Origin of the sequence: Trichococcus ilyis (assembly GCF_900109135.1) — a bacterium.
In the GTDB taxonomy this organism is placed as follows: Bacteria; Bacillota; Bacilli; order Lactobacillales; family Aerococcaceae; genus Trichococcus; species Trichococcus ilyis.
Genome location: NZ_FNYT01000002.1, coordinates 57,672 through 115,342, shown reverse-complemented (window position 1 = coordinate 115,342; position 57,671 = coordinate 57,672). Strand labels below are relative to the sequence as shown.

Below are 57,671 nucleotides of genomic sequence, written 5' to 3'. Positions count from 1 at the left end.
GGTGATGTCCCCGCCGTTCAGCGTGATTTCGGTCGCTTCGATTCCTTCATAACTTTGATTGATATTAATGGTTCCTTCGTCGATTGTCAAGGTGTTGTCGGCATGGATGCCGTCGTCACCGGAAGCGAGCGTGAAATCGCCCCCTGTGATTTGGATCGTGTCGTTCGTGTGGAGGGCGTCATCCGATGTATCCAACACGAAAGTGCCGCCGGAAACCGCCAAGGAGCCTGTTGCTTTCAATCCTTTGGCGCTGGCGGTATCCTCGGCAGTAGTATCTGCGGCCGCCTCAGCACCAGGAGTGCCCCATGCTCCCCAAGTTTCGCTCTGGGTGCTGCTGTTTGCGCTGCCGCCGCCGGTCGTGATCGTAAAGTCGCCTCCCAGGATCTGAAGGTCGGTAGATGCCTGGATCCCGTCTGCAACGGAAGTAATCGTGAAGGTGCCGGATTGGATCGTCAAGGTTCCTTTGCCTTCCTCTTCTTCGTTTGTCGATTGCAGTCCGTCGCCGCCCGCGTCGATTGTGAACGTGCCGGAGCTGATGAAGAGCGAATCGCGTCCTTTGATGGCATCGCCGACTGAAGTGATCTCGTAGATTCCTTCCGCAATGGTCACATCATCCTTCCCTTTGATGGCATGGGCATAATTGGCATCGATGACCAAAGTTCCGGTTCCGTTCAGGATCAGATCGGATTTGCTGAAAAGAGTAGCGTCTGGTTCATCTTCACTGTCTTCGAAGGTATAGGTCTCTCCATCGCTCAAAGTATTGGTCGTTCCTTCGGCCAAGGTAATGGTCGCGGAGTTGGCGCTTTTCACGTAGATAGCTGCACCAGTGGGATTCGTGATAGTGGCTCCGTCCAACACGATCTGGACATCGGCTTCATCGACGGTTTCGACGCGCACTTGGCCTCCGCTCAAGGTTCCGCTCAGTATATATGTTCCGGGCTGTGTAATGGTCAGGGTGGTACCGTCAGCTGCCGCGCCGGAGCCGTCGACTGTGATCGTTTGATCGGAGAAACTGATGGCCGTGCTGTTGCTTTCCGAATAGTTGGAGTCGGATGCAGCAGCGGCTGAGATGTCGCTGGAGGCTGTAGTGGTGCTTGCTTCAGTCGAGCAGGCGGTCAACAAGGAAAGGGCGCCTGTCAGTGCGAGCATTTGTGTCAGAGGTCGGTTCTTTAAATTCATTATAGTACTTTTCATGGTTTTGTTCTCCTGTCTGGTTTTGTTTTTTTACTTATGGTCTTATCCGGCTTGGTTGCCGTTGTAGCTGACCAAAGTGGCGTTTTGAACGCCCTCGATGGCGCTCAGTTCGTTCATGAAGCTAGTCTCGTTGTTTTTGACTTTCACTTCATAGATCAGTTCCGGTTGGCCGTCCGTGATGCTTTTTGATTTCACAATGACTTTTCCGAAACGGTTTTTGATGATTTCGGTTGCCTGCAGTTCGGCATTTTCGTTTTCCAACTGGAGCATCAAAATGTAAGGGGCCGAGGAATCGACTTTGCCGGTCAGGATCAGCAGGATGGCGGTGATGAAAAGGGAGCCCAGGAAGGCCAATGCATATAGGCCTGCCCCCAGGATGATGCCGACGCTGATCGACCAGAAAAGGAAGACCAGATCAAGCGGTTCTTTGATGGCGGTGCGGAAGCGGACAATGGAAAGGGCACCGACCATCCCGAGGGATAGGACTACGTTGGAAGTGACGGCCAGGATGACGAAAGTGGTCAGTACGGTCAGCAGCACCAGTGAGGTATTGAAGGGTTTCGAGTACATGACGCCGGCATAGGTTTTTTTGTAGATGAAGAAGATGAACAGCCCGATGAACAAGGCCGAAAGCAAGGATGTTGCAGCAGCGACGATGGAAAAATCGGCCGTCTGCTCCAAAAAGCTGTTTTTTAAGATGTCTGTGAATGTTGTCATTTCAATATTCCTCCTGGATGTTTCTTATATTTGATTCAGATGTCTTCCGATGACGTATTTGGAATGCGACGTGCTCGTTGTTTCTTCCGTCTGCACCAGGTTCTGGATCCACAAGGGCAGGTAATTGTCGAATTTGACTTCCAACACGCAGTCGATCCCGGGTTCCCGAATGCCTATCCGGCCATCGTGAAAGAAGGAGGACACTTGGGTGCTGGCGTGCATATCAAAATCCAGGGTGATGCGGGTGTTTCCGGGTGCATAGGCGAAAGCTTCGCGTTCGTAGGTGATGATGACTTTCGGTTCCATGCATTGGCTTTTGCACTTGGCGTAAAATTCCTGAAGCAAAGGGTGGCTAGCATCAGCCAAGCAGGCATAATTTTTTTGGATGAGCTGCTCGGCGGTTTCTTTCGTGATGCGGGCGCTCTGTTTGTAACCGACGGCGCCGTCCTTGACTTTCTTCTCCAGACGGATAAAGGAACAGTCATTGTTGTAATAACGGATCCGGAATTTTTCGCGGTAGCTGCGGCCGTCCTCTTTGTCCCAATAAGCCTCATCATAAATCGTGTCAAAATAGAGACTCCGGATGCTGTAACTGTTGCCTACCGAGTTCTCATCATGCTTCAGGAATTTTCTCAGCCGGCTCGTCAGGATGACTTGGTTCTTTTGGGAAATTTCATGTTTGTATTCATTGCGGTAGCAGATTTGGCTCATAACGCTCGACCTCGTTTCTTGTTTCTCTTGATGTCCTTATTCTATGCCGATCCGGGAACCAATTCTCCGTAAAGCGGGCAGAGAGTTGTTGCAAAAATGGCGCAAAACGGGCGGAAAGGTGCGTAAAGAAGCGCAAAAGTCGATTGCCTGCCGAATGCGAACGCAAAAAGACCGCTTCGCAGGCCTTGGGGCGGTCTGCGAAGCGGTCCGGCTATTGGTGGTTCATTGGATGGGTTGTTGCGGCAGGATGATCGTGAAAGTCGTCCCTTTTGCGGAGGACATGACTTCGATGCGTCCCCCGTAGGACTGCACGATCGACTGGACGATCGAGAGCCCGATGCCGTGCACACCTTTGTTGCCTTTGTAAAAGCGGTCGAAAATGTGCGGCAAATCGGCCTTTGAAATCGGTTCGCCGTCATTGTGGATGGTGATCATGATCCGGTTGTCGATCTGCCGGCAGCCCAGATGGATGATGTTTTCCGCGTAGCGGAGGGCATTGGAGATGAGGTTCTGGAAAGCCCGTTCAAAATCCTTTTCATCGTAATGGAAGAGAACGGGATCTTTCTGGAAGTCGAATTGCACGCGCAGATTGTTCCGATCGCTGACGCTCGCATAGCGTTCGGCGGTGTAGGCCAGTGTCTCGCGCAAGTCGTTCGTGACCATCATCCGATCCGATGAGCGGGTCTCCAAGCGCGACAGATAGAGGATATCCTCCACAAGTGTACCCAGTTTATCGGTTTCTTTTTTGATCGCGATGGCGCCTTTTTTGTCATCGATGATGCCGACTTCGATGCCTTCCGCATTCGTTTTGATGATCTGCAGCGGCGTTCTCAATTCATGGGAAGCGTTCTGGAAAAACGTCCGCTGATCCGCGTCATACAGCTTGAGCTTTTTGGTGGTTTCGTTCATGGTCGTCTTCAGTTCGTGGAGCTCGAGGTCGACAAATTCCTCATCGATCGTCTGGTAATTTCCTTCGCCGATTTCGTTGGCGAAATGAGCCAGTGTCTGTAGCGGCTTCGTGATCTTGGAAACGATCAGATAGGTGATGGTGGCGATCGTCACCAATCCGATCAGCATGATGATCAGAAGGATTTGATTCAAGGTCTGTTCGAAGATATACAGATCGGACATGTTCAGGAAGAATACCGCGTAGGTCCCTTCTTCCTCGATATTGGGCGCGATGGCATAGTAGTAAAGGTTGTCTTCCAATTCCAGTTTGCCATCGGCTGTCCGGGCCAACTTGATGTCGGAGCTCTTCAGCCCGGAAACGAAATTCGTCAAGGCATCCTCGTCGCTGAAGCCGGAAAACTGGACCTGCGGGAAGAGAATTTCGAAATCATCGGAAATGATCGTTTTCTGGACGCTGGACGCAAAAGCCGTATGCGGTTCCGGATTTTTGTCGTGCGGTTCGTCCGTAATGGCCGCATCCGAGGCTGTCGGCTCCTGCTCCGCTTTTTTGTCCCCATCAAATGGCCGTTCGATGTAATTCTGCCGCGCCTCAACGAGCAGCGAATCCGCGGTTGTTTCAATGTATTGGGTAAAGAAAAAATTGAACACCAGATAAATGAAGGCGAAGACGGCCGCCAAAAGCAGGGTGATGGTCGTCAGGAGCCGGATCTTCAAACTTTTTTTTGAGTTCTTCATCCTGCCGCCGACTCCTTCACGGTGAAGCCGAAGCCCCAGACCGTTTCAATCTCGACAGTGGAGTCGGCAATTTTCTTGCGCAGACGTCTGACCGTATCGTCGCAAGCGCGCGTTTCGATATCCTTGCCGTAGCCCCAGATCGAATCCAAAAGCTCATCCCTTGAAACGGCCCGGTTTTTGTTTTCGATCAGATAAACGAACACATTGTATTCGTTCGGCGTCAGGTTGAGGGGCACACCCTGTTGCTTGACGGACATGGCAGCAAGATCGATTTCGATATCGCCGATCCGGAGCGTCGCTTCTTCCTGGCGGGAAGGCAACCGTTCCTGATCCATCTTGATGCGGCGCAATATAGCCTTCACGCGCATATTCAGGGCGATGGCGCTGAACGGTTTCGTGAAATAATCATCGCTGCCCAGGTTGATGCCCGTCGCATAATCCATGTCGCTGTCTTTTGCGGTCAGGATGATGATCGGCACCGAACTGATGTCGCGGATTTTTTTCGTGATTTCGAAGCCGCTCGATCCGGGCATCATCACATCGAGGATGACCAAGTCCGGTTGCTTGTTCAGGAATGCCTCGTAAAGCAGGTCGCCGTTCGGGAAGTCGGAGACCGCATAACCTTCGCTCTCGAGAAAGGTCTTTACGGTCAAACGGATGCCCTCTTCATCCTCTGCGATATATATTTCTTCATTCATTATTATTTCCACCCCATTCTTGTATTCAGTATAACCGATTTCCATTGGAAAGATTACGAAAAACTGCGGCAATCCTGCAGAAATTGCGCTCCTTTCCGAAAACAGCTGCACAATTCCCTTGCAAACTGGTAGAATAGCGTATAGTCCTTATTGGATCAGACTGTGAATAATGATTTTTGGAGGAAATAACCATGACCCTTACACATAGAAACGCAACCTTGGATGACGTGGAAGAAATCGTCGCTATCTACAATCAGACCATTCCCAGCCGGATGGTAACGGCCGACCTGGAGCCGGTGACCGTCAAGCAGAAAATGGGTTGGTTTTTGGATCATTCGCCCAGCTACAGACCGATCTGGGTTTTCGAAGAGGACGGAAAAATCTGCGCTTGGCTGAGCTTCCAGGCTTTCCACGAGCGCGCCGCCTACGACAAGACGGCGGAGTTGAGCATCTATATCCATGAAGACTACCGCGGTAAAAAGCTGGGCACCCAAATCATGGAAACCGCTCTAGCCGCCTGCGAAGAACTGGACATCACCAATCTGGTCTGCCTTATTTTCGGCCACAATGAACCAAGCATCGGGCTGATGAAGAAATTCGGTTTCGAGCAATGGGGCTATTTGCCGAGAGTCGCCGAACTTGACGGCATCGAACGCGACCTTGTCTATATGGGCAAAAGAGTGCGCGACTGATCGTATATCGGCAGGCAGCTATCTAACTGACGGGGTGTGTCACTTATGATTGGTCTGTTGATATATTGTTGACATTGCATAATTTTTATTGCAGTATCCATCCTTATAGTATAATTAGTAAGCAAGTTTTTTGAAATTATTTTACAAAGGATGGATGACGCATGTGGTTTTTGTTTGCGATAGTATCCGTGTTGGCCTGGGGCACAGCGGATTTATTTTATAAAAAAGGGAGCGATCCGAAAGACAAGTACAGTTATCTGAAGATCGTCATCATGGTGGGTGCGGTCATGGGGATCCATGCGGTCTATGTCATGCTGACTTCAGGCGTGGCCTATGAGCCGATCAACATGATCACCTATTTGCCGGTATCGGCTTTGTACATTCTTTCGATGGCGGTCGGTTACGCAGGTCTGCGTTTCCTGGAGCTGTCCATTTCTTCGCCGGTGCAGAACTCGTCCGGAGCGATATCGGGTTTGATGACTTTCATTTTCCTGGGGCAGTCCATGACCGGCATCCAGTTTTTTGCGGTCGGCTTGATCACGATCGGCGTGATCCTGCTGTCTGTTTTCGAGCAACGGTTCGCCGAAGCGGAGCGGAAAGAAAACAAGGAAATGATCGACCGCAAATACAAATACGGTGCCATCGCCTTGCTGTTCCCGCTGGGGTATGCCTTCATCGATTCACTGGGAACTTTCGCGGATGCCTGGGTCTTCGACAGAGGGATGGATGAAATGCAGGCGAACATCTCCTATGAATTGACATGGCTGATTGTGGCTGTGCTGGCTTGGATCTACCTGGTCCTGATAAAGAAGGAAACATTTGCCTTACGCGATCAGAAGGACCGCGGTCTGGCGGCCATCTTCGAAACGTTGGGACAGTTCTTTTACGTTTTTGCGATCAGCGCAAACGCAGTCATCGTCGCCCCGATGATTTCGTCCTACAGCATGGTGTCCGTCATTTTGTCGCGCATCTTCCTGAAGGAGAAGTTGACTGCGAAGCAATACGCGGTCATCGCGATGATCATGGTAGGGATTTTTATCTTAGGGTTCGAATAGAAATATTTCGGAAAAACAACTCCTCTCAATTTCGGTTGAGGGGAGTTGTTTTTTTGTTGGTCAATCTCAAGAAAAGTTTAGGTGAGACGAAAAAAATATTGCGTTTATCCGAACGAGGTGTAAAATAAGAGGCATAATAGCAAGAAGAAAGAAGGAATACACCATGGAAAAGCAACAGGCTGCTCCGGAATTGAAAACGATGGAAGATGTTATCCCAAACAAGTTCCTAAGCCAAGTGCATCATGTCAGTCTCGAGGAAATCAACAGCTCTGTAACAATTCCTAAAAATGCAAATTTCCTGAATAAATTAATGGCTTTCATGGGACCGGGTTCGCTGGTCGCTGTCGGATATGTCGATCCCGGAAACTGGGCCACCTCGATAGCGGCAGGCTCGCGCTACGGGTACGCACTGTTGGCTGTTGTGCTCGTATCCAGCCTGCTGGCGATGATGTTCCAGGAGATATCCGCCAGATTGGGGATAGCCACGAATATGGACCTCGCTCAAGCGACGCGCGCTACTGTTTCAAAACCTGTCGGCTTTTTCCTCTGGATCCTGACGGAACTGGCCATCATGGCGACGGACATAGCCGAAGTCATCGGATCCGCGTTGGCCTTGAATCTTTTGTTCCGCATCCCTTTGGTTGTGGGGGTCGTGATCACCACCGCGGATGTGTTTCTGTTGCTTTTGTTGCAAAAAAAGGGGTTCCGTTGGATCGAATCCATCGTCGGCGTCCTGATGTTCTCTATTTTCGGAATTTTCTTCTATGAGATGATGATGGCGTCCCCAAACTGGGGTCCACTGCTGAAAGGGTACTTGCCGACTCCGGAAATACTATCGAATCATGGCATGCTTTTTTTGTCCTTGGGCATTTTGGGAGCGACGGTCATGCCGCATAATCTCTATCTGCATTCTTCAATTATCCAAAGCAGGGATTACGAACGGACGGAAGAAGGGAAGAAGGAAGCCGTCAAATTCGCAAAAATTGATTCTGTTCTGTCTTTGAGCGGAGCCTTCGTCATCAACTCGCTCATCTTGATCGTGGGGGCGGCTGCTTTTCATGGACTGAATGAAAACGTTGGGGCGCTCGAAGATGCGTACAAATTGCTCAGCCCGACACTGGGTGCGGCTGCCGCAAGCAGTCTTTTCGCTGTGGCTTTGCTTTGTTCGGGACAAAATTCAACCATTACCGGTACGTTGAGCGGTCAGATCGTTATGGAAGGCTTCATTCACTTGCGGATGAAACCATGGCTCCGGCGCATGATCACCCGTTTGTTGGCAATCATTCCGGTCTTCATCGTCACTTTGTTGGCGGGCGAATCGGGAACGGAAAATTTACTGATCTGGAGCCAGGTCATCCTGAGCCTGCAGCTGCCTTTTGCGCTTATCCCGTTGCTGAAGATCACGAGCGATAAAAATAAAATGGGGAACTTTGTCAATTCGAAGCTACAAAAGGTGTTGGCTTGGACAGCCACCTGTGTCATCATCGTTCTGAACATCTTTCTGGTCGTCAATATCATTTCACAACTATAGAACCGGCAAAAACGGGGGGAGCAGGCATCTGCTTTCCCTGTATTTTTTGGGTATTGCATATTGAATACGACGAAGGGGGGGAGCGCCATTCGTTTGTTTTGTGCAAAGCGCCATTCTGAGGGATAATGTTCATGAGAGAAGCTGTTGAAAGAAGGGCCAAAAATGGATAAGCCTCGATATGATGAAAAACCGAAGAAATTGCTTGGGTTAAGCTTGGCGGGTGGCGGTCTGAAATCTTTTTCGCAGCTGGCGGTCCTCCATGACCTGGAGGAACACCAAGTTGCGATCGATGCCGTCGCAGGAACGTCGATGGGAGCGGTCATCGCCGCCCTGGTTGCCTGCGGGCTTAAGGCGCAGCAGATAGAAGACGCGCTTTTGGAAGCCGAGAAGAATTTCGAAGAGAGCGGGATCTTCAGCAGGCCGGCCTACAAACTTATCCAACAGGTGCGGGAACACAACAACGGATTCGTAGCGCTGCAGAGCCTGCAGCAGATGGCCTGCAGTTTGTATGAAAAATTCGGGTGCAGAATGTTGTCCGATTGTCGCATGCCCCTTGCCATCCCCAGCGTCGACATCCGCACAAGCGAATTGATCGTGTTCACCAACAGGCCGGATTATTTTTCGAGCCCCTCCGGTGATTGGGTCGTCTATCCGCACGACATCGAATTGGGGAGCGCCGTGGCGGCGTCCTGCGCTTTTCCGTTGGTTTTTTCGACCGCATGCATAGACGGGAGGCAACTGGTGGACGGGGGTGTGATGATGAACCTCCCGATACCGCTGTTTGACCGCGAACGCTTTAGCGTGCTGATGTCCGTTTCGATGATTTACGATGCGGTCGACCGGCAACTCGCTTCGCCGTTCAACGTCGCCATCCAGAGCCTGGATATCCTGATCCGGCAATTGGATCGCCAACTGACGAAACAGGCCGACATTCAGGTGAATTTCCCGATCGAGCCGCATTTTGTTTTCAAAGTGGGCGCCGGTCAGGAAGTCATCAACCTTGCGAAGGGGATGCTTCGGGAAAATCCGATCGACTACAGTCTGCTGGAGAGCCTACGATTGCGGGGGTGAAGGAGACGGCCAAGGGATCCGATCCGTCCGTTCGCCGGAGGAGAGCTCCGGTGACGTTCGCCAGCTTCGGTGACGCGTCCGCCCGACGGAGCACACCGGTAACTTTCAGCCGCCCCTCCGACGAAGCCTCGCTTATCGGAGAACGCAGAAGAAACAAATCCTGAACTCCGGCGAAGCCCCCGCTCACCGGAGCTTCTGCATTTCCCGGCAGCTTTGAACGCCGACCGCTAAGACAAGTCAACAAAAAACGCCCCATCGGCTGCCGATGGGGCGTTTTCTCATCATCAGATTAGTCTTCCGGCCAAACTTCTTTGGCGATCTCCACTACGTGGCGGACTTTCGCCCACTGTTCTGCTTCCGTCAGCAGGTTGCCTTCTTCGGTCGAGGCAAAGCCGCATTGCGTGCTCAGCGCCAATTGATCCAAAGGAACATATTTGCTGGCTTCTTTGATGCGTGCTTTGATTTCTTCTTTGTCTTCCAGTTCCGCAGTCTTCGAAGTGACTAGGCCCAGTACGATGCGGCCGTGACCTTTAAAGTAGGCAAGCGGTTCGAAACCGCCGGAACGATCGGTATCGTATTCCAGAAAGTAGCCGTCGAAATGGGTTTGCCCGAACAATTCCTCCGCAATCGGATCATAAGGGCCTTCCAAGGAGTGGTGGGATTTGTAGTTGCCGCGGCAGACATGCGTCGTCAGGACAAGGTCGGCCGGTTTGGCATCGATAATGGCTTGCACATTTTCGGCAGCGATGCGCTTATCCGCTCGGTATGCCTCCGTATCGCTCGCGAAGTTGCAGAGAAAGCCCCAGTGCACATCATCCAATTGCAGATAGCGGCAACCGAGATCGTAGAAAGCTTGGACCGTGTCGATGTAGGCTTGCTGCACATCCGCTTGGTACGCTTCGACGGAAGGATAAATTTCCTCGTTGCGGTAGCCCGGATAAAAGACCTCGTTCGGGCTCGGAATCGTGAACTTGACCACGCCTTGGTCACCAACGATTTCGTTCAATGATTCGAAAGCGGCCAGGAAAGGGTGCTCCGGATTGAAGGAGATTTTGCCGACGTTGCGGAAAGCGTACTTGCGGACTTCCACATCGCCAAAATCATAGCCGTGTTCCGGCACATAACCCTCGAAGCCGTTCAGGTTTTCGATGAAATCGATATGCCACCAAGAGCGGCGGAATTCGCCATCCGTGAAGCCTTGCAAGCCGTTATCCTTTTGGTCCTGGACCAGTTTCGTGATTTCTTCCGTTTCCACTTTGTCCAAGACAGCCGCGTCGATTTCTCCGGCCGCAAATTTCAGGCGGGCGTCCTTCAACGGTTCGGTGCGCAAAAAGCTTCCTACGTGGTCGGCTCTGAATGGTAAGGTTGTCGTTTTTTGTGCTGTTGTCATGTTGTGTTCCTTCTTCCGTTTATTATTTTTGTCAAACCATTGATTGCACAGTAAAAAAATACGCCCCTGCACATTGCTGTGCAAGGACGTATGATTGCTCATCGTGATACCACCTTGGTTCGGAGTCTGCTTGCGCCCGGCTCCCTCAGTCAGTACGCGAGACGATTGGTCTTGTTATACTGCGGCATTGTAACGTATGCGCACGTAGCTTGCTGAGGCCAGAAGGCGTTCGCAAACTAATCACTCTAAGACCATTTTCTGGATGACTTTCCTGTCCTCTTCTCAGCTGCCGAGGTTCTCTGTGCATTTCCGCTATCCGTACTCTTCTTTTCACTGTGATGTCGTTTGAAATTATGTATATAATAACAGTACGATTAGTAAGTGTCAAACGATTCCTCATGATAAATTAATCATTTTGTGCGGATTTCAGCGGCATAGGCTTCATAGAAGTCTTTTTTTGTCTGGATGAAGCGCCTGAAATCATTCAGCAACTGGAACAGGATGGCGCGGTTTTCGAATTCTGCGCGGGTAACGGGAAGCTCGCTTTCGCGAAAGGACTGCTGCAAGGAGTCGATGTCCTCCAGCAGATAAATGCCGGTGTTCTGTTCGTGCAGCTGGGCAGCGGTCAGGAAGAAAAGCCCGGCCAATATTTTGTTCTCCCTGGTCGGCAACGCGCACAGCCCGAGGTTTGTGGCCATGTACTTCAGGATCGTGACCTGTTCGCTGCGCATGTCGAAGTAGCGGATATTGTAGGTCGATTGGTCCAGCAGCTGATTGTCGAACTCCGCGTAGACAACTTTCCTGTATTTTTCCAACAAGTCATCGAGTTCAGCCAAAAGGCGGACTTGATTCTGATCCTGTCCTTCCCGGAGCGCGATGCTGAAACTCTGCAGCACTTCTTTCATCTTTGCCTCCGCCTGTTCACGCAGCGCAATGATCTGGCTCGCTTTCGAAGGCATGTACAGGTTGAAAAAGATGGCCACTCCCGCGCCGATCATCATCAAGGCGAGTTCATTCAGGAGCCAGGGAAAGCTGGTCGTCTTTTCCAACAACAGATGCGTCACAAGCACCGAACAAGGCGCGATGCCCGATTGAAGGTTGAAACGATAGGCCAACGGAACGTAGAAAAGCAAGTAGACACCGAATACGACGATATGGAATCCGAACAAACGGAAAAGGATTGTTGCAATCGTCAATGCCAGCACGGTGGAAGCTACCCGCTGCAACGCCGTCAATACGGAAGATTTTTTTGTGTCCAGCACGCTGAGGATCGCGATGATCCCGGCCGAAACGGAATAATTCAAGCCGAAAAATTGCGCAATCAGAATCGCAATGACGGTTGCAAAAGCGATTTTGATGGTGCGGTGGCTCAAGCTCATGGGCATCACTCCTTTTTTTCTAGCATAGTGCATTTCCGTCCGTTTGACCAGTGTTTTCGGAAGAAGCACAGGGACTCCAAAGGGGGTCCCGCAGCGCTGATTTCTAATGAAAAAACACTATATCTCGTTCCGCTGCCATGGTATGATACTGGATGTTGTTCCGCGGACTAGCGGATCGGAAATTGCATAAAATACGGAAATAATCAGATAAGACCAAAGGAAGGGATATGATTGAGCGTGCTGGTAATGGCAGGAATGATAGGCGCAGGCAAGTCGACGTACACGGAAATGATTTCAAGAAGGTTGGGGACGGAGGCCTTTTTCGAAAGTGTCGATTACAATCCGATTCTGGATAAGTTTTACGACAATCCGCAAAAATGGGCTTTCAGCCTTCAGATCTACTTTTTGAATACGCGTTTCCGCAGCATTAAGGCAGCGTTGACGGACGACAACAATGTCTTGGACCGTTCGATTTATGAGGACGCGCTGTTCACAAGGGTCAACCACCTGCAAGGCAACATCTCCAAAGAAGAGATGGACATCTACAACGATCTGTTGGCCAACATGATGGAAGAATTGGCCGGGATGCCCAGAAAAGCGCCGGATCTGCTGATCTATCTGGACGGATCCTTCGAGAAAATCCTGGAGCACATCAAGAAACGCGGCCGCGAATTCGAACAGATCGAGGACGATCCGGAACTCTTGGCCTACTACGAATTGCTGTACGACAATTACGAGCAGTGGTACCAGGAGTACGACCAGAGCGCCAAAATAAAGATCGACATCGATGCGTTCGACATCGTCAATAATCTCGGGGACGAAGAGAAGGTCATGGCCATCATCGAAGAAGCGTTGCTGGAAGCGCGCGGGGAAGGCTTCGTTCATGCCGGATCCGTTGAAGAATTTATGGGCAACTAAAGACCGTTTTGAGCACTTTCCGGTTCAGGAGAGTGCTTTTTTTCGAAGAAATGAATCTTGAACCTAATAATCAGTTTTTCGCCTGCAATCAGGACAAGTGCTGAAAAAGGGGTCCCATTTGAGGGCAAATCGTTTTGGATAACAGGCGGGTCCGGTATAATGAGGACATGCAAAAAGAGTCCGACAACGGCAAGGAGGGCCTGACATGCCGGGACTGAAGGATGCTTCTTATCAACGAGCGGAGGTTTGATGGAATGGGAAAAATACTGATTATCGGTGGGACCGGCAACATATCCTTGCCGGCGACAAAAAAATTGGCGGCCGATCCCCACAATGAGGTTTACGTACTGAACAGAGGGAACCGGAACGCGGATCTCCCGATCAATGTGCAGACGGTGGTCGGAAACATCACGGATACGGCCTTCATGAAAGCCTGGATCGCGGACAAAGCGTTCGATTCCGTGCTGAACTTCATCGTGTGGGACGAGCAAAATGCCCAGGACAACATTGAAATATTTGCCGGCCACACAAAGCAATTCATCTATGTGAGCACGGTGGTCGTACTGGATCACGAAGCGACCTGCAACGTCAAAGAAACATCGCAGATGGGAAATAAATATTCAGATTACGGCAAAAACAAAGCTGCAGCGGAAAAAGCCTTCCTCGCAGCGAAGGCAGCTTCAGGCTTCCCGATCACGATCGTCCGGCCGACCCAGACCTACTCAAAAGACCGGATCCCCTTGAGCGTGAAGGGTTCAGGCTGCTGGAGCGTGATCGCCAGGATGCTGCAGGGCAAGCCGGTCATCATCCATGGCGATGGCCAATCGGTGTGGGCCAGTACGCATTCGGAGGACTTTGCGGAAGGCATCCAGCCGATTGTGGCCAATCCGGAAACGGTCGGCGAGACCTATCACATCGTGAATCCCGAGCCGCATACGTGGGACATGGTCTATCAGGAGTTGGCGTCGTTGTTGGGGGTCGCATATAAGCCGGTCTACATTTCGACGGAGCTGCTGAGTGCCTCCAAGCAATATGACCTGATGCAGTCCATCCAGGGCGACAAACGCTGGTCCAACATCTTCGACATCTCGAAATTGAAGCAGGTCAATCCGGACTTCGCATGCAAAATTCCGCTGCGGAAAGGGCTGCAGCTCTTTTTGGAATACATGGACGCGCACCCGGAACTGAAAGTCGAAGAACCCGCATTCGACCAGTGGTGCGACGATACGATCGCGCTGTACGAGTCGCTGAAAGCCAGCTTCCAAAAGGATATCCGTTAATAAAAAGAACGCAGCTTCGCCGGAGCTGCGTTCTTTTTTTTCCGCACACCTTCCCGCAGCGTCCGCTTCTGTACTATAATAGGATAGATGCAGGAACGAACGGATGTGGAGGAAAGAAGCGGATGATGGCAAGTGATGCAAAGGGGCATTTGGTGACGGTGGAGCAATGGCGGGCGATCAACGAACGGGATCAGTCCTTTGACGGGCTGTTTTTTTATGGGGATCGCCATGCCCATGTCTATTGCAGGCCATCGTGTCCTTCACTTGTTCCGAAATTCAATCACGTCACGGTTTTTTTCTCCTCCGAAGAGGCGGAAATGCTCGGATACGGTCCTTGCCGCAGATGCCGTCCCAACGGTAAGGAAGTATCCGATCTGGAGTGGGCCGGGCAGACGGAACGTTTCATCCGCACCCACTATCCGGAAACCTTGGACGTCAACCGGATTGCGGAAGCTTGCCATGGACCGTCATCGGAACTGCAGCAGGTCTTCATCCGCATCTACGGCGTTTCATTGATGGATTACGTGGATAGGGTACGGATGGACCGGGCCCGCTATCTGCTGGGGCACACGCGCTTGCTGCTGAAGGAAGTGGCTGACCGGATCGGTTTTGCCGATCCGATCGCATTTTCCCGTTTCTTCAAAGATAAAGAAGGGGTGGATCCCGTCCGGTACAGGGGGCAATTGCGTGCTTCCAGGCGTATTTCCGGCCCGACCCGTGCACAGCCGAACCAACAGTCTGAACCTGAATCCGAATAGACAACCCGACACCTGCAAAGGTATTTTTTTTCGGACAATAAGAGTTGACACGAAACGATTACAAATGTAAACTTAGGTCAGAAAACAAACGGAAGGGTGAAAAAAATGGCGGAACAAGCCCAAAAGAAAATCACCGATGCCGAGTGGGAAGTGATGCGCGTCGTCTGGACCAACGGAAAAGCGACGAGCAGAGAGATCGTTGCTGTACTTCAGGAAAAGATGGATTGGAAGCAAGCCACCGTCAAAACGCTCATCGGCAGACTTGTGGATAAGGGCATGTTGGCAACGGAACCGATCGGCAACAAATTCATATACAGCGCGACCGTATCCGAACAGGAGAGCGTCGGCGGCGCTACCGAAGACCTTTTGGCGCATGTCTGCACGAAAAAAGTCGGCCGCACGATAGCGGAGCTGATCGAAAGGGCGACACTGAGCCATGCCGATGTTGCGCTTTTGGAAAAGGTGATTGCCCAGAAAAAAATGACGGCAGTCGCCGAAGTGAAGTGCATGTGCACGCCAGGTCAATGTAACTGCAAACAGACTGGTTGCATACATGAGGAGGAATCACCAGATGAAAAATAAGACATACGATATAGAAGGAATGAGCTGTGCCTCCTGCTCCCAAGCTGTGGAGAAGGCTGCCGCCAAAGTAGCGGGCGTTGAGGAAGCCACCGTCAACTTGGCGACCGAGAAATTGACAGTCGCCGTCGAAGAAGGCACCTTTTCCGAAGAAGCACTGAAGGATGCGGTCGATGCAGCCGGCTATGTTTTGGCGGCGAATCAGAAAGAAAAAACTTTTCTCATCGAAGGCATGAGCTGCGCCTCGTGCTCCCAAACCGTGGAGAAAGTGACCAGAGCCGTTGCCGGCGTGTCGGGTGCCTCCGTGAATCTGGCCACCGAAAAAATGGTCGTTTCCTACGATCCGACCGTGCTGCATGCTGGGGAAATTGAAAAAGTAGTGTCCGAAGCGGGCTACAAGGCGATCGAAGAGCACGCAACGGTTGAAGAAAGCGACCGAAACCAGGAGAAGAAGGAACAGCACATCAAAAATATGTGGCGTCGTTTTTGGCTCTCGGCTGTATTCACGGTTCCGCTTCTGTACCTTGCGATGGGCCACATGTTGGGCTTGCCGCTGCCGATCAGCCTCCACCCGGATATGCATCCGGTCATGTTCGCGCTCACGCAACTTCTGCTGACGATTCCGGTCATGGTGCTGGGGACGAAATTTTTTACAGTCGGTTTCAAGTCCTTGTTCAAAGGACACCCGAATATGGACTCGTTGGTGGCTTTGGGGACTAGTGCGGCTTTTCTGTACAGCCTATATGGCACCGTTGCGGCAATCGGAGGGAACAATGAGCTGGTCATGAACCTTTATTACGAGTCAGCGGCTGTCATTTTGACGCTGATCACGCTCGGAAAATACTTCGAGGCCGTTTCCAAAGGCAAGACATCGGAAGCCATCAAAAAACTGATGGGCTTGGCTCCTAAGACTGCCCGGGTCATCCGCGACGGCAATGAGGAGGAGATCAAGTTGGAATCCGTCATGGTTGGGGATATCCTAGTCGTCCGGCCAGGAGAAAAAATGCCCGTCGACGGGAACGTGACGGAAGGCTTAACTTCCGTGGATGAGTCAATGCTGACAGGGGAAAGCATCCCGGTAGAGAAAAAAACAGGCGATGCCATCATCGGCGGCAGCATCAACAAAAACGGAACCATTCAGTACCGGGCCGAAAAAGTCGGCAAGGACACTGCGTTGGCGCAAATCATCAAGTTGGTCGAAGATGCCCAAGGTTCAAAAGCGCCCATCGCCAAGCTTGCGGATACGATATCGGGCTACTTTGTCCCGATCGTCATCGTGCTCGCTATCTTAGCGGGGCTTGCCTGGTATTTCCTGGGACAGGAATCCTGGATTTTCGCGCTGACGATCACGATTTCGGTTTTGGTCATCGCCTGTCCGTGTGCTTTGGGCCTGGCGACACCGACTGCCATCATGGTGGGTACCGGCAAGGGTGCCGAGAACGGTGTTTTGATCAAAAGCGGTACGGCTCTGGAAGTTACGCATAAAATTCAGACGATTGTTTTCGATAAGACGGGAACGATCACAGAAGGCAAACCGAAAGTGACGGATATTCTGGTCAGCGAAGGGTTCGATCAGGAGGAGCTGCTGCTGTTGGCTGCATCAGCCGAAAAAGGGTCGGAGCATCCACTGGGAGAGGCCATCGTTCGCGACGCCGAGGAGAAAAAGCTGGCTTTAGTGAAACCGTCTGCCTTCAGGGCATTGCCGGGGTTCGGAATTGCGGTCACAATCGATGGGAAAGAGCTGCTGTTGGGAAATGAAAAGCTGATGCTGAATCATGCGATCGGCCTCGATTCCTTTGCCGCAACCTCCCATGCGTTGGCTGAACAGGGCAAAACACCGATGTATATCGCGATGGATGAAAAGCTGGTGGGCATCATTGCCGTTGCAGACACGGTGAAGGCAAGCAGCGCCGCCGCAATCAAGAAACTCCATGACATGGGCATCGAAATCGCGATGATCACCGGCGACAATAAACGGACGGCGCAAGCCATCGCTAATCAGGTGGGCATCGACCGCGTCCTGAGTGAGGTGCTACCGGAAGACAAAGCGGAAGAAGTCAAGAAGCTGCAAAAGGACGGCCGCAAAGTCGCCATGGTCGGAGACGGCGTCAATGACGCACCGGCATTGGCTCAAGCCGACATCGGCATCGCCATCGGATCCGGGACTGACGTCGCCATCGAATCGGCGGATGTCGTGCTGATGAAGAGCGATCTGATGGCGGTTGCCACCGCCGTGGAACTCAGTAAAGCAACCATCAAGAACATCAAGGAAAATCTGTTCTGGGCATTCGCTTATAATGTTCTGGGCATTCCGGTTGCGATGGGAATCCTGCATGTCTTCGGCGGTCCTTTGCTGAATCCGATGATCGCCGGAGCAGCGATGAGTTTCAGCTCGGTATCGGTTGTATTGAATGCGTTGCGCCTGAAAGGGTTCAAACCTTCCGCATCGAAGCGGTAAGGGAATATTATAGGGAAAAGAGGAAACGATGATGGAAAAAGAATTGATGATTGATGGAATGAAATGCAATGGTTGCGTTGCGACCGTGCAGGAGAAATTTTCTGCAATCGCAGGTGTGGAAGAGGTGATTGTCGATCTGGAAGGAAAGAAAGCGACAGTCAAAATGAACCAGGACATCGCAGAAGCGACCTTTAATGAAGCCTTGGCCGACACGAAATTCAAAGTAACCGGCAGCAAATGAGTAAAGATAATGTATGGCTCCCTCAGTGCTGACCGCTGAGGGAGTTTTTCTAATAAATTTGTACATTTTTTCTGATTGGCTATTGTCGTAGGCACAATTTAGGAGTAGAATAGAACATGCAGTCCGGTCGAGAAGACCAGCATGCGGGCGTAGTTTAGTGGTAAAATGCGACCTTCCCAAGGTCATGTCGCGGGTTCGATTCCCGTCGCCCGCTTCCTACTATTCAATGAATCTTAACCTTACCGATGAACTCGGTAAGGTTTTTTTAATTTTGTTTACATCAAGCAAATGTTTTGTAATGATTTTTAGCTATTCTTGGAAAGATACCGCCCGTCCGCTTGGGAAATTACACTCGTTGAAACTATTGTTACAATTTGAACAGTATATAAATCAACGTTTTCGGGCGGATTTGAAACAAAGTTTGTGAAAAATAGCGTCTGATCCGTCAATTGTTACAAGTTGATTTTCTATATTACGACAGCGTAATATTTGACTTATGTTTGTAAGATAAACAGTTTTTTGCGACAGTGGCGTTAAGATGGAATAACAAACAGAGGGTTTTTAACTTTCTGGATTTGATTCGTGATAGGATTGTCTCTGTTGAAAGAACTCCGATCGGGACCTGGATAAATCGGTATTTATCAAATAAAAGGCCACGAAGAGTATAAATTGCAATACGAAAACATTGCGAAGAGAAGAAAGGGACAAAACACACATGAAAAACTTCAAATCTAGATTATTCGTAACGAGCGCAACTATAGCAGCCATCGGTTTTATGGCAACAGCAAATCCTACACAAGCAATCGCAACAGAATATACTTCATCCACTTGGACAGCACGTACAGCAGATCAAATCAAAGCGGATATCCAAAACTTGGAGAGCGGCAGCAAATACACTTTCCAATGGGGCGATACTTTATCAGCAATCGCATTGGCGACTGACGTTTCCGTGAATGCATTAGTGGAAGTCAACAGCATCGGAAATGCGGACATGATCATTGCCGGCAATTCAATCGTATTGTCAGCGGACCACAACATCGTGACTGTTGAACAAGACGCAGAAGTGAAGAGCTACGATGTCAGCTCCGAAGAAGTTGTTGAAGTCGAAACGCCGCTTGAAGTTGTTGAAGAAGTTCAAGCAGCTGCACCAGTTGCAGAACCAGTTGCAGAACCAGTTGCAGAACCAGTAGCGGCACCAGCCGAAGAAACATATGTGGAGCCGGCTCCGGTGGCACAAGCGTCAGCAACGACTTACCAAGCGAGCTACTTCCTGTATCAAGTAGTCCAAGCCGAAGCAGGCCCAAGCTACCAAGAAAAAATGAACGTTGCTTCCGTTATCATGAACCGCGTGGATTCAGGAATCTGGGGCGGAACAACGATCGATGCTGTATTGTACGCATCAGGTCAATTCTCAGTAGTTTCTAACGGATCAGCAGCAGCACAAGTACCATCAGCTGAAACGATCCAAGCAGTAAACGAAGTGTTGAACGGAAACCGCACAACATCCGCACAAAGCTTCCGCGCTTCAGGCGATGGCGTAACGAACGTATTCTTCTAAACCATATAGATTTTGCAGAAAAGCTGACTCCGCAATGGGTCAGCTTTTTTTGCACAAAAATAAGACAAGAGCAAATCCGATTTTTACCGGGATTTGCTCTTGTCTGTTGGGAATCGTTTTTCGATTAGATGTTGACGTTGACAGGACTTAATTTGGATACCAGATTGCGGAGGCGGGAGCCTGCGATCTCCTTGATCGGCTCGACGACTTCCCTGATTGCGACGTACTTGTCCACATAAGTCACGACAAAACTTTCTTTGTAGCGCGGCAGGCCGCAACGGCTCACCAAAAACATATGCTTCAGGATGATATCGCGTTCCAGTTCGCTGATTTCAGTGATGCGGCAAGCATTTTCGCAAGCGATTTTGGGATGGGCATCCGCATGGGAACCGATATTCAGCTGCGCAACGGCATCGCGGTCTTCATGGAAGAAGTCGTGCAACAGACCTGCGCGGGCAGTGGAACGGGCATCCAGATTCCATTTTTTGGCGATCTGAAAACTCTTGTAGGATACGCGGATCGAATGTTCCAAACGATTGGTGAAGTGGTGATGGGTAATGGTCTCCATGTGCAACAATTCTTCGTGATAGATGAGATCTTCGACCAAAGCAACATATTCAGCATCATTTTTCCAATGGGATAGTGGCATCTGCATGCTTATTCGATCATCCTTTATAATAGTAGTTTGGTTTGTATTTTTCATGATGCCCATACTATACACCCGCCGCTGAAAAAAAGGAAGGGACTCGTTGTGTTTTTTTCCGTTTTTTTCACTTTTACGGTTTTTTTAAAATATTTGTCATTTCATTGTCACATGCACTGTTTTGCGAATTGGCGTGTACTTTTTTTGATTCCGGAGTAGAATAGGGGATATAAGAAAGGGGAGGGGCGACGAATATGGAGAAAGTGGAAGGACCTTATTACTTGTTGAATGATGACCTTGTCAAAAACGAGGATGGCGGAAGCTATCCGGAATTTGAAGGTCGGACCGTATATGAACTCATTCGTGTCCAGGACGGGATCGCTGTGTTTTTGGAGGATCATTTGGATCGATTTTTCCGGTCCGCGGCTTACCTGAATCAGCCGTTGCCGGCTACAGCCGAATCGATTGCCGAACGCGTCTATCGCCTGATCGCCGCCAATCAAGTTGGCGAACAGAATCTTAAGTTCATACTTGGGAAAACAGCAAAAGGCGAAAGCGTATTATGGATTTTCTTCACCCAAAGCATCTATCCACCGAAAAACTACTATGAAGAGGGAATCGCGACGAGCCTATTCCATATCGAAAGGCTGGATCCGAACATCAAACTTGTCCGGTCGGATTATCAGAATGCGGTACTGCAGGAACGAGCCGATAAAGGGGTCTACGAACTGCTGCTTGTGGATGGGAACGAGGAGATTACCGAAGGCAGCCGCACGAATGTCTTTTTTGTGAAGGGAAAAGAATTGTACACCCCTCCGGCAAAAGCCGTATTGTTAGGCATCGTCCGCAAAAAAGTGTTCGAAATCTGCGAAAAACGGCAGATACCGATCAATGAGACGGCCATCCCGGTCGAGTGGATCAAGGAAGCGGAAGGAGCCTTCGTTTCCGGAACCGGCAATAATGTGCTGCCGATAGCGAAAATCGGAGATCACCTGATTCCGACGCTGGAAAATCCGATTGTGCAGGCTATCATGGCGGATTATGCCGAGATGGTCAGGATATATAAAGAAGAAAAGAAACACTAAAAAAACATTGTTACCCCTTTTTTATGAACGGGTTGACAAAGGGCGGCCCAGCGTTTAAACTGAATACAGCATTGAGACCATCGCTTCGGTTCAAGCGGTGGTTTTTTTATAGAAAAGAACGGAGGTCAGGGATGTCTACAAAGGAGAAAGTACTGCAATATCTTGAGCAGCATAAGGGCGAAAGCATATCCGGCCAAGATTTGGCTGATAAACTGGAAGTATCGAGAACATCCGTATGGAAAGCCATCAATGGTCTGAAAAAAGAAGGCTATCAAATAGAAGCAACAACGAATAAAGGGTACCAGCTGTCGGTCGAAACTGATTTGCTGTCGGAAGCAGCCATTGTGCCGCTGCTGTCGGAAGCGCTGAAAAATCACCGGATCCTCACGCACAAAACGATCGATTCGACCAACCTGGAGGCCAAACGGATCGTCAATGAAGAGCCAAGCTTCGAAGGCGTCATTTTGTCGGAAGAACAGACAAAGGGAAGAGGGCGTTTAGGCAGAACGTTTTACTCGCCGAGCGAATCGGGCCTGTACATGAGTTTGGTGTTAAGGCCGGCTGCTGATATGGACAATGCTACCTTGATCACGACTGCTGCCGCTGTCGCCGTCTGCCAGGCAATCGAAACACTGACCGGAAAGGAACCGCAGATCAAGTGGGTGAATGACATCTTCCTGGATGGCAGGAAAGTCTGCGGCATCCTCACTGAAGGGATCATGGACATGGAATCGCGGACGATCGGAACGATCATTCTGGGAATCGGCTTGAATTTCCGGGTGCCCGAAAAGGATTTTCCGGATGAGCTCCAGTCGATTGCCGGCACTTTGTTCGATTCAAAAAACGTCACTGTGACAAGGAACCAAATGGCTGCCGAAATACTCAATCATTTTTATGCCCTTTACCCGGACTTGGCCTCCCGTTCCTACCTGGAAGAGTACCGCAAACGCTGTTTCGTCCTGGGCGAACAAGTCACTTTCCCGCAAGGAAGCGAAACGATCGAAGCCAAAGCAATCGCGATCGACAACGACGGCGGACTCATAGTAGCTTTGCCGAATGGAGAAACAAAAACCCTGACTTATGGAGAAATCAGCATCAGAATCAAAAAGAGAGAAGGAAAATAATATGAAATTATCAACAAGAGATTTGACCCAAATCAGCATCTTTGCAGCTTTAACGTTCGTCAGTTACTTCATCAGCATACCGGTAGGGCCTGTTCCGATCACATTGCAGACATTGTTGGTTTTGCTGACCGGCTTTTTCCTGCGCCCGCGAGCTGCCTTTATGGCGCAAACGTTGCATCTGATCATGAAAGTATTACTGGGCGGCTTCCAATCTTTCTTGAGCCCTAGTTTTGGCTTCGTCTTCGGCTTCATTGCCGCTGCCACATTGATTTCCTATCTTGTCCACAAGAAAGACGGCAATTTGCGCTCTTACGGCGCGGCTGCCATTGCCGGAACGATCGTGATGTATGCGATCGGCTTGCCTTATCTGGCGATGATATTGAACGGTTTCATGGGAAACTCGTTCGGTGTGAAAGAAATCTTCGAAATGGGCATGCTGCTGTTCATCCCCGGGGATATCGCAAAAGGGTTGTTGGCAGTGATCCTTGCAGACCGCCTAAAAGGTCGTGTCCGCGCATTCCAACATTGATTTAGATTTTTCGAAAAAATAAATGTTTCAAAGAGCATCCAAAACCGCCATGTGACGGGATTGGATGTTTTTTTTGGAAATTATCTCGAATTCGTGAATATATAACTTGAAATACATTCCGGGATGTGGCATAATGATATCAAGCTTACGAAATGTAAGTGAGATGGAGGGGCCTCCTTCAATAAAACACTAGTGCTATGGGGGAAAATAATTGGAAAATACATCGATAATATCTCGGGTTGGTAATGCTTTGTTTGGAAGTAAAAATACAGAAGTAAAAACAATAGACGAAAAGGGGAATACAACTATGAAAATCGGAATTATCTCAGGAAGCGTACGTGAAGGAAGAAACTCAGCAGCGGTATCGGAATGGATGCATGATTTTGCCGTAAAACGCAATGACGGCGGCATCGAATACGAAATCGTACCATTGGCAAATTATGACTTGCCTCTATTGGGAGCCAAATTGCCGGAAGACCGTCAAGCAGCAGCCGGAGCGGCGATCCAAGCTTGGTCGGAAAAAATGGCTTCCTTCGACGGTTATATTTTTGTGACACCGGAATACAACCATGCCGTCGGTGGCGCTTTGAAAAATGCCTTGGATTTCCTGAAACCCGAAGTTGCCGATAAAGCAGCCGGATTTGTAGGCTACGGAAGCTTGGGCGGGGCGCGTGCGCACGAAAATATGCGTGTCATCCTTGGCGAGCTGAGCGTAGCGACAGTGCACACAACCGTGAACTTCTCATTGATGACTGATTTCGAGAACATGAGCAATTTTGTGCCGAATGATTACCATGCAAGCAATGCGACTGCGATGCTGGATGAATTGATCAAATGGTCCGGAGCCCTGAAGACAATCCGTTAATAAAACATAGAATGATAAGGAAAGATCGCCCTGCAAGCATGGCGGTCTTTTCGTGTTTTCGGGGAAATGTTTCCTTCATCTTTCGTCCATTGATTTTCTGAAAGTGAGCGTCTATACTGAAACGTACTGAGTATGCAGCAAAAAATGGGAATCAAGTAAGCGATATACATGCAAAAAGCAGTCGGAGGGGATAAAGTGGTTTTGTTGGGAAGTTTGGTCAACAGTGCCGCCATCATTTTGGGTGGCAGCATCGGATTGGTTATTAAGAAAGGGTTGTCGGACAGGTTAGCCAAAGCCGTGATGAACGCTTTGGCGCTCTGCGTCCTTTACATAGGCATCAGCGGCATGCTGAAAGGCGAAAACGTTCTGATCACGATTCTGTCGATGGTATTCGGCACTTTGGTCGGCGAAGGGTTCGATCTGGACAAAAAAATCAAGCAGCTGGGGGATATGGTCGAGCAGAAAGTATCATCTCCTGATGCCGAAATTTCCGTTTCGAAAGGATTTGTGACGGCAAGTTTGCTGTTCTGCGTTGGAGCGATGGCGATCGTCGGCGCTTTGCAGAGCGGGTTGACCGGAAATCATGACACACTCTTCGCGAAGTCCCTCATCGACGGCATCGCAGCCATCGTGATGGCATCCAGCTTAGGCATCGGGGTCTTGCTTTCGGCTGGCCTGATCCTCATCTATGAAGGCGGCATTTCACTTTTCGCGAATATTCTTGCGCCGCTTCTGACGGATAACGTCATCAACGAAATGACGTGCGTTGGGTCGCTTCTGATTGTCGGGTTGGCTTTGAATATGCTGAAACTGACGGAGCTGAAAATCATGAACTATGCGCCCGCTGTCTTTTTCCCGATTCTGTTCGGATTTTTCATTTAAATCCAGTAAAAAGATGTTCCGAAAGGGGCGTCTTTTTTGTATCATGCGGTTTCCTCCATTATAATCGGTATCAAAGAGCGCCAACGGAAAGGGGATAGAATGATGTGCGGACGATATGCGCTTGAAGCAACAAAAAGGGAGCTTTGGGAAAGGTATCTATTGGGAGAAATGGAAGAGGCTGTCGAAGCGCGCCCGGAAATATTTCCCACCAACAGTACCCCGCTGATTTTGCCGGGAAATGAGCTGGTTCATCACAGATGGGGATTTGTGGAGCCTTTCGCGAAGCGCCCTTTGATCAATGCCCGGGCAGAAACCATCCTCGAGAAACCGACCTTCAGCCACTCGTTCCGGACTGCGCGCTGCCTTGTGCCGGCTACCGCATTTTTTGAATGGGAGAAAATCGGCGAAGAAAAGCTGAAACGAAAAATAGCTGTAGCGAATCTCCCGATTTTTTCGATGGCAGGCATTCTGAAAACCTATCAGGATGAGAAAGGAACAGCTTACACGGCTTTTGCCATCATCACGACTGACGCCAATGATCAAATGCGCGTAATTCATGATCGCATGCCGGTGATACTGGAACCCGAAGATGAAGCCATTTATCTGGACAAGAAGGTCGATCCGAAACTGGTCTCGAAGTTGCTGAAGCCGACCAGCCGTCAGCTGCTGATTCAATGACGGATCGATACGCCTTAAAATGAGAATACGCTCATCTGAATTTAATTTTTTCGTTGACATCCTTATCTGATTCTTATAAACTGGAAGCAACAAATAAATGACGTGCGAGGAGTATTTATGCAAACGCAAACAAAAAAACGCAATCCAATCATCAGCTTCGACTTTAGCTACTTTAGATGCTGTTTGTAGACATGTCCGCATGGATGCAAACAATGAACAAAAAGTTTGTTTGTATCTATGAAGGCTGAAGCGTTTTTGCGTGATGTGAAGGGCCCCATAGAGGAAGGAAGAATCTATTTGGGCTGTTGAGTTTCCATAAACTTACTTAGATAAAGCCCATTTGGATATCATATCTGAGTGGGTTTTTGCATATCCGGGATAAACGATTGCTTGCATAAGCAGTTCTCGCACAAAATCAAAAAATAGGGGGAAACGAAATGATTGGAATGGATTGGAAAAAGAAAGTAGCGACAACATTGGCACTGACTTCTGCCTTATTGCTGGGTGCATGCGCCGGCGGTACGGAAGAAGCAGCGGATTCTTCCGCAGCAAGTTCAACCGCTTCAGCGGATGCTGTGCATATCGGCATTCTACAGATCCTTGAGCACGAATCCTTATCGGCTGCACGCACCGGGTTTTTGGAAGTTTTGGAGGAAGCCGGTTACGTTGAAGGCGACAATCTGATTGTGGATTATCAGAATGCCCAAGGCGACCAAGCTAACCTGCAGAGCATGGCTGAGCGTTTGGCCGGCAACAACGATCTCATTTTATCGATCTCGACCCCGGCTTCACAAGCGATAGCGAACGCAGAAAAAGAAAATGCGGTCTTGTTCACTGCCGTAACCGATCCTATCGATGCCGGATTGGTGGCAAGTGCGGAAGAGCCGGGAGCGAACATCACCGGAACAAGCGACCAAGCACCGATGGACAAACAGATCGAATTGCTACTGTCGATTGTGCCTACTGCGGAAACAGTCGGCATCATCTTCAACTCGAGCGAAATGAATTCAGTCGTCCAAAGTGAGCAAGCGAAAGCATTGTTGGAAGCGGCCGGTGTCAATGTCGAAATCATGACGGTCACTTCAACAAACGATGTCCAACAAGTGATGGAATCGTTGGTACAAAAAGTCGATGCGATCTATATCCCGACTGACAACACATTATCCAGCACGATGGCAACCGTCGGCCAAATCGCTATGGAAGCTAAAATCCCGGTCATTCCTGGAGCGACTGAAATGGTCGAAGCTGGCGCATTGGCGACTTACGGAATCGACTTTAAGGAATTGGGTCGTCAAACGGGGGAAATGGCTTTGCAGATTCTTGAAGAAGGCAAACTTCCTTCTGAATTACCGGTACAATTCCCTGAGTCACTGCAATTGGTTATAAATGAAGAAATGGCGAAAGCGCTGGGCATCGATCCAGCCAGCATCAAACTGCCGGAATAAGCTTTTCACACAAAAACGGAGCGGCCTTATCGCGAGGCGGCTCCGTTTTTTGTGTGAACCTCCTTAAGGGGGCCCGAACTCCGGCGAACGGAAGCTTAGCCGGAGTTCGGCCAACATTTGGGTTCTCTTCTCCGATCAGAACAGCATCGCCGGAGAAGCTAGTTAAAGTTGCCGGGGAATTCCGATGAGAAGGTCCCTTACCGGAGCTGCGTCCCAAATCCACGAATCCGCTGCGCTCCTCCGCTTCCCTGATGGCTCGCATAACGCGATTTTGTGAGGAAATGACAAAAGGGTGTTGACAAAAGAAGGTAAGTTGCATAAAATGAGAATACGATAATAAAACTTAACGAAACATTAGAAGGCTACAAAAAAGAGGAGGGGATCGTCGTGGAACAGGCAAACGTATCAGTCAACGGTATCATGGGGACAACCCCTTCTTTCAACAGCTTATTATTATAGCAGGGCTTGGACACTGTGCATTCAGTCGTTTGAGCCCTGCTTGGCATGGACAAATAATGGGGCTGAAGCGATTATTTATTAACCTTCGAAATGCATCCATTATTTGTGGATGCATTTTTTTTCGAAAATTTACTCTTATGATTCTTTAATGAAACCAAAACGAAAAATGAACCGGAGGAAAAGAACATGACCGAAAAACAGTACATTCAATTCTTTGATACGACCCTGCGCGATGGGGAACAGACACCCGGCGTGAACTTCAATACAAAAGAGAAAGTACAGATTGCTTTGCAGATGGAAAAATGGGGGATCGATGTCATCGAGGCGGGCTTCCCGATTTCATCAGAGGGAGATTTTGAGGCGGTGAAGGCGATTGCCGGAGCGGTCAAAAACATGACTGTGGCGGGCCTTGCCCGCTGCAACGAAAAGGATATCGATGCAGCCTACGACGCGCTTAAGGAAGCAGTCGATCCGCAGATCCATATTTTCATTGCTACAAGCCCCGTCCATATGGAATACAAACTGAAGATGACGAAAGAGCAAGTTTTGGATTCGGTCAAACACCATGTGGCCTACGCCAAATCAAAATTCGAAAAAGTCCAGTTTTCGCCGGAAGATGCGACGCGCAGTGATTGGGATTTCTTGGTGGAAGTCGTCAACCTGGCCATCGAAAATGGCGCAACGGTCATCAACATCCCTGACACCGTGGGCTATACCAATCCGACCGAATTCGGCAACCTGTTCAAATATCTGAAACAGAACGTCACAAGATTCGATGACGTGATCTTCTCCTCGCATTGCCATGATGACTTGGGCATGGCAACAGCGAATGCCTTGGCTGCAGTCGAAAACGGCGCGCTGCGGGTGGAGGGAACCATCAACGGAATCGGCGAGCGGGCCGGAAATACGGCCCTTGAGGAAGTGGCAGTCGCTCTGCATATCCGCAAGAACTATTATCAAAAAGAATCCGGCATTGTGCTGAAGGAAACGAAGCGCACAAGCGATCTGGTCAGCCGCCTTTCCGGCATGCCGATTCCGCGCAACAAAGCGGTCATTGGAGGCAATGCCTACGCGCATGAATCCGGCATCCATCAGGATGGTGTGCTGAAGAATCCGGAAACCTATGAAATCATCACGCCGCAACTGGTCGGTGTGGAGGCCAATTCATTGCCGCTGGGTAAACTTTCCGGCCGTCACGCCTTCGTGGATCGGATTGCACAAATGGGTTACGAGATCAGTGACCCGGCAGAAGTCAAGACACTGTTCGCACGCTTCAAGGAATTGGCGGACAAGAAAAAGAATGTAACGGAAGAGGATATCCATGCCCTGATGGTCGGCAAATCGATCGAAGATGAATCGGCCTACGAGTTGAAACGTCTGCAGGTGCAGTTTGTGAAGGACGGCATCCAAGCGGCGATTGTCGGTATCCAGGACAAGGCCAACAAAGATGCGAAGATGCAGGATTCCGCGACCGGATCAGGAAGCATCGAAGCGATCTACAATACCATCAACCGGATCATGGAGCAGGAAATCATTCTGAAGGAATACAACATCGAAGCTATAACGGGCGGTAAAGATGCGCAAGCGGAAGTGCACGTCGTCGTTGAGGATGAAGACGGCAAGAGCTACAACGGCACAGGCATCGATTTTGACGTCCTGACGGCATCCGCGAAAGCTTACATCCAAGCCAGCGGGAAAGCGAAAAATAAACAGACAATAGAAAAAGTATCGGCACATTTCTGATGAGGGGGAAAAAGAAAGATGAATTATACGATTGCAGCATTGCCCGGAGATGGCATTGGACCAGAAATAATGGAAAGCGGCTTGACGTTGCTGGAAACACTCGGAAAAAAATTTCAACATGAATTCAACGTGACGGTTTACCCATTCGGAGGAGCCGGCATCGATGAAACCGGCGATCCGATTCCGCCGCAAACAATCAAAGGCTGTTCGGAGGCCGACGCGATCCTATTGGCCGCAATCGGCGGTCCGAAATGGGAAAAAGCTGAAAAGACGCCGGAAGATGGTCTGCTGCAATTGCGTAAGACATTGGGACTTTTCTCGAACATCCGCCCGATTGCGGTCAGCGACAGCATCGCACACCTGTCGCCGTTGAAGACGGAGCGGGTGAAAGGCACCGACTTCATCGTTGTCCGCGAATTGACTGGCGGTCTTTACTTCGGTCAGCCAAAGCACTGGAATGATGAGGAAGCGACTGACACTTTGTTCTATAAGAAGAGCGAAATCGAACGGATCGTCCGCCAAGCTTTTGACATTGCGATGACGCGCGGCAAAAAACTGACTTCCGTCGACAAAGCCAATGTTTTGGCCAGCAGCAAATTGTGGCGTAAAACCGTCAACGAAATCGCGACAGAGTATCCGGAAGTCACCGTCGATCATCTGTACGTCGATGCGGCTTCAATGAAAATCATCCAGAATCCGACAGCATTCGATGTCATCGTTACGGAGAATATGTTCGGGGACATCCTGAGCGACGAGGCTTCCGTCATCACCGGTTCATTGGGCATGCTGCCTTCCGGAAGCCATGCGGTTTCGGGCCCTTCCTTGTACGAACCGATCCATGGTTCCGCACCGGACATCGCCGGAAAAAATATCGCCAATCCGATGTCGATGATCCTGTCAGTCGCCATGATGCTTCGCCAAAGCTTCCAACTCCATGAGGAGGCGGATACGCTTGAAAAAGCAGCCAACGAGGTGATGGACGCCGGTTTCCTGACGGCCGACCTCGGGGGTACGACAACGACGACAGCATTTACTGAGCAAGTGAAAGCCATTTTGGAAAAGTGAAGGGGAGTACACAGCTATGAGCAGAACACTTTTTGATAAACTTTGGGACAGACATGTCATCACAGGTGAAGCAGGCGAACCGCAATTGTTGTACGTGGACCTGCACTTGATCCATGAAGTCACTTCACCGCAGGGCTTCGATGGCTTGCGCGAAACGAACCGCAAAGTCCGCCGTCCGGACAAAACGATTGCTACGGTAGACCACAATGTGCCTACGGAAGATATCTTCAACATCAAAGACCTGATTTCGAAGAAACAGATCGAAGCGCTGCAGAAAAACTGCGCTGAATTCAATATTCCCTTGATGGATATCGGCACCGCCAATCAAGGGATCGTGCATATGGTCGGACCCGAATTGGGCGCTACCCAACCCGGCAAGATCGTTGTCTGCGGAGACTCGCATACGGCTACGCACGGCGCTTTCGGAGCGATGGCTTTCGGTATCGGCAGTTCGGAAGTGGAGCATGTATTTGCGACCCAGTCGATCTGGCAGAAGAAACCGAAATCGATGGGCGTCAAGATCAGCGGCAAATTGTCCGCTGGCGTATATGCGAAAGACATCATCCTGCACCTGATCGCGACTTACGGGGCGGCTTTCGGAAGCGGCTATGCAATCGAGTTCTATGGGGATACAGTGGAAGCCCTGACGATGGAAGAACGCATGACAATCTGCAATATGTCCATCGAATTCGGTGCGAAAATCGGCATGATGGCACCGGATCAGACTACCTACGATTATCTGCGTGGACGCCGCTACGCTCCGGAAAACATGGAAAAGGCCATCGCTGATTGGGAGACGCTGAAGAGCGACCCGGATGCTGTCTATGATACTTCCATTGCGATTGACGTTTCCGACTTGGCGCCGTATGTCACTTGGGGCACCAACCCAGGCATGGGCGTTCCGTTCGGCGCAAAATTCCCGGAAATCCAGGACAAAAATGACGAACGCGCCTATAACTACATGGACTTGCAGCCAGGCCAAACGGCAGAAGACATTCCCTTGGGTTTTGTCTTCATCGGTTCCTGCACGAACGCGCGCCTGTCCGATCTGATCGAAGCAGCCAAGTATGTCAAGGGCGGCAAAGTGCCTGCTCATATCCAGGCGATGGTCGTTCCGGGCAGTCGGACTGTCCGTGATGCTGCCGCGGAATTGGGCTTGGACAAAATCTTCATCGATGCCGGATTCGAATGGCGCGAACCAGGCTGTTCGGCCTGTTTGGGGATGAACCCGGATAAAGTGCCAGCTGGCGTGCACTGCGCTTCGACTTCCAACCGCAACTTTGAAGGCCGTCAAGGCAAAGGTTCGCGGACGCACTTGGTCAGCCCGGCCATGGCGGGAGCTGCCGCAGTGAACGGAAAATTCGTGGACATCAGAAAGGAAGCTGTGACTTATGGAGCCAATTAAAGTACATAACGGCAAGACCGTTGCCTTGATGAACAACAACATCGACACCGACCAAATCATCCCGAAAGTATTCCTGAAACGGATCGAAAAAACAGGCTTTGGTGCTTTCGTTTTCGATGAATGGCGTTTTCTGAAAAACGGCGATCCGAATCCTGATTTCCCGCTGAACGATGCCGATCGCCAAGAAGCGACGATTTTGGTGACAGGGGACAACTTCGGCTGCGGTTCTTCCCGTGAGCATGCCGCTTGGGCGCTGAAGGACTACCGTTTTCGCGTCATCATCGCCGGCAGCTACAGCGATATCTTCTATATGAACTCCTTGAAGAACGGTTTGTTGCTGATCGAGCTGCCGCAAGAGCAACGCGATGTTCTGGCGCAATTGCCTGCGGACGAAACCATCCAGATCGACTTGCCGAATCAAGTGGTCAGGACCAGCGCAGCCGAGTATCCATTCGCTATCGATCCGACCTGGAAGCATAAATTGGAAAACGGCATCGATGACATCACTGAAACGATGGCTTATGCGGATCAGATTGATGCCTATGAAGCCAAATGGGACAACATTTATGCATAGATAGAAAAGCGAGAATTTTCCTTCAAATGAAGGGAATTTCTCGCTTGTTTTTTTGAAGTGTTGTAAGATGGAGTTGCGCCAAAGTCTGTCAAATATGACGATATGTTGTCGTTGTCGCCAAAAAAACATTATCCTATACGGCTTTGTGTTATAATATCTTGTCTGTCGTTAAGCCCCTATTTGAGGATTTCAGCAGAAAAGGCCCGCAGGATGGATGAATTATATTTCCCTACAGGAGGAATGAATAAGATGAGTAGAGCTTTAATTATTGGTGCCGGTGGCGTTTCCAACGTCGTATGCCATAAATGTGCCCAAAATTCAGAAGTGTTCGAAGAATTTATGATTGCCAGTCGCACAAAGTCGAAATGCGACGAGATCAAAGATCGGATCGAAAGCGGCATTTATGCTGGGCGTTCCAAAATCACGACTGCCCAAGTGGACGCGAACAATGTTCCTGAATTAGTGGCGCTGATCAATGAATACAAACCGGATATCGTGATTAATGTGGCTTTGCCATACCAAGACTTGACCATCATGGATGCCTGTCTTGAAACAAAAACCGACTATGTCGATACAGCGAACTATGAACCGGAAGATACAGCTAAATTTGAATACAAATGGCAATGGGATTACCGCGAGCGTTTCGAAAAAGCCGGCATCACGGCTTTACTGGGATCAGGCTTTGACCCTGGCGTAACGAGCGTGTTTTCTGCCTATGCCCAAAAACACCATTTCGACGAAATCCACACGATCGATATCCTGGACTGCAACGGCGGCGACCATGGCTATCCATTCGCAACCAACTTCAATCCGGAGATCAACATCCGCGAAGTGACCGCGAACGGCAGCTATTGGGAAAACGGCAAGTGGATCGAAACGGAACCGATGGAAATCAAACGCGAATACAATTTCGACCAGGTCGGCAAGAAGGATATGTACTTGCTGCACCACGAAGAAATCGAATCTTTGGCTTTGAACATCAAAGGCATCAAACGCATCCGTTTCTTCATGACTTTCGGCGAAAGCTACCTGACGCATTTGAAGGTACTGGAGAACGTCGGCATGACGTCCATCGAGCCGATCGAATTCGAAGGCAAACAGATCGTTCCATTGCAGTTCCTGAAAGCCGTATTGCCTGACCCAGCTTCTTTGGGGCCGCGCACAAAAGGGAAAACGAACATCGGCAACATCTTCACCGGCATCAAAGATGGCAAAGAGAAGACTTACTACATCTACAACGTCTGCGATCATGAAGAGTGCTACAAAGAAGTCGGCTCGCAAGCCGTCTCCTACACAACCGGCGTCCCTGCGATGATCGGTGCCGCCATGGTCCTGACCGGACAGTGGAAGAAACCGGGCGTCTACAACGTCGAGGAATTCAATCCGGATCCATTCATGGAAGCATTGAACGTCTACGGCTTGCCTTGGCAAGAGGACTTCAATCCTACCTTGGTCGATTAGGAGGTACGGATGGACACAACAATCGATTTTCAAGCCTTGCCGACACCGAGCTATGTGGTGGATGAAGCCTTATTGCAACGCAATCTGGAAATCCTGAAAGCGGTCAAGGATCAGACGGGCTGCAAGATTCTGTTGGCCCAGAAAGCTTTTTCGATGTACCACTTTTACCCCTTGATCGCGGAGTATCTCGATGGCACGACTGCCAGCTCGGTCCACGAAGCGCAACTGGGATATGAGGAATTCGGCAAGGAGACGCATGTCTTTGCGCCGGCTTTCAAGCAGGAAGAAATGGAGGCGCTGCTCCCGATCGTGGATCACATCGTCTTCAATTCCCCACGGCAAGTGAAACTGTATGCCGAGATGGTGAAAAACAGCCCGCGCCCGATCGAAATCGGTCTGCGCGTGAATCCGGAGCTGTCCACCCAGGACCATGCCCTTTACGACCCGGCCAGCCCGTTTTCCCGTTTGGGGACGACGGCAGTGAATTTTGACGAAAGCCAAGTCGAGCTGCTGGACGGCCTGCATTTCCACACGCTCTGCGAACAAGGTTCCGATGCCTTGGAAGCGACTTTGGTCGCTTTCGAGGAGAAATTCGGGAAATACTTGCACGGCATGAAATGGGTGAACTTCGGCGGCGGGCACCACATCACCAAAGAAGGCTACGATATCGCCAAATTGGTGAAGATCGTCAACTACATCAAAGAAAAATATGACGTGCAGGTCTATCTTGAGCCTGGTGAAGCGATCGCGCTGAACGCGGGCTTCCTTGTCGCGACTGTGCTCGAGACGACCTACAACCAGATGAATCTGGCCATTCTCGATACATCGGCCACGTGCCACATGCCGGATGTGTTGGAGATGCCGTACCGCCCGTTCATCATCGGATCGGGTGAAGCGAACGAAAAGACCCATACATATCGTCTGGGCGGTCAGACTTGCCTGGCCGGCGATGTCATCGGGGACTATTCCTTCGATAAGCCGCTCGAACCCGGCGATCGCCTGATTTTCACGGACATGGCCATCTATTCCATGGTGAAGAACACGACCTTCAACGGCATCCAACTGCCGGCCATCGCGGCCCACACGGCCAAGGATGGCACGAAAGTCATCAAAACGTTCGGGTACGAAGATTTCAAATCACGCTTATAGTTTTCAATTGTTCAGGGGCTGCCTCGTTTTCGGGGCAGCCTTTCTTTTTTTCATCATTTGTTTGCAAAGGTTCTGGCCGGAGGAGCGCGGCGGCATGCAAGCTCAGCTCCGGCCAGGATTCCGTTGGCCGGAGAACCCCGGTAGCGATCGGCTCCAACTCCGAGGAAGCCCCGTTCATCGGGGAACGCGATCAGGAATGTTGGCCGATCTCCGGCGAAGCCTGCGTTCACCGGAGAAGAACGCTTTCTGACGAGGTGGACAAAAGTGACAAAGAAGAATGGCTCCGTTATAATCGACTTGTCGAATGTTGCGCAATAGGTCTGCAGGAAGGAGAATGACATGCAAAAGAAAGTGTTGACGTTGGCGCTGGCGGTATTTGGTTTATGGGGCTGCTCCGGTGAGCCTGAGCCGGTTTCAGAGGTCCAATCTGCGCATGCAGCTTCCGAACAAAAGGATGCGGGTGCCGAAAAGGAGGAGCAGACTGTCATTTCCTTCATCGGGGTCGGCGACAATCTGATCCACGATTCCGTCTTCCGCGATGCGGAATTGGCGGACGGCAGCTATGATTTCAAGCCCATCTACGAAAACGTGGCAAAGGATATCGAACAAGCCGATATCGCTTTCCTGAACCAAGAGACGATCATCGCTGGGGATGACTACGCCTATTCCGGTTACCCAGCGTTCAACACGCCTCCTGAAATCGCCCAGGATATGAGCGAGCTGGGCTTTGATCTGGTCAACGGCGCAACGAACCATGCCTTGGATTATGATTATCCCGGCGCCCTCAATTCGCTGGCTGTCTGGAATGAGCAGAAGGACATTGTCTATACAGGGATCTTCGCGAGCGAGGCGGACCGCAATGCAATCCGGACGATCGAAAGGGAAGGCGTCACGTTCTCTTTCCTGGCTTACACTTACGGGACGAACGGCATCGAACCGGACACCACCTACCGTGTTTCGTACTTTGATGAGGAACAGATCCGCCAAGACGTGGCCAAAGCCAAAAGCATCAGTGATGTTGTCATCGTTTCGGCGCATTGGGGTGACGAGAACACGCAGCAGATCAGTGAGATGCAGCGGACGTATGCCAGACTGTTCGCCGATCTGGAGGTAGACGTGGTCATCGGAACGCATCCGCATATCCTGCAGCCGATCGAATGGGTGACGGGAGAGCGCGGCAATGAAACGCTGGTAGTCTATTCTCTCGGCAATTTCGTCGCCCATTCGCTGACGGATTACAACACGCTCGGCGGCATGGTGACCTTTGATTTTGTCGTTGCCGCTGATGAAACGGTGACCGTCGAGAATGTCCGATTTGATCCTACCGTTTCGCATTATGTGGCGGACCGGGGAAATGTCGAGAGCACAAGGCACGATTTCAAAATCTACAAGTTGGAAGATTACACAGAAGAATTGGCCTTAGAGCATGGGCTGAACGGCTACAATGGTTTGGAAATTTCTCCCGAAAATTACCTTGCCATCGCAAAGGCTGTCATCCCAGCCGAAATGTTGGACTAATCCCGGAAGGATAAACGCGGCTGTTCACTAAAGCGGAGCTGAACGCATTCTGTCCCGCGCTCCGACTGAAAAGCATCTCCCCGAGCATTTTTGGGAGTGGATCCTGTATTTATTGCCTCTGACGTTATCCGTTGTGAAACCTGTGGAATGGTGTTAAGATGATTTTGAAAGCGATGACAATGTCTTTGTTTTGAAAGAGGGATGCGCAATGAATAACGAAGTCCATCAACTGATCGAGATTGCTGAAATAGCGATGCTGGCGAACGATTATGCCCGTGCTGAGAAAAAATACATCGATGCTTTATACTTGTTGGATGACCCGAAATCGGAAGAATATCAAAAGGTCGTAGACAAGCTGGCGAAGTGCTATGCGGCGCAGAAAAATTTTGCCGGGGCCAAGGAGTGTCTCGAGGAGCTGTTGTTTTACGCGAAAAAGAACAAAAACTTGGAAAAGGAAGCGGAGTATCTGCATGCTTTGGCGGTGAATACCCGCTGGATGGAAGAATACGATCTGGCAGCATTGATGTGCGAGGAAGAAATCACTTTCCGGCTGACGCATTTCCCCGATGATTATTGCGGATTGGCAAGAAGCTACTGTGAAGCGGCGATGCTGTCTTTGCTGCAACGGAATCCGATCAAGGGAAAAATGAACCTTGATAAGGCAAAGAAATATGCCGACAAGTCCGAAGATGAGGAATGCCGGGCCAGCATCATGCGTGGTCTCGGCGATTACCATTTTACCCTCAATGAATTGGACAGAGCCCACGATTCTTACCGAGAAAGCCATGCCTTGTACATGAAAAATAAAAATTCGGAAGCGGCAGCTGAATTGCAGTTTCGGATGAAGCGTGCAAAGAGCGAAGAATGAACTCTTGGAACGAAAAAAGCAACCCTTTTCCGGGTTGCTTGCGTATTCTATACAAGGGATAGGATATCTTCGGGTGCCTTGAAAATGTGGTCCGCGTCGAAGCCTTCAGTCGTGTGCGAACCCCATTCGGCCAAACCAAACGCGACTGCGGCATTTCGGGCGCATTGGTTGTCATAAATGGAATCGCCGATGTAGATGGCTTCATGTTCGGTAATCCCCAAGCGGCGCAAGCATTCCGTCAATGGTTGTCCGGAAGGCTTGTGCTCTTCGGTGTCGCTTGAAGTGATGATGACATCGAAATAGTCATCCAAGCCGAATGGTGTGATGTTCAACGCGTAGCTCTCTTTCGTTTTGGAGGTGACAATACCCAACAGGTGATTGTTCTCCTTCAACTGACGCAGCGTATCTTCCATTCCGGCAAATATTTGCACGCTGTCGGCATAACTTTTGGATAATGTGCTCCATTTCGGATGCAGCTTGGCAGCTTCTTCGGGAGTGAAACCCAGAGACTGCAGGCCTTCCATGCCTGGGCGGCCGAAAACGGCGCGCATATCTTCCGGTGTAGCCTCTCTGCCTGCGTATTCGCGGAGGACGGCATCCAGGCCTTTGAAAATGGACGCTTCCGTATCCACAATCGTTCCGTCGACGTCAAAAATAAATGTATGAATCATATGTACAGCTCCTTGGGATGTTTCTTGTTATTATAGCACAGCTTGGTTTTGTAATAAAACTACTCTGACTGATGCAAAGGAGTTAAGAAAAGGTTACAATATGCCGTGTTCGTTTGGCAACGGCGTCCATTGGTTATATACTATACCTTTAGGGGCAGAAAATGTTGCTAAAAGAATACGTTCGGCATTGCCGAGTTTTGATAGAGTTAGGGGAATTGAAACATGGCTTTAAATGAAAAAGAATCAAAGATACTGAGCTACATAAAGGAAAATCCTTTCATATCGCAGCAGGATCTGGCTACAAAAATAGGTTTGTCGCGTCCAGCAGTGGCGAACATCATCTCCGGACTGGTAAGACGAGGCTATCTTCTCGGTAAAGCCTACGTGATCAACGACACCAGACCGATCGTCTGCATCGGAGCAGCCTGCATCGATCGCCGCTATTTTGTGGAGGGGGCCCTTGTCCATGGGCAATCGAATAATGTCACCTCGCAGACGTCCATCGGTGGGGTTGCCCTCAGCATCGCTGAGAATCTGGGAAGGCTGCAGGAAGATGTCGTCATGCTTTCTTTGGTCGGAGATGATGCGGAATGGCATACGATCGAAGAAGCCATGCGGCCGTTGATGAGGACATCCGAAGTCGAAATGATCCCTGGATTTTCGACAGGCACCTTCATGGAAGTCATTGATGAAACAGGCAAAATGATCATCGGGCTGGCCGAAATGGATATCTACGAGTACATGCAGCCAAAATGGTTGCTGAAGCATCTGGCGACATTGAAGCGAGCAAAATCCATCATTGTCGATTCGAACTGTCCGAAAGAGAGTGTCGAACATCTGCTTGAAATCGGTTCGAAATACGACATTCCGGTCGCCTTGATCAGCGCATCCGTGCTGAAGCTGTACAACATCCCGGAAAATCTCAAGGGATTGAAGCTGCTGATCACCAAGCATGACGAAACCGAGAAACACTTCGACATCGAAATCACCGATGATGCATCCATGCGGAAAGCTTTACAGCACTGGCTGGACAAAGGGGTGCAGCATGTCATCATCACAAAAAACAGTCAGAGCGTCGGTTATGCCAGCGAAAAATATGGCATGCACATCTATGACCTGAAAAACGGAAATACCGACACCTACATCTGGGGAACGAACGAAGCGCTTTGTGCCGGACTCGTCTACTCCTACCTGAGAACGGAGGATATCACGGAAATGATCCAGACCGGTCTGGTGAATGCCGTGATGTCATCAAAATCGGCTTATAAAGTACGGCCGAACCTTTCGCAAGCTGTGTTGCGCAAAGATGTGAAAGAAATCGGCAAGTTGGAAAGCAGAGAAATCTAGAGTCACTGGAGGAATGCACTGGCATTCCTCTTTTTTTCGTGTTATTTTAATAAATAAACGAACCATTCGAAAGGAAATCCACATGAAACTCATAAAAACTTTGCTGTCATTTCTGTTGTTGCCGCTGATCTTGCTGTTCATTCTCGTTGGTGCCCTGAACTTTTTTTCCGCCCCTGAAGGAAACGGACTGTTCGGATATAAAGGCTATATCGTCACGAGCGGCAGTATGGAGCCGACTTTTTCACCCGGAGATTACCTGATCGTGAAGCAGGAGGATTTTTCGGATTTGGCCGAAGAGGATGTCATTACTTTCACCGAGGACGGGACCATCGTGACGCACCGGATCAAAGCGATGACCGAATCGGGAGCTGAGACGCAAGGGGATGCCAATGGAGCGGCAGACGCAGCGGTTGTCACGGCGAGGACCTATGTAGGGACTCTCCAAGCCATCATCCCCGCATTCGGACAGGTCATCCTGTTCATGCAGAAGCCGTTTGTCTTCCCGGTGTTGGTATTCCTGATGGGAGTTTATGTCATTTTTATCTATTATAAGAGTGATGATGAGGAAGAGCCAGTCGAGTCGGAACATTGAGATAGTCCAATTGAAAGAAGCAGGGTGGCATGTCCGTGGATGCCATCCTGCTTCTTTATTGTATAAATGGCGGATGATTTGCGGTGATATAATGCCCGATCCGGAATTTTTTGAGCAGAAATGCACATATCCTTACGGTGTGATTATGATTTTCTGCTGGCACATCCTGTGGTTTCATAATGTGATACACAAGATCACGACTTGAAGACTAATGTTTGGAAGTTTGCGATAGAACAATTAGTCAAATCGGACTAAAAAAATGAAAGCACATAAAACAAAGCTCTTTTGGAAAATAAAAAAAACAATTTTGTATTTTTTTCTTTAAAACAGAAACTTGTGTTTATTTTGAACAAAAATCGAATGTTTGTCGATTGACGTGCAACCACGGATGTATTATATTAGTTTAGGAAATTAACTAACAAATATACAGCGAAGGGAATTATTATTCACATGAAGAATAAAAAGAAAAAACAACTGCCACTTTTATTGCTTGCACTGCTTTTCATCACTACCGCCGCTTACGGAACGCGCGCTTACTTCACGGATGAAGCAAAGCAAGAAGCAGAAATCAAGCTTACATTGGGTAACCTTGCAATCACAAATGAAACAGAATCTTGGAAATATACAGGGAATGGAAATACTACTGCGGGTTACGTGAAGGACACCGTAATAACTGATGCAAAAGACATGAAGTTTGTTCAGCCTGGAGATAGCTTCACAAGAACATTCAAATTTACAAATACAGGGTCTCTGGATCAAGTGGTGACTCTAAACACTGATATTCTTGAGAAAAATGCAGATGTACAATCACCTTTCACTGTTTCTGTTGGTGATTTAACAAATGACAAGGAGTATACGTTGAAATCTAGAGAAAGCATCACTTTTGATGTGAAAATTGAAGTACCTGCTGATACGCAAGGTGCCTACAATGGAATGGATTCATTCAACGGACCTAACGAATACACGCTTGATTATTTACAAAAAGCTATTACTGTAACAGTAAAACAAACAAACGAACAATAATTCAAATTTTTTCCTGATGCATCCGTTTATGAATTGTATTAATTATGAAAATACCCCCTAACATTTCGCTAGGGGGTATCCTTGGGTTAAAGGAACCAAAGGAAAGGAGAAGGGTAAGGTTTGGTAAACAAAAATGAAATCTTCCGGTTGTTCATTTGCTGTATGCTGTTCTTTGCTCTTTTTCTGTTCCAGACCCCGCGTTATTCTGCAGCAAGTTTTTCGGATTCGGTGTCGGTCGATGCAGGGATCGAATTGACGCTTGGAAATGTAAAACTTGAAGATGCATCCAGCGATTTGAGACAAAGCGTCTCGCTTTCAGCGGATTCGCCTGAACAGACGCTGTTGACGACCACCTTGCGGAATGCCGGCAGCCTCGATGGCAAAATCGGCTACAGACTGGATGGCAGCATACCAAACACTGTGGCTGCAGGAGTCACTTTGGCTCTCTATGAAGGGGATGAGTATGTTGCGGATCTTGAGCTAGGGAAGGACAGCTTTATCGAAAAAGGCGGGGAACCGGTCGTCATCGAGCCGGGCAGTCAAAAAAACTACAGCGTCAAGGTCAAGTCTGCGATGATGCCTGATGCGACCGAGAATTTCGAGCTTTCCATCGCATTCAGTCTGACGCAAACCAACGCTAGCGACCCGAAGCAGATGTTCCATGATGAAGCGCAATTCGATCCGATCGCTATCGTTCTGGAAGCCGAAAATCTGATTCCCGGATGGCCGCTGGATAGTGATCCTAGGTGGAAATTTGATTCCAAAACGGGTGTGCGGTATATCAATGAGTTAGAAACTGAAATCATGTACTATGGTGAAACAAAAGATGGTACGCGGATCAAAAATTTAGACGATCTATCCATTTACATCGATTACAGCAAGAGCAATCAAAAATGGAATTTCAAACAAATTTCGAAATTGGACCCGCCTTTTAATGTCAAAGAAGAATGGTCGGATGGCAAAGTGCGTGTTGATGTATCCTTGGACGCTGATGTGAATCAGTACATGCATTCGACTACAATAAGCGATTATGATTACGATATGAAATTTCAGTTTCAATCCAACAATAATAAGGTTTTAACTTTTAAAGGATCCCTATTCGCGAAAAGATTGCTTTTAACAACCGATAACGCTGACTATCATAATAATGCAGAATACCGAAAAGATGTCCTGCCTATTTATACTTCTAAACAGGATTCCGTTATGCGCTTAGCGTATATCCAGAATAATACCTACTCGCCGCTCGCCTCTTTATCAGAATCACCGCTGCAGCTGTCCGCATACAGAATCAGATTCGAAGCGCAAAAGGCCGACGCAATGATTGCCAAAGTGGATAAAAGCACTAATTCTTTTAAAGTGAAAGTTGCGGATTTCGTCAGCGATTTGGATGAGATCAAGCGGCTGACCATTTTCATTACAGGCACTAGCGGGGAAGAGTTAAAAATAGAAAGAAATGTGAAAGCTTTGCCGATTGATCCGTATATGCAAATTCCAACGGATTGGTATGATATCGGTGGCAACAATCAGGTGAAAATCAGCAGCCAAGAACTTAACATTCCGGTGCTTAAGAAACCCCAGGGCAATACAATTTATTATGTCAGCGATGAAGGGAATCCGCCCGTACTGTATCTCATGAATACGGGCAACCACTACTTTGATTTCCGATTCCCTGGTCAAGCGGAAATGATCAACGGCCTGCGCATATCTGAGATTGTTTACAGCCCAAACCTGAAAATCATGAAAGTTACGTTCTCGTTCGAATCCATAAACCTTCCTGATGGGTTTAATTTTAGCCTGAGCAACGGAATCAACGATATCATCAGCGGCAGTTATTACAAATTCAACTTCATCAGGAATGGTCAAAACCTCGGTGTAATGGCCAATACGTTGTCAGCATCCGAAAGTCTTCAAACTTCACAGACTCCCCTACAATCGGAACCAGAAGCTGCGCAATCGGCAAGTGTTGAAACTACCGATGAGGGTGATTTATTGGAAGCTGCTCCGGAAGAAGCTGTGTCACAGGATGAGGCCGTCGGTGTATTATCTGAATCAACGGTACCAGAATCGGGTACACAATCAGATTAAACAAGAGAGGAGGCTGGGACTAAACTCCCAGTCTCTTTGTGTATCCGAACATAGTGTGCGTAAACGCGGGACAGAACGCAGCCCCTGGCTCCACTTCACGAACAATGCTCGAATGGCCTGCAACCATTCTGCGCTTGTCCGCTCCAGTGGTCCGGAGCTAAACGCGTTCTGTCCCGCTCTCTTCTTTTTTTTGCCAAATTTCCCGGAGAGCTAAACATTCATCGTCAACTCCGGTGAACCTGCCGTTCCTCGGAGTGGGGCTCTTGTTTCTAGTTGTAACTTCGATGAAGCGAGCTTCTCCGGAGATGGCGGCTTTCAATTACCGGCCAACTCCGGCCGAACGCGGCTTCCCCGGAGCTACGCTGGACCTGAGGCAATATTTTCCGGAAAGCCAGCAACACGCAACCAAGGCTCTTTTTTGGTTTGTAAATTTATCAACCGAAGCGCCGCTAATCTTTTGTTTATGTGGTAAGTATAGTAAAATAGAAATAAGGAAAGCGTTTTCTGGTTGATTATTCCGAAGGAGGGGGTTTGAATGATAAATTATAAGAATATATTGATCCCGGTGGACGGATCGGAGGCTTCGATCAAGGCGTTCAAGCAGGCGGTGCACATCGCCGCCAGGAACAATGCGGGACTGTATCTGGTTGCGATATTGGATAAGGTGGACAATGCCGATGAGGCGGCTCAACTGCAGAAAGACAAGGATTCTTTGTTCGATGAATTTGACCGCTATGCACGGGCGAACGGGGTGGCGGTGCATAAAGAGATGCGCACCGGCAATCCGAAGGAAATGATCGCCAAGACACTCATTGAGGAATGGAATTGTGATTTGATTGTAATGGGGGCTACCGGAAAGGGCACCATCGCGAAATTAGTGGTCGGTTCTGTGACGAATCATGTCATCAAACACGCACCATGCGATGTATTGATTGTAAGGAACGATTAATCAGACGCTTTTGAACCAACGAATCAGGAGACGCAAAAAAGTCCAGTTACCTAACCGTAACTGGACTTTCCTTTTTAAAGAATGATTTTTGCGGAGCTGCCTTCCGCCGTGCGGTCGACTTCGATGTGGACAGGTATGCGCGTCTTCAATTCCTCGACATGCGAAATGATGCCGACCAAACGTCCGCAACTGTTCAACGAGAACAGCGCTTCGATGGCGGTATCCAAGGATTCGGGATCCAGAGAACCGAATCCTTCATCAATGAACAAGGTATCGATCTGGATGCCGCCGCTTCGGCTCTGCATCACGTCGCTCAGACCCAGGGCGAGGGCAAGCGAGGCCTTGAAGCTTTCGCCTCCCGACAGTGTTTTGACGCTGCGGGTTTGGCCGGTGTAATGGTCGAACACATCCAAGTCCAGGCCCTTTGCTCCGGCGCCTTTTCCTTTATCTTCCTTCCGCAGCAACAGGTAGCGGTTGTTCGTCATCTGTTGGAAGCGCAGGTTGGCGGCTTCGATGATTTCCTCGTAATAGATTGCCAAGACATAACGCTCGAAGGAAATATAGTCGGTTTCTTTGCTGCCGTTGGCGATCTCCGACAAGGTTCGGTATTTCTGGTAATCGGCAATGATCTGCTGCTGTTTTTTGTAGATGGAGGCGATTTCTTGGGCAGCTTTCTTAAGCATCTGGATGTCGCTGACAAGCTGATCTTTTTGTCCTTCCGCTTCGCGGATGGCGCTGTCAAGCAGCATTTTTTGTTCGGCACAGGAAGCGATGGTTTGATCGGCCCCCAGTCCCGCGGCGGCCTTGCTTTGTTCCTGCAACCGGTTCAGGGTAACGTTCAGCTCATCTTCATGACTGCGGATCCGTTTCTGGATATCCAGACATAAGGCTTGATCCAATATCAGATGATCGAAAGGTTCTTCCGGCCCGGCAGCATCCAGCACAGCTGTGTAGGCTGTTTCCGCAAGCTGCAGAGCGGATGTGGCTTCCTCCACTTGAGCTGCGTAGGTGGTCCGGTTGGCGAGGCAGACTGCTGTCTGTTTCTCGAGTTCCGCCACTTCATTCTTCAGCCTGTCGGAGTCAATTGCATAGCGTTCAATTTTTTCGTTCAGCTGCAGGATCTCTTTTTGAACGATAGCGATGTCCTTGTCGCCCGTTACTTGTTTTTCCCGCTCGATGTCGGCCGACAGATTCCGGGACAGGGTTTCGTTCAACAGCAGCGTCTGCTGAAGGGCAAGAAACTCCTGTTCGATTTCCTGCAGGTGCGCTTCGATGTCACTTTGCGCCTTGATGAGCGCCTCTTCTTCGGCCAACACTTGCTGCAGACCCTTCATCTTCAGCGTCAGCCCTTGCTCTATCGCGATGGCCATGTCGCGTTTTTCTTTCTGTTCCTGCCTGAAATCAGCGAAATTTTCAGCCGGAATAGAGAATTCTTCGAACAGATCGGCCAATTGTTTGCGGATGCTGGACAATTCGGCAGCTGCCAGCTGGTAATCCGAAAAGGCCTGGTTCCGCTGTTTCTCCAACCTTTCCCGGTCCTGATCGGAGAGGGTGTCCGCCGTTTTTTGCGCGGGGGTGGGATGCTCCGCGGAACCGCAGACGGGACAAGCTTCCCCTTCGACCAGCTGTTCCGCGAGGATGCCGGCGATATTGCGGTTGTAAAGGAGGACTTCATCATTGAACTGCTGATCGAGCTTCAAGAATTCTTTTTCGAGAATCAGGAACCGTTCACTTGTGGTGACTTGCTCATCCAATAATTTTTGGGTTTGGCTGATCCTTTTCTGGAGCTGCTCGGATTGCTGCAGGCTCATTTTGCATGCGCTCATTTGCTCTTGGAGGATTGCCGCATCCTTTTGGGCTTGTTTCAGTGCCGCAAGTTTTTGTTGGCACTGTTCCTGGGTTGCCTTCTGCGCCTGTTTGAGATCGGCCTGTTTCTGCAGTTCTTTGCTGGCATCGCTGCACGCTTGCTGGCAACCGGCCAGTTCTTTCTCTTTTTTCGCCAGTGCGATAAGCTGTTTTTCCTGTTCCTTCGCTGCGTCTGCCTGATCGCGCAGGCCCGGGATCAGCGAAAAGGCAAGCTCGGCTGCTTGGAATGCCGATTTTTTTTCGTGCGTTGCCTGTTCCAATTGATCCAGAAAAACGTCATTCTTTTCGGCCTGTTCTTGCTTTGCGTTCCGGTTCGCGGAAGCGGCAGCGTAAAGCAGCCTCTTTTCCTCGGCTTTGACGGCTTGTTCATGGCGTTCCAATTGCCTCTTCCATTCGGAAACAGTGGTTTCCTCTTCCTGAAGCGCCTGTTGTCTTGCCTCCAGCTGCACGATTTCCTCCAACAGTTTGATGGTATCGGAAGCGGATTGGCTTTGTGAACGCAATGACGTGAGCCGCAGTTCCAGGACCGCGCGCTCTTCTTCGAGGGCCGACAGCAGTTCTGCGATCCGCGTGAGGATGCGCTCGGTATCCTGCAGGCTGAGTGCTCCCTGCAGCGAATCGTCGGAAATTCCCGAAGCGAACGAGTAAGCGGTCTGCAGCGAATCCTGCGCGGATGTCGCCTGGCTCTGGAGCGCTTTTGCTTTCTCCTTCAGTTGCTCCTGGAAATTTTTCAGGATTTCGGTCCCGAAGATGTTGCGGAAGATGGCCTCTTTTTCGTTGCTGTTCGATTCGAGCAGCTTTTTGAATTCCCCTTGCGGCAGCATGACGATCTGTTTGAACTGCTCGTAGTTCAGGGAAAGCAGCTGTTCGATTTCGGCATTGGCATCGCGGGCTTTCGTCGTCACGGTGTCGTCGTGGTAAAATGCCACATCGGCCGACAGATTGATGATTTTCCCGCTCTTTCCGGGACCCGTCTGGGCAGGGGAACGCCGGACGCGGTAGTTTTTCCCGTTGTATTCGAACGTCAGATCGACGTAACAGATGGCGTTTTCCGCTGCGAACTGCGACTTGAACGTATCCTTTTCCCGGCTGCTGCCGCTGGCGACGTCATACAGGGCGTAGGCGATGGCGTCGAAAATCGTTGTCTTGCCGGCTCCGGTCGGCCCGCTCACAAGGAAGAGGGTCTGGTTCTGGAACTGGGTGAAGTCCAACACGGTTTTTTCTTTGTATGGCCCGAAAGCGCACATTTCCAATTTTAACGGTCTCATCTAATCCTTCCTTCCCAAAGCGGCAAAGACATCAGCCACGATTTTTTGGCCGGACTCATCCAATTCGATGGCGCGGTATTGTTCATAGAAGTCCTTGAACAGGTCGGGGTAGGACAGCTGCTGCAGATCCTCGCGGTTATGCTGCAGTGCCACCGATTCGGTTTCTCTGCGGCTGACGTATTCGAGGCCCATCGCCTGGGGATAGCGGCGGCGCAATTGGTTCATCGCGTCCAGCACATATTCCGTATCCTCCAGCTCGAAGAACAGGTAATCGTCGGATTGTCCTTTCATCAGCTCGGGGAATGTGCTCCTGATCGTGCGCATATCGCGCAAAGGCTTGATGCGCAAAGGTTCGATCTCCAGCCTGTCTTTTTCTATCGTTACGATGCTTGTCTGCTTTTGGTGCGGGGTTTCCGATTTGGAATACTTCAGGATCGAGCCGCTGTAGCGGACTTTGTCGCTTTTGACTTTCTGGGCCTTGTGCAGATGGCCCAGGGCGACGTAATCGAAGTCCTCGAACAGCGACACATCGACATATTCGGAAGTGCCGATGCTGAGCGGACGTTCGGAATCGGAAGGTTCGCTCGTGTCGTTGCCGGCCTGGATCACATAGCCGTGCGCAATCAGGATGTTCACTTCATCCGGGTTCATCGTTGCTTTGATGGGCGCGAGCAGTGCGCGTACGGCATCCTCCATATTTTTGATGCTGTCGTCTTTGAGTGTTTCCCGGACATAGACATGGTCCGCAAAGGGCAGCAGGTAAAAATTGGTTCCCTGGAAAGGAACTTTGCGGATGACCGTTTTCAGGGTTCCTTCTATGTAAAGGCGGCTGTCGGCCAGCAATTCGGCGGCGTATTCGATCCGTTCGTTGCTGTCGTGGTTGCCGGCGATGACGAACACAGGGACGCCCAATTCCTTCACCATCCGGGTCAGTGTCCGATTAGCCAGCGTCACCGCTTCTTTCGGAGGCAATGAGCGGTCGTAAAGATCTCCCGCCATGATGATCGCATCGATTTCTTTTTCTTTCAGTGTTTCAATCAGTTTCGTCAAGTAATGGGCCTGATCGTCCAGCATGGAAAAATCATTGACGATTTTGCCGAGATGCCAATCAGCCGTATGCAGTATTCTCATGGGAAAGACTCCTGTCCGTCGGTTAGTATGTGCATTAAAAAAGTTGCGCGCAGCTTATTTTCAAGGTGAATAAGTTCATTTTCCATTATAACAGACTATCCCGGAGGCGAGCAGGGACAAATGCAGCGGAGCGAGTGAAATGCTAGTGAAGTTGACGATTTTGGGCTATAGTATGAGTAACAGAGTGTTTGACAAAAGCAGCTGAAGGAGGAACGGAAATGGATCTGGGGCTAAAGAACAAAGTGGCGTTGGTCATCGCTTCAAGCCAGGGGTTGGGCAAAGCGGTCGCGAAGGAGCTCGTCAAAGAAGGTGCGCACGTCATGCTCACGAGCAGAAGCGAAGACAGATTGGCTGAAGTCAAGGAAGAGCTGGAAACCTTGCATGGCGGGAAGGTCGCGTATTTCCCCTGCGACATCACCAAAGTTGAGGACATCCGGAAGCTGGTGGAACGGACGCATGCCGTATTCGGGAAAATAGATATTTTGTTGAACAATGCAGGCGGGCCGCCGAGCGGGAAATTCGATTCCTTTTCCGATGAGGCTTGGCAACAGGCATTCGAATTGAACTTGCTGAGCTATATCCGGATCATCCGCGAAGTGCTGCCCGATCTGCGCAAAGAGGGCGGACGCATCGTCAATATCGCCTCGATTTCGGTGAAGACGCCGTTGCCGAACCTGGTGCTTTCCAATACTTTCCGGAACGGCATTGTCGGATTGAGCAAAACGCTGGCCGATGAATTGGCTGCCGACAACATCCTTGTGAATGTCGTTGCGCCGGGGAAAATCGCCACGGATCGCCTGAAATATCTGAATGAAGCGAACGCCAAAGCCAAGGAGTTGTCATTGGCGGAAGTCGACAAAGCCGCAATCGCAGGCATTCCCTTGGGCCGCTACGGTACACCGGAAGAATTCGCGAAAGCCGTCGTTTTCCTTCTTTCCGAGGCGAATACGTACATCACCGGCAGCACACTTTATGTGGATGGAGGGGCAGTCAAAGCGATTTGAAGGCGCCCCCTTCTTCCGAACAGACAGGAGAATGACTTATGGGACAAGTAATCATCAACGCAGACGATTTTGGCCTCACGAATGGCGTGAACTACGGCATCATCGACAGTTTTTTGTACGGCATCACCACATCGACGACTTTGCTGGCGAACGGCGCGGCATTCGATCATGCCGTGGAATTGGCTTCGGACCATCCGGATCTGGAAATCGGGGTCCATCTGAACCTGACGCTCGGCAAGCCGCTCTTGCCTGATGCGGCCAGCATCAGTGCCGATGGGCGTTTCCGCACAAGGGAATATGTGCAGCAGCAGGCGGCCGCGCTGGATTTGGACGAAGTCTACGCGGAGTGGCATGCGCAGATCGAGAAGGTGCGCAAGGCCGGCATCAAGCCGACGCATCTGGATTCGCACCATCATGTGCATATGCTGGAGCCGCTGAACAAGGTCATGCTGTCGCTCGCGATCCAGTACGATCTGCCGATCCGCGATCACTTCGAAGGCAGCCATGGGGTGTTGCACACGGACCGTCAATTCGATCTCGGGTTCGCGGCTGAAAAACCGCAGGCCGAATTGGGCATGGATGTGCTGGAGCGGTTGGATGACATCATGGCCGTCCTGGAAAAGCCGGACACGTCGGTTGAATTGATCGTGCATCCGGGCTATGTCGATGCCAGTCTGGAGCGCGTGAGCAGCCTCCAGAAGGACCGGGCCTATATGGCGGAATTTTTGATGCACTCCGATTTTGCGGATCGGATCCGGGAAGATGATGCTATCCAGTTGATTTCGTATGCCGAGTTGGAAGAATAATTTTGATAGGCATGATAAAAGCTGTCCCGGTTCCGGGACAGCTTTTGTCGTTCTCCGGCGGCCGGCGGCTTGGCCGGAGAACGGACTGCATATGGGCTAGTGTGCTCCGATGAGGTCGGCTTCGTCGGAGTTGAGCCTGAAAGCTACCGGTGTCCTCCAGGGACCGCCACCTCACCGGAGCTGCGGAAAGAACCCGGGCTTCTTTTTTATTTGTATTACTAAATTATAATAATTATCATTAACGAAAATACAGCAAACAGTGTTAAAATAGAGGGATGGAGCATGGCCGCCCCGGACAGCGATTTTTGGAGGACGCACCGGGTTCGGCTGCATATTTAATGATAAAGGAGCAATTTAAAAATGGCATTATTGGAAATGAAGCATCTGAGTTTTGTGTCGGACGGCAAAGTCATTTTGGACGACATCAGTTATTCATTGGAGGAGGGTGCATTCCTCTCGATTACCGGCCCGTCCGGAAGCGGCAAGAGCACGCTGTTGAAAATCATTGCGACCATCCTGTCGCGCACTGAAGGGGAAATCCGCTACAATGGGAAATCGTTGGATGATTACGAACCGACCGACTACCGCAAGGAAGTTTCGTACACGTTCCAGACACCCGTTCTGTTCGGAAAAACCGTCCGCGATAATTTGGCATTTCCTTACGAAATCCGCAAAAAGGAATTCGATGAAAAGAAAGCCATCTCCTATCTGGAATCGGTCGGGTTGCCCAAGGAATACTTGGATAAGGAAATCAATACTTTGTCCGGCGGGGAGAAGCAGCGTGTCGCTTTGATCCGCAACGTCCTTTTCCAACCGAAAATCCTCCTGCTCGACGAAGTGACGAGCGCCTTGGATGAAGCAAATCGCCAGATTATCTGGAAATGGCTCCACGAATTGCGCGCGCATTCCGAAATGACGATCATCATGGTCAGCCATAACGAGGAAGAATCCAGCTTGGCCGATAACAACATTCATATCGTTGCCGGCAAAATCGTAAAAGAGGAGGCAAAATAAGATGGATCTGCAAGTCAGCCCAATCACGCTCATGTTGAGCTTTTCGTTGGTATTGGTGGGAGTCTATATCTCCTACAAAGAAAAATTAGGCACAGCCAAAGACATTTTGTACAGCATCGCCAGAGCGGTTGTGCAATTGATAGCGGTCGGATACGTTCTGACCTATCTGTTCAACGTAAACAATACGATCGTCACCTTGGCGATGGTCGCAGTCATCGTGTTCAATGCGTCATGGAATGCCCACAAACACAGCAGCAACATTCCGAACTCCTTGAAGATTTCCTTGATCGCGATCACTGCATCCGCGATTTTGACGTTGTCGATCTTGGTCCTGTCGGGGTCGGTCAAATTTATCCCCTCACAGATCGTGCCGATCACCGGGATGATCGCCGGAAATGCGATGACGACCATCGGCTTGTGTTACCGCAACCTCAATTCCTTGTTCCGCGATCAGCGCCAACAGATTCTGGAGAAACTGTCGCTTGGAGCGACTCCGAATCAAGCGTCGCGCACGATTTTGCGGGAAACGATCAAGTCAGGCATGCAACCGTCCTTGGATTCCGCCAAGACTGTGGGGATCGTCTCCTTGCCGGGGATGATGTCGGGCCTGATGTTTGCCGGAACGGTTCCGTTGACGGCCATCATGTATCAGATCTTGGTGACGTTCATGCTAGTGGCGGCGACAAGCATTTCCTCCTACATCGCCTCTTTCATGGCGTACCGCGAATTCTACAACGACAGACAGCAACTGCGCGTCTGATTACAGCAGCTTTTTCGGTTGGTCCGCGCTGAGAAGTATGGTATTCTTGCTACTATAATATTGATTTTGGAGGCGCAACGTTGAGTGGATTAATTTATCGCAACAATCATCGCATCAAAGGCTATGAATGTGACATCACCGGAGAGATCACCTTGCCGTCGCTCGTCAACTTGATGGTGGATCTGTCGGGCCAGCAGAGTGATTCCTTGGGCAATACGAATGATCAGATGTCCGAAAGAGGGCTCAGTTGGATCATCGTGCAGTACGATATGCAGATTAAGCGCATGCCGCACAGTGGAGAAGCAATCATCCTGGAAACGGAAGCAATGAGCTACAACCGCTTTTTCACGTATCGCCGCTTCCGAGCTTACGACGAAAGCGAGCAGCTGTGTGTGGAAGTGATGACGAACTTCGTCATGATGGACATCGAGTCCCGCAAAATGGTCCAGATCCAGAAAGAGTTGCTGACCGTCTATCAGGCAGATGAAATCAGGACGATGGTGCGCATGCAGAAGCCGATTCCGCTTGAGCTGGATAACTGCAGGGAGCAGGATTTCCGCGTCAGATACCTGGATATCGATTACAATCGCCATGTCAACAACGCGAAATATTTCGACTGGATCATCAACACGATCGATCCGAAATTCATCATGGACCACCAGCTGTCCGCCGTCACGATCAAGTATGAAAAAGAGGTCGAGTACGGCAACAGCATCACCAGCGTCATGTCGACGAAAGAAGCGGAAAACGGCGAAACCATCACCGCCCACCGCATCATGAACGGCGAAGACTTAGCCTGCGAAGCGCATATCGTCTGGAAAAAAGTATGAAAAAGAAGGAGGCGCAGCCCGGACGATTGGGCTGCGCCTCCTTCTTTTTCATTGTGCGACGGCGACAAAATGATGAAAAATCGTCCGCATATCCATCATTTTCTCACCGTCGCCGTCCCAAGGCCAAAACGCACCCAAAGACTCAGGCCTTGCTGGGGCTGCCTTTGGGCGACAACGTATGCAGACGGGATCAAACAAACGAACAGCCATCCGGTTCACATGTAACCGGGTGGCTGTTCGCTTTTAAGTGATGTCTTTAGGCTTCTTCCGTATAAAGTGCGTTGATTCTGGCTTGCACGTCTTTATCTTCCAGGAACTCTTCGTAGGTTGTGTCCATTCTGTCCACAACGCCGTTCGGAGTCACTTCGATGATCCGGTTCGCGGTAGTGTTGATGAACTCGTAATCGTGTGAAGTGAACAGCAACGCGCCTTTGAAGGCGATCATGCCGTCATTCAAGGCCGTGATGGATTCCAGATCCAAGTGGTTCGTCGGATCATCCAGCACCAAGACGTTTGCTTTGGAAAGCATCATCTTCGATAGGATGATACGGACTTTTTCTCCCCCGGATAGGACAGAAACTTTTTTCATGACGTCTTCACCGGAGAACAGCATGCGGCCCAGGAAGCTGCGCAAGAAGGTGTTGTCGTCTTCTTCTTTGCTTGCGAATTGGCGCAACCATTCCAGAATGGTGATGTCAGGATTCGGGAATTCGTTCGTATGGTCTTTCGGCAAGTAGCTTTGTGAAGTTGTGACGCCCCACTTGAAGGTACCGCCATCCGCTTCCATTTCACCCATCAAAATCTTGAAGAGGGTAGAGGTCGCGATATCTTTGCGGCTGGTGAATGCGACTTTATCGCCTTTATTCAGCGCAAAGCTGATGTTGTCCAAAACTTTGACACCGTCGATTGTCTTGGAAAGATTTGAAACCATCAACAGGTCATTGCCGATTTCGCGCTCCGGTGTGAAGCCGACGAACGGATATTTACGGGAAGATGGCTGAATATCATCCAAGGTGATTTTTTCCAGAGTCTTTTTACGCGATGTCGCTTGTTTGGATTTCGAAGCGTTGGCGCTGAAGCGCGCGATGAAATCCTGTAATTCCTTGATCTGTTCTTCTTTTTTCGCATTGGAATCGGCTGCCAATTTGGCCGCCAATTGGCTGGATTGCATCCAGAAATCATAGTTTCCGACATACAGTTTGATTTTTCCGAAGTCGACGTCGCACATATGCGTACATACGGTGTTCAGGAAGTGACGGTCATGGGAAACGACAATGACTGTGTTCGGGAAATTGATCAGGAACTCGGACAACCATTCGATGGACTGCTTGTCAAGACCGTTAGTCGGCTCGTCCAAAAGCAAAACATCGGGTTTGCCGAAGAGGGCTTGTGCCAGCAAAACTTTTACTTTTTGCGGTTCCAAGAGGTCGCTCATCAGTTTGTAGTGCAGATCTTCGCCGATGCCTAACCCTTGCAGAAGGCTGGCTGCGTCGGATTCGGCTTCCCAACCGTCCAATTCAGCGAATTCGCCTTCAAGTTCGCCGGCTCTGATGCCGTCTTCCTCAGTGAATTCAGTCTTCGCATAGATGGCATTTTTTTCTGCCATGATTTCATAGAGGCGTTTGTGCCCCATGATGACAGTGTCCAATACTTGGTGTTCTTCGAAACCATAGTGGTTCTGGTTCAGAACCGCTAAACGTTCATTTGGATCCAAAATGACATCCCCGGTAGTGGGCTGGATAACGCCTGATAAAATCTTCAAGAAAGTCGATTTCCCGGCTCCGTTAGCACCGATGACGCCATAGCAGTTTCCAGGGGTGAACTTCAGATTAACATTGTCAAACAACTTGCGATCGGAAAATTGTAAGCTGACATTTGATACGGTAATCATTTTTTTACATTCCTCAATTCTTATTTATAGTCAATTAATTCTAGCATATTCCAGAAAAAATAAAAGGATTTTAACAGCGTGTTTACAAAAATCGAGTGGCTGGTTTCTCATCTGTCAATCGTTCATTGGATAATATCGCATTATTGCCATTATTTCGGGATGGCAGTTCTTTGTGACAGCGACATGGAAAAAATGAGAAAACGGTAAGTTTTTGCGGTTAAACGTTCTCAGCAATAGTAACGAGGAGGATGCCATGATAGAATGAAAAAAATCGAAAAAAGAAAGTTGGCTGAGATTCAATGGATAACAAATTATCGAATAAAGAATATATATACATAGGCTCCATGCTCTTCGGCTTATTTTTCGGTGCAGGGAATCTGATTTTCCCGGTCCATATGGGCCAATTGGCGGGACAGAATCTGATTCCGGCAATGCTGGGGTTCATCGTGACGGCAGTGGGGTTGCCGTTCTTGGGCATCGTCGCGATGGGGCTTTCCGGAAAAGAAAGCTTGCTGGAAATGGCGAGCAAAATCCATCCTAAGTACGGCGTTTTTTTCACCTCCGCACTGTATCTGACGATCGGGCCGTTCTTTGCGACGCCGCGTACGGCGACTGTCTCGTTCGAGGCAGCCTTTGCGCCTTACTTGGATCCTTCCCTGGCAAAAATGGCGCTTTTTTTCTTCTCGCTGATCTTCTTCACAGCGGTGCTCTGGTTCTCACTGAAGCCTTCGGAAATTTTGAAATGGGTAGGCAAGGTGCTGAATCCGATTTTCCTGGTATTCCTTTCGGTCCTGATCTTGTTCGGATTTTTCGCGCCGATGGGTACAGCGGGTGAAATCCCGGTGGATGCGAGCTATCAGACAGGCGCATTCTTCAAAGGCTTTCTGGAAGGGTACAACACGATGGATGCTTTGGCTTCATTGGCTTTCGGGATCATCGTTGTCACAACGATCCAGGGATTGGGCGTCACCAAGCCGACCGCCATCGCGAAGGACACGATCAAGTCAGGACTGATCAGTATGCTGTTGATGGCTGTCATTTACGGCTCGCTGGTCTACTTGGGCGCAACGAGCCGCGGCATTTTTGAAATCAGCGACAATGGCGGCATCGCCTTGGCGCAAATCTCGAACGCATATTTCGGAATTTTTGGGGCAATCGTGTTCGCGATCATCATCACCGTTGCCTGCCTGAAAACAGCAATCGGGTTGGTGACGGCCATCAGCGAAACGTTCGTGCATATGTTTCCGAATTCATTGGATTACAAAAAGTATGTCTATCTGTTCACTGCGATTTCCTTCGGTTTGGCGAATCTGGGCTTGAGTCAGATCATCGCGTTTTCGATTCCGGTGTTGATGTTCCTGTATCCTTTGTCGATCACGTTGATTTTGCTTTCGATCACGAGCAACCTGTATAACGATCGGGCGATCGTCTATCAGATGACGACCTTGTTCACCTTGCCGTTCGCGATCGTCGATTTCCTGAAGGCTTTGCCGCAAGGACTCAAAGACGGTGCCGGCATGAACGGCATCATCGCCTGGACCGACTCAGCGATCCCTTTGTCAGATATCGGAATGGGTTGGCTGATTCCGTCGATGATCGGTTTTGCGATCGGCTTGGCGATTTCGAAAAACAACAAATTCGCATCATAATGAAAGAAGAAGGTCAGGAGCTGATTCCTGACCTTCTTCTTTTGTTATTTCTTGAATCTCCGCTGGATTTTTTTGAACCAAGTATCCTTCTCGGCAAAGATCGGGATTTCTTTTTCCTTGTTCGCCAAGTCCATGAAATATTTTTGCGCATCAACTGTCGGGTCATCATTCCGGACGTGCCGATAGGTTCCGTCAGGGGAGAGTTCGCGCGCTTTCGTGTTGTCGGCAAGGTAGACTTCCATCAGCGAAAGGATTTCTTTTTTGATGGCCTGATCCAGGATCGGAAACTCGATTTCGACACGCTTGATCATATTGCGGGTCATCATGTCCGCAGAGGAAAGGAACAGTTTATCTTCCCCGTTATGATGGAAATAATAGATCCGGCTATGTTCCAGAAAACGGCCGACGATGCTGCGGACACGGATGTTCTCGCTCACGCCGGGCACTTGCGGTTTCAGGCAGCAGATGCCGCGGATGATCAGGTCCACCTTGACGCCGGCTTGGCTGGCCTCGTAAAGCTTCATGATGACGCGCTTGTCGGTCAAGGAGTTCATTTTCGCCAGAATATGCCCATTCCCGAATTGCCTGTGGGAGGCGATTTCATCGTCGATGTACTCAATGAACGAATCCCTGATCTCGAAAGGCGATACATGCAAGTGGTTGTACTCGGGCTGGTCGGAATAGCCGCTCAAGTAGTTGAAGAAGTTTGTGGCATCTTCGCCGATCTCTTTATTGGCGGTGAAAATGCCCATATCGGTATAGAGTCTGGCGGTCTTGTCGTTGTAATTTCCGGTCGCCAAGTGGACATAACGGACGATCCGGTCGTGATGTTTTTTTACGACCATTGTGATTTTGCTGTGGGTCTTCAAGTGGGTCATTCCGTAAAGGACGTGCGCACCGGCTTCTTCCAGCTCTTTTGCCCATTGCACGTTATTTTCCTCGTCGAAACGGGCTTTCAGCTCGACAAGCACAGTGACCTGTTTGCCGGCTTCGGCGGCTGTCTTGAGCCCTTCGATGATCGGTGAGTCTTTGCTGACACGGTACAGCGTCTGCTTGATGGCGATCGTATCTTCATCTTCAGCGGCGCGCTTGATGAAGTCGACTACCGGATCGAATGAATCATAGGGATGATGCAGGAAAACATCCTGCTTTTCGACCACGTCAAAGATATCCTTTCCGGACAGCTCGCTCGGTGTGACCGGCGAAAAGCCGGGATAGACGTCTTCAGGTGAAGCAATCGCCAGGTGACGGGTCAACTTGCTCAGGAAAGTAAGATCCAGCGGCCCCTTGATCATATAGACATCGCGGTCCTCCAGATCCAATTCCGTCTGCAGGAAGCGCACATCCCCTTGAAGGGAGTCGATCGTATCGCGGGTATCGATTTCAAGACGGACGGCCATTCCGTTTCTCCGTTTCTT

50 protein-coding genes and 1 tRNA gene (2 of these 51 cut by a window edge) are annotated in these 57,671 nt (G+C 49.8%); 38 read left to right on the top strand and 13 right to left on the bottom strand.

Annotated features, from left to right (window positions below; genetic code table 11):
• From BMX58_RS01850 to BMX58_RS01830, 5 genes are all read right to left on the bottom strand, one after another.
• Positions 1–1,194: the 5' portion of a carbohydrate-binding domain-containing protein gene (locus BMX58_RS01850; RefSeq protein ID WP_204243744.1), read on the bottom strand. 666 nt of this gene lie to the left of the window's left edge; 1,194 of the gene's 1,860 nt are visible here — the first part of the coding sequence; it begins with the start codon at positions 1,192–1,194; its stop codon lies beyond the left edge, outside the window.
• 42 nt (positions 1,195–1,236) lie between these two features.
• Positions 1,237–1,911 (bottom strand): DUF4956 domain-containing protein, encoded by a 675-nt coding sequence (locus BMX58_RS01845; protein ID WP_068621462.1) that lies wholly within the window; start codon positions 1,909–1,911, stop codon positions 1,237–1,239.
• 24 nt (positions 1,912–1,935) lie between these two features.
• The gene (locus BMX58_RS01840; RefSeq protein ID WP_068621460.1) at positions 1,936–2,622 is read right to left on the bottom strand and encodes a polyphosphate polymerase domain-containing protein; all 687 of its coding nucleotides are present in this window, start codon (positions 2,620–2,622) and stop codon (positions 1,936–1,938) included.
• Between the two features lie 222 nt (positions 2,623–2,844).
• Entirely contained in the window at positions 2,845–4,266 is a 1,422-nt protein-coding gene (locus BMX58_RS01835; RefSeq protein WP_068621459.1) for a sensor histidine kinase, read from the bottom strand.
• Complete coding sequence (locus BMX58_RS01830) at positions 4,263–4,964, bottom strand: response regulator transcription factor (RefSeq protein WP_068621636.1); 702 nt, start codon at positions 4,962–4,964, stop codon at positions 4,263–4,265. The genes BMX58_RS01835 and BMX58_RS01830 overlap by 4 nt, the downstream gene beginning before the upstream one ends.
• A gap of 191 nt (positions 4,965–5,155) precedes the next feature.
• On the opposite strand from BMX58_RS01830, the gene BMX58_RS01825 reads away from it, so the two are divergent.
• The 4 genes from BMX58_RS01825 to BMX58_RS01810 all read left to right on the top strand — a co-directional run bounded on the left by BMX58_RS01825 (position 5,156) and on the right by BMX58_RS01810 (position 9,313).
• Positions 5,156–5,656 carry a GNAT family N-acetyltransferase gene (locus BMX58_RS01825; protein WP_068621457.1) on the top strand — a complete coding sequence of 167 codons (501 nt, stop codon included), beginning with the start codon at positions 5,156–5,158 and terminating at the stop codon, positions 5,654–5,656.
• Positions 5,657–5,817: 161 nt separating this feature from the next.
• Positions 5,818–6,711, top strand: coding sequence for an EamA family transporter (locus BMX58_RS01820; protein WP_068621455.1), 894 nt, complete (start codon positions 5,818–5,820; stop codon positions 6,709–6,711).
• 163 nt (positions 6,712–6,874) lie between these two features.
• On the top strand, positions 6,875–8,242 hold the full coding sequence (locus tag BMX58_RS01815) for an Nramp family divalent metal transporter (RefSeq protein ID WP_084253776.1): 1,368 nt from the start codon (positions 6,875–6,877) through the stop codon (positions 8,240–8,242).
• 162 nt (positions 8,243–8,404) lie between these two features.
• The gene (locus BMX58_RS01810) at positions 8,405–9,313 is read left to right on the top strand and encodes a patatin-like phospholipase family protein (protein WP_068621454.1); all 909 of its coding nucleotides are present in this window, start codon (positions 8,405–8,407) and stop codon (positions 9,311–9,313) included.
• 289 nt (positions 9,314–9,602) lie between these two features.
• Here the strand turns inward: BMX58_RS01810 and BMX58_RS01805 are convergent, their stop codons facing one another.
• Positions 9,603–10,703 (bottom strand): 5-methyltetrahydropteroyltriglutamate--homocysteine S-methyltransferase, encoded by a 1,101-nt coding sequence (locus tag BMX58_RS01805; protein WP_068621632.1) that lies wholly within the window; start codon positions 10,701–10,703, stop codon positions 9,603–9,605.
• Positions 10,704–11,113: 410 nt separating this feature from the next.
• Positions 11,114–12,082 (bottom strand): aromatic acid exporter family protein, encoded by a 969-nt coding sequence (locus tag BMX58_RS01800; protein ID WP_068621452.1) that lies wholly within the window; start codon positions 12,080–12,082, stop codon positions 11,114–11,116.
• 237 nt (positions 12,083–12,319) lie between these two features.
• Here BMX58_RS01800 and BMX58_RS01795 point away from each other — a divergent pair, with 237 nt between their 5' ends.
• The 8 genes from BMX58_RS01795 (at position 12,320) to BMX58_RS01760 (ending at position 19,874) form a co-directional block, all read left to right on the top strand.
• The gene (locus tag BMX58_RS01795; protein ID WP_239420521.1) at positions 12,320–13,000 is read left to right on the top strand and encodes a deoxynucleoside kinase; all 681 of its coding nucleotides are present in this window, start codon (positions 12,320–12,322) and stop codon (positions 12,998–13,000) included.
• Positions 13,001–13,254: 254 nt separating this feature from the next.
• Entirely contained in the window at positions 13,255–14,280 is a 1,026-nt protein-coding gene (locus BMX58_RS01790; RefSeq protein WP_068621450.1) for an NAD-dependent epimerase/dehydratase family protein, read from the top strand.
• Positions 14,281–14,402: 122 nt separating this feature from the next.
• Positions 14,403–15,038: an Ada metal-binding domain-containing protein gene (locus BMX58_RS01785; RefSeq protein ID WP_068621448.1), complete on the top strand. Its 636-nt coding sequence runs from the start codon at positions 14,403–14,405 to the stop codon at positions 15,036–15,038.
• Positions 15,039–15,143: 105 nt separating this feature from the next.
• Positions 15,144–15,620 (top strand): CopY/TcrY family copper transport repressor, encoded by a 477-nt coding sequence (locus BMX58_RS01780; protein ID WP_068621447.1) that lies wholly within the window; start codon positions 15,144–15,146, stop codon positions 15,618–15,620.
• Entirely contained in the window at positions 15,610–18,075 is a 2,466-nt protein-coding gene (locus tag BMX58_RS01775; protein WP_068621445.1) for a heavy metal translocating P-type ATPase, read from the top strand. Before BMX58_RS01780 ends, BMX58_RS01775 begins: the two co-directional genes overlap by 11 nt.
• 31 nt (positions 18,076–18,106) lie before the next feature.
• A complete protein-coding gene (locus BMX58_RS01770) occupies positions 18,107–18,316 on the top strand; it encodes a heavy-metal-associated domain-containing protein (protein WP_068621444.1) in 210 nt (69 codons plus the stop codon).
• Between the two features lie 143 nt (positions 18,317–18,459).
• Positions 18,460–18,530 (top strand) — tRNA-Gly (locus BMX58_RS01765).
• A 561-nt stretch (positions 18,531–19,091) separates the two neighbouring features.
• Positions 19,092–19,874, top strand: coding sequence for a cell wall hydrolase (locus BMX58_RS01760; RefSeq protein ID WP_068621443.1), 783 nt, complete (start codon positions 19,092–19,094; stop codon positions 19,872–19,874).
• A gap of 124 nt (positions 19,875–19,998) precedes the next feature.
• Here BMX58_RS01760 and BMX58_RS01755 read toward each other — a convergent pair whose 3' ends face one another.
• Complete coding sequence (locus tag BMX58_RS01755) at positions 19,999–20,529, bottom strand: HD domain-containing protein (protein WP_239420515.1); 531 nt, start codon at positions 20,527–20,529, stop codon at positions 19,999–20,001.
• A 242-nt stretch (positions 20,530–20,771) separates the two neighbouring features.
• Here BMX58_RS01755 and BMX58_RS01750 point away from each other — a divergent pair, with 242 nt between their 5' ends.
• The 15 genes from BMX58_RS01750 (at position 20,772) to BMX58_RS01675 (ending at position 37,367) form a co-directional block, all read left to right on the top strand.
• Positions 20,772–21,602: an aminotransferase class IV gene (locus BMX58_RS01750; protein ID WP_068621441.1), complete on the top strand. Its 831-nt coding sequence runs from the start codon at positions 20,772–20,774 to the stop codon at positions 21,600–21,602.
• Between the two features lie 131 nt (positions 21,603–21,733).
• Positions 21,734–22,726: a biotin--[acetyl-CoA-carboxylase] ligase gene (locus BMX58_RS01745; protein ID WP_068621439.1), complete on the top strand. Its 993-nt coding sequence runs from the start codon at positions 21,734–21,736 to the stop codon at positions 22,724–22,726.
• 1 nt (position 22,727) lies between these two features.
• On the top strand, positions 22,728–23,255 hold the full coding sequence (locus BMX58_RS01740; RefSeq protein ID WP_068621438.1) for a biotin transporter BioY: 528 nt from the start codon (positions 22,728–22,730) through the stop codon (positions 23,253–23,255).
• Positions 23,256–23,562: 307 nt separating this feature from the next.
• Positions 23,563–24,120, top strand: a complete 558-nt coding sequence (locus tag BMX58_RS01735) for an NADPH-dependent FMN reductase (RefSeq protein ID WP_068621436.1) — start codon at positions 23,563–23,565, stop codon at positions 24,118–24,120.
• A gap of 168 nt (positions 24,121–24,288) precedes the next feature.
• Positions 24,289–25,002, top strand: a complete 714-nt coding sequence (locus BMX58_RS01730) for a DUF554 domain-containing protein (protein ID WP_239420513.1) — start codon at positions 24,289–24,291, stop codon at positions 25,000–25,002.
• Positions 25,003–25,101: 99 nt separating this feature from the next.
• Positions 25,102–25,680, top strand: coding sequence for an SOS response-associated peptidase (locus BMX58_RS01725; protein WP_084253771.1), 579 nt, complete (start codon positions 25,102–25,104; stop codon positions 25,678–25,680).
• Between the two features lie 446 nt (positions 25,681–26,126).
• Entirely contained in the window at positions 26,127–27,125 is a 999-nt protein-coding gene (locus BMX58_RS01720; protein WP_068621623.1) for an ABC transporter substrate-binding protein, read from the top strand.
• 645 nt (positions 27,126–27,770) lie between these two features.
• On the top strand, positions 27,771–29,327 hold the full coding sequence (locus BMX58_RS01715) for a 2-isopropylmalate synthase (RefSeq protein WP_068621433.1): 1,557 nt from the start codon (positions 27,771–27,773) through the stop codon (positions 29,325–29,327).
• A gap of 18 nt (positions 29,328–29,345) precedes the next feature.
• A complete protein-coding gene (leuB, locus tag BMX58_RS01710; RefSeq protein WP_068621430.1) occupies positions 29,346–30,392 on the top strand; it encodes a 3-isopropylmalate dehydrogenase in 1,047 nt (348 codons plus the stop codon).
• 16 nt (positions 30,393–30,408) lie between these two features.
• Complete coding sequence (leuC, locus tag BMX58_RS01705) at positions 30,409–31,797, top strand: 3-isopropylmalate dehydratase large subunit (protein ID WP_068621428.1); 1,389 nt, start codon at positions 30,409–30,411, stop codon at positions 31,795–31,797.
• The gene (leuD, locus tag BMX58_RS01700) at positions 31,784–32,371 is read left to right on the top strand and encodes a 3-isopropylmalate dehydratase small subunit (protein WP_068621425.1); all 588 of its coding nucleotides are present in this window, start codon (positions 31,784–31,786) and stop codon (positions 32,369–32,371) included. Before leuC ends, leuD begins: the two co-directional genes overlap by 14 nt.
• A gap of 249 nt (positions 32,372–32,620) precedes the next feature.
• On the top strand, positions 32,621–33,832 hold the full coding sequence (locus BMX58_RS01695) for a saccharopine dehydrogenase family protein (RefSeq protein WP_068621423.1): 1,212 nt from the start codon (positions 32,621–32,623) through the stop codon (positions 33,830–33,832).
• A 21-nt stretch (positions 33,833–33,853) separates the two neighbouring features.
• Positions 33,854–34,981 (top strand): carboxynorspermidine decarboxylase, encoded by a 1,128-nt coding sequence (gene nspC, locus BMX58_RS01690; RefSeq protein WP_204243746.1) that lies wholly within the window; start codon positions 33,854–33,856, stop codon positions 34,979–34,981.
• Positions 34,982–35,320: 339 nt separating this feature from the next.
• Positions 35,321–36,499, top strand: coding sequence for a CapA family protein (locus tag BMX58_RS01680; protein ID WP_068621417.1), 1,179 nt, complete (start codon positions 35,321–35,323; stop codon positions 36,497–36,499).
• Positions 36,500–36,707: 208 nt separating this feature from the next.
• Positions 36,708–37,367: a tetratricopeptide repeat protein gene (locus tag BMX58_RS01675; RefSeq protein ID WP_068621415.1), complete on the top strand. Its 660-nt coding sequence runs from the start codon at positions 36,708–36,710 to the stop codon at positions 37,365–37,367.
• A 47-nt stretch (positions 37,368–37,414) separates the two neighbouring features.
• Here BMX58_RS01675 and BMX58_RS01670 read toward each other — a convergent pair whose 3' ends face one another.
• Positions 37,415–38,038 (bottom strand): HAD family hydrolase, encoded by a 624-nt coding sequence (locus tag BMX58_RS01670; protein ID WP_068621413.1) that lies wholly within the window; start codon positions 38,036–38,038, stop codon positions 37,415–37,417.
• Between the two features lie 222 nt (positions 38,039–38,260).
• Here BMX58_RS01670 and BMX58_RS01665 point away from each other — a divergent pair, with 222 nt between their 5' ends.
• The 5 genes from BMX58_RS01665 (at position 38,261) to BMX58_RS01645 (ending at position 44,034) form a co-directional block, all read left to right on the top strand.
• Positions 38,261–39,385 (top strand): carbohydrate kinase, encoded by a 1,125-nt coding sequence (locus BMX58_RS01665; RefSeq protein ID WP_068621412.1) that lies wholly within the window; start codon positions 38,261–38,263, stop codon positions 39,383–39,385.
• Between the two features lie 82 nt (positions 39,386–39,467).
• Positions 39,468–39,977, top strand: a complete 510-nt coding sequence (locus BMX58_RS01660; protein ID WP_068621410.1) for a signal peptidase I — start codon at positions 39,468–39,470, stop codon at positions 39,975–39,977.
• Positions 39,978–40,427: 450 nt separating this feature from the next.
• Positions 40,428–41,000, top strand: a complete 573-nt coding sequence (locus BMX58_RS01655) for a TasA family protein (protein ID WP_068621408.1) — start codon at positions 40,428–40,430, stop codon at positions 40,998–41,000.
• Between the two features lie 252 nt (positions 41,001–41,252).
• The gene (locus BMX58_RS01650) at positions 41,253–43,085 is read left to right on the top strand and encodes a hypothetical protein (RefSeq protein ID WP_131814019.1); all 1,833 of its coding nucleotides are present in this window, start codon (positions 41,253–41,255) and stop codon (positions 43,083–43,085) included.
• Positions 43,086–43,620: 535 nt separating this feature from the next.
• Positions 43,621–44,034, top strand: a complete 414-nt coding sequence (locus BMX58_RS01645; RefSeq protein WP_068621405.1) for a universal stress protein — start codon at positions 43,621–43,623, stop codon at positions 44,032–44,034.
• 74 nt (positions 44,035–44,108) lie between these two features.
• Here the strand turns inward: BMX58_RS01645 and BMX58_RS01640 are convergent, their stop codons facing one another.
• Positions 44,109–47,168, bottom strand: a complete 3,060-nt coding sequence (locus tag BMX58_RS01640; RefSeq protein WP_068621403.1) for an AAA family ATPase — start codon at positions 47,166–47,168, stop codon at positions 44,109–44,111.
• Positions 47,169–48,299: an exonuclease SbcCD subunit D gene (locus tag BMX58_RS01635; RefSeq protein ID WP_068621400.1), complete on the bottom strand. Its 1,131-nt coding sequence runs from the start codon at positions 48,297–48,299 to the stop codon at positions 47,169–47,171. It lies immediately after the preceding gene.
• A gap of 218 nt (positions 48,300–48,517) precedes the next feature.
• Between BMX58_RS01635 and BMX58_RS01630 the strand changes: the two genes are divergently transcribed.
• The 5 genes from BMX58_RS01630 (at position 48,518) to BMX58_RS01610 (ending at position 52,713) form a co-directional block, all read left to right on the top strand.
• On the top strand, positions 48,518–49,303 hold the full coding sequence (locus BMX58_RS01630) for an SDR family oxidoreductase (RefSeq protein ID WP_068621398.1): 786 nt from the start codon (positions 48,518–48,520) through the stop codon (positions 49,301–49,303).
• A 38-nt stretch (positions 49,304–49,341) separates the two neighbouring features.
• Positions 49,342–50,109, top strand: a complete 768-nt coding sequence (locus tag BMX58_RS01625; RefSeq protein WP_068621396.1) for a carbohydrate deacetylase — start codon at positions 49,342–49,344, stop codon at positions 50,107–50,109.
• A gap of 360 nt (positions 50,110–50,469) precedes the next feature.
• On the top strand, positions 50,470–51,123 hold the full coding sequence (locus tag BMX58_RS01620; protein WP_068621394.1) for an ABC transporter ATP-binding protein: 654 nt from the start codon (positions 50,470–50,472) through the stop codon (positions 51,121–51,123).
• A gap of 1 nt (position 51,124) precedes the next feature.
• Complete coding sequence (locus BMX58_RS01615; protein ID WP_068621392.1) at positions 51,125–51,883, top strand: ABC transporter permease; 759 nt, start codon at positions 51,125–51,127, stop codon at positions 51,881–51,883.
• 80 nt (positions 51,884–51,963) lie between these two features.
• The gene (locus tag BMX58_RS01610; RefSeq protein WP_068621390.1) at positions 51,964–52,713 is read left to right on the top strand and encodes an acyl-[acyl-carrier-protein] thioesterase; all 750 of its coding nucleotides are present in this window, start codon (positions 51,964–51,966) and stop codon (positions 52,711–52,713) included.
• A gap of 256 nt (positions 52,714–52,969) precedes the next feature.
• On the opposite strand, the gene BMX58_RS01605 is transcribed toward BMX58_RS01610, so the two are convergent.
• A complete protein-coding gene (locus BMX58_RS01605) occupies positions 52,970–54,604 on the bottom strand; it encodes an ABC-F family ATP-binding cassette domain-containing protein (protein ID WP_068621388.1) in 1,635 nt (544 codons plus the stop codon).
• A 299-nt stretch (positions 54,605–54,903) separates the two neighbouring features.
• Here BMX58_RS01605 and brnQ point away from each other — a divergent pair, with 299 nt between their 5' ends.
• A complete protein-coding gene (gene brnQ / locus BMX58_RS01600; protein ID WP_068621386.1) occupies positions 54,904–56,253 on the top strand; it encodes a branched-chain amino acid transport system II carrier protein in 1,350 nt (449 codons plus the stop codon).
• A 44-nt stretch (positions 56,254–56,297) separates the two neighbouring features.
• On the opposite strand, the gene BMX58_RS01595 is transcribed toward brnQ, so the two are convergent.
• Positions 56,298–57,671, bottom strand: the 3' portion of a protein-coding gene (locus tag BMX58_RS01595; RefSeq protein WP_068621385.1) for an RNA degradosome polyphosphate kinase. It continues 768 nt past the right edge of the window; only the last 1,374 of its 2,142 coding nucleotides appear in the window; its start codon lies off the right edge, out of view — the gene reads right to left on this strand; it ends in the stop codon at positions 56,298–56,300.

Bases quoted from the DNA above. Each gene is read 5' to 3' on its own strand.
- BMX58_RS01845 (WP_068621462.1), bottom strand. From the start codon at position 1,911: ATGACAACATTCACAGACATCTTAAAAAACAGCTTTTTGGAGCAGACG.
- BMX58_RS01840 (WP_068621460.1), bottom strand. From the start codon at position 2,622: ATGAGCCAAATCTGCTACCGCAATGAATACAAACATGAAATTTCCCAA.
- BMX58_RS01835 (WP_068621459.1), bottom strand. From the start codon at position 4,266: ATGAAGAACTCAAAAAAAAGTTTGAAGATCCGGCTCCTGACGACCATC.
- BMX58_RS01830 (WP_068621636.1), bottom strand. From the start codon at position 4,964: ATGAATGAAGAAATATATATCGCAGAGGATGAAGAGGGCATCCGTTTG.
- BMX58_RS01825 (WP_068621457.1), top strand. From the start codon at position 5,156: ATGACCCTTACACATAGAAACGCAACCTTGGATGACGTGGAAGAAATC.
- BMX58_RS01820 (WP_068621455.1), top strand. From the start codon at position 5,818: ATGTGGTTTTTGTTTGCGATAGTATCCGTGTTGGCCTGGGGCACAGCG.
- BMX58_RS01815 (WP_084253776.1), top strand. From the start codon at position 6,875: ATGGAAAAGCAACAGGCTGCTCCGGAATTGAAAACGATGGAAGATGTT.
- BMX58_RS01810 (WP_068621454.1), top strand. From the start codon at position 8,405: ATGGATAAGCCTCGATATGATGAAAAACCGAAGAAATTGCTTGGGTTA.
- BMX58_RS01805 (WP_068621632.1), bottom strand. From the start codon at position 10,703: ATGACAACAGCACAAAAAACGACAACCTTACCATTCAGAGCCGACCAC.
- BMX58_RS01800 (WP_068621452.1), bottom strand. From the start codon at position 12,082: ATGAGCTTGAGCCACCGCACCATCAAAATCGCTTTTGCAACCGTCATT.
- BMX58_RS01790 (WP_068621450.1), top strand. From the start codon at position 13,255: ATGGGAAAAATACTGATTATCGGTGGGACCGGCAACATATCCTTGCCG.
- BMX58_RS01785 (WP_068621448.1), top strand. From the start codon at position 14,403: ATGATGGCAAGTGATGCAAAGGGGCATTTGGTGACGGTGGAGCAATGG.
- BMX58_RS01780 (WP_068621447.1), top strand. From the start codon at position 15,144: ATGGCGGAACAAGCCCAAAAGAAAATCACCGATGCCGAGTGGGAAGTG.
- BMX58_RS01775 (WP_068621445.1), top strand. From the start codon at position 15,610: ATGAAAAATAAGACATACGATATAGAAGGAATGAGCTGTGCCTCCTGC.
- BMX58_RS01770 (WP_068621444.1), top strand. From the start codon at position 18,107: ATGGAAAAAGAATTGATGATTGATGGAATGAAATGCAATGGTTGCGTT.
- BMX58_RS01760 (WP_068621443.1), top strand. From the start codon at position 19,092: ATGGCAACAGCAAATCCTACACAAGCAATCGCAACAGAATATACTTCA.
- BMX58_RS01755 (WP_239420515.1), bottom strand. From the start codon at position 20,529: ATGCAGATGCCACTATCCCATTGGAAAAATGATGCTGAATATGTTGCT.
- BMX58_RS01750 (WP_068621441.1), top strand. From the start codon at position 20,772: ATGGAGAAAGTGGAAGGACCTTATTACTTGTTGAATGATGACCTTGTC.
- BMX58_RS01745 (WP_068621439.1), top strand. From the start codon at position 21,734: ATGTCTACAAAGGAGAAAGTACTGCAATATCTTGAGCAGCATAAGGGC.
- BMX58_RS01740 (WP_068621438.1), top strand. From the start codon at position 22,728: ATGAAATTATCAACAAGAGATTTGACCCAAATCAGCATCTTTGCAGCT.
- BMX58_RS01735 (WP_068621436.1), top strand. From the start codon at position 23,563: ATGAAAATCGGAATTATCTCAGGAAGCGTACGTGAAGGAAGAAACTCA.
- BMX58_RS01730 (WP_239420513.1), top strand. From the start codon at position 24,289: ATGCAAAAAGCAGTCGGAGGGGATAAAGTGGTTTTGTTGGGAAGTTTG.
- BMX58_RS01725 (WP_084253771.1), top strand. From the start codon at position 25,102: ATGATGTGCGGACGATATGCGCTTGAAGCAACAAAAAGGGAGCTTTGG.
- BMX58_RS01720 (WP_068621623.1), top strand. From the start codon at position 26,127: ATGGATTGGAAAAAGAAAGTAGCGACAACATTGGCACTGACTTCTGCC.
- BMX58_RS01715 (WP_068621433.1), top strand. From the start codon at position 27,771: ATGACCGAAAAACAGTACATTCAATTCTTTGATACGACCCTGCGCGAT.
- leuB (WP_068621430.1), top strand. From the start codon at position 29,346: ATGAATTATACGATTGCAGCATTGCCCGGAGATGGCATTGGACCAGAA.
- leuC (WP_068621428.1), top strand. From the start codon at position 30,409: ATGAGCAGAACACTTTTTGATAAACTTTGGGACAGACATGTCATCACA.
- leuD (WP_068621425.1), top strand. From the start codon at position 31,784: ATGGAGCCAATTAAAGTACATAACGGCAAGACCGTTGCCTTGATGAAC.
- BMX58_RS01695 (WP_068621423.1), top strand. From the start codon at position 32,621: ATGAGTAGAGCTTTAATTATTGGTGCCGGTGGCGTTTCCAACGTCGTA.
- BMX58_RS01680 (WP_068621417.1), top strand. From the start codon at position 35,321: ATGCAAAAGAAAGTGTTGACGTTGGCGCTGGCGGTATTTGGTTTATGG.
- BMX58_RS01675 (WP_068621415.1), top strand. From the start codon at position 36,708: ATGAATAACGAAGTCCATCAACTGATCGAGATTGCTGAAATAGCGATG.
- BMX58_RS01670 (WP_068621413.1), bottom strand. From the start codon at position 38,038: ATGATTCATACATTTATTTTTGACGTCGACGGAACGATTGTGGATACG.
- BMX58_RS01665 (WP_068621412.1), top strand. From the start codon at position 38,261: ATGGCTTTAAATGAAAAAGAATCAAAGATACTGAGCTACATAAAGGAA.
- BMX58_RS01660 (WP_068621410.1), top strand. From the start codon at position 39,468: ATGAAACTCATAAAAACTTTGCTGTCATTTCTGTTGTTGCCGCTGATC.
- BMX58_RS01655 (WP_068621408.1), top strand. From the start codon at position 40,428: ATGAAGAATAAAAAGAAAAAACAACTGCCACTTTTATTGCTTGCACTG.
- BMX58_RS01645 (WP_068621405.1), top strand. From the start codon at position 43,621: ATGATAAATTATAAGAATATATTGATCCCGGTGGACGGATCGGAGGCT.
- BMX58_RS01640 (WP_068621403.1), bottom strand. From the start codon at position 47,168: ATGAGACCGTTAAAATTGGAAATGTGCGCTTTCGGGCCATACAAAGAA.
- BMX58_RS01635 (WP_068621400.1), bottom strand. From the start codon at position 48,299: ATGAGAATACTGCATACGGCTGATTGGCATCTCGGCAAAATCGTCAAT.
- BMX58_RS01630 (WP_068621398.1), top strand. From the start codon at position 48,518: ATGGATCTGGGGCTAAAGAACAAAGTGGCGTTGGTCATCGCTTCAAGC.
- BMX58_RS01625 (WP_068621396.1), top strand. From the start codon at position 49,342: ATGGGACAAGTAATCATCAACGCAGACGATTTTGGCCTCACGAATGGC.
- BMX58_RS01620 (WP_068621394.1), top strand. From the start codon at position 50,470: ATGGCATTATTGGAAATGAAGCATCTGAGTTTTGTGTCGGACGGCAAA.
- BMX58_RS01615 (WP_068621392.1), top strand. From the start codon at position 51,125: ATGGATCTGCAAGTCAGCCCAATCACGCTCATGTTGAGCTTTTCGTTG.
- BMX58_RS01605 (WP_068621388.1), bottom strand. From the start codon at position 54,604: ATGATTACCGTATCAAATGTCAGCTTACAATTTTCCGATCGCAAGTTG.
- brnQ (WP_068621386.1), top strand. From the start codon at position 54,904: ATGGATAACAAATTATCGAATAAAGAATATATATACATAGGCTCCATG.